This window comes from Pseudomonas sp. FW305-E2 (genome assembly GCF_058782925.1).
Map to the genome: position 1 here is coordinate 1 of NZ_JBYSYE010000012.1, position 55,580 is coordinate 55,580.

At 61.9% G+C, this 55,580-nt stretch carries 51 protein-coding genes; 16 read left to right on the forward strand and 35 right to left on the reverse strand.

Features of this window, described 5'->3' with window-relative positions; translation table 11 throughout:
* Window positions 1-79: 79 nt before the first annotated feature.
* Window positions 80-532, reverse strand: a complete 453-nt coding sequence (locus AC3WLP_RS12155) for an Lrp/AsnC family transcriptional regulator (protein WP_088512323.1) — start codon at window positions 530-532, stop codon at window positions 80-82.
* A 111-nt stretch (window positions 533-643) separates the two neighbouring features.
* On the opposite strand from AC3WLP_RS12155, the gene AC3WLP_RS12160 reads away from it, so the two are divergent.
* On the forward strand, window positions 644-1,258 hold the full coding sequence (locus tag AC3WLP_RS12160; RefSeq protein WP_003256078.1) for a LysE family translocator: 615 nt from the start codon (window positions 644-646) through the stop codon (window positions 1,256-1,258).
* Window positions 1,259-1,324: 66 nt separating this feature from the next.
* A complete protein-coding gene (locus AC3WLP_RS12165) occupies window positions 1,325-1,957 on the forward strand; it encodes a LysE family translocator (RefSeq protein WP_014756268.1) in 633 nt (210 codons plus the stop codon).
* Window positions 1,958-1,976: 19 nt separating this feature from the next.
* Here AC3WLP_RS12165 and AC3WLP_RS12170 read toward each other — a convergent pair whose 3' ends face one another.
* From AC3WLP_RS12170 to AC3WLP_RS12215, 10 genes are all read right to left on the reverse strand, one after another.
* Window positions 1,977-4,160 (reverse strand): GAF domain-containing hybrid sensor histidine kinase/response regulator, encoded by a 2,184-nt coding sequence (locus tag AC3WLP_RS12170; RefSeq protein WP_029611837.1) that lies wholly within the window; start codon window positions 4,158-4,160, stop codon window positions 1,977-1,979.
* Between the two features lie 150 nt (window positions 4,161-4,310).
* Window positions 4,311-4,874: an NUDIX hydrolase gene (locus AC3WLP_RS12175; RefSeq protein WP_003256075.1), complete on the reverse strand. Its 564-nt coding sequence runs from the start codon at window positions 4,872-4,874 to the stop codon at window positions 4,311-4,313.
* Window positions 4,875-4,876: 2 nt separating this feature from the next.
* Entirely contained in the window at window positions 4,877-5,629 is a 753-nt protein-coding gene (locus tag AC3WLP_RS12180; RefSeq protein WP_003256074.1) for a GntR family transcriptional regulator, read from the reverse strand.
* Between the two features lie 88 nt (window positions 5,630-5,717).
* On the reverse strand, window positions 5,718-6,107 hold the full coding sequence (locus AC3WLP_RS12185; protein ID WP_003256073.1) for a carboxymuconolactone decarboxylase family protein: 390 nt from the start codon (window positions 6,105-6,107) through the stop codon (window positions 5,718-5,720).
* A 186-nt stretch (window positions 6,108-6,293) separates the two neighbouring features.
* Window positions 6,294-6,779 carry a flavin reductase family protein gene (locus tag AC3WLP_RS12190; protein WP_003256072.1) on the reverse strand — a complete coding sequence of 162 codons (486 nt, stop codon included), beginning with the start codon at window positions 6,777-6,779 and terminating at the stop codon, window positions 6,294-6,296.
* A gap of 12 nt (window positions 6,780-6,791) precedes the next feature.
* Window positions 6,792-8,273, reverse strand: coding sequence for an aldehyde dehydrogenase (locus AC3WLP_RS12195; RefSeq protein ID WP_003256071.1), 1,482 nt, complete (start codon window positions 8,271-8,273; stop codon window positions 6,792-6,794).
* Window positions 8,270-9,103, reverse strand: a complete 834-nt coding sequence (locus tag AC3WLP_RS12200; RefSeq protein WP_003256070.1) for an alpha/beta fold hydrolase — start codon at window positions 9,101-9,103, stop codon at window positions 8,270-8,272. The genes AC3WLP_RS12195 and AC3WLP_RS12200 overlap by 4 nt, the downstream gene beginning before the upstream one ends.
* 68 nt (window positions 9,104-9,171) lie before the next feature.
* A complete protein-coding gene (locus AC3WLP_RS12205) occupies window positions 9,172-9,768 on the reverse strand; it encodes an amino acid synthesis family protein (RefSeq protein ID WP_003256068.1) in 597 nt (198 codons plus the stop codon).
* A 264-nt stretch (window positions 9,769-10,032) separates the two neighbouring features.
* Window positions 10,033-11,073, reverse strand: a complete 1,041-nt coding sequence (locus tag AC3WLP_RS12210; RefSeq protein WP_088512322.1) for an LLM class flavin-dependent oxidoreductase — start codon at window positions 11,071-11,073, stop codon at window positions 10,033-10,035.
* Window positions 11,074-11,153: 80 nt separating this feature from the next.
* Entirely contained in the window at window positions 11,154-11,639 is a 486-nt protein-coding gene (locus AC3WLP_RS12215) for a flavin reductase family protein (RefSeq protein WP_003256061.1), read from the reverse strand.
* 316 nt (window positions 11,640-11,955) lie between these two features.
* Between AC3WLP_RS12215 and AC3WLP_RS12220 the strand changes: the two genes are divergently transcribed.
* A complete protein-coding gene (locus tag AC3WLP_RS12220; protein ID WP_014590645.1) occupies window positions 11,956-13,362 on the forward strand; it encodes a purine-cytosine permease family protein in 1,407 nt (468 codons plus the stop codon).
* Window positions 13,363-13,414: 52 nt separating this feature from the next.
* Here the strand turns inward: AC3WLP_RS12220 and AC3WLP_RS12225 are convergent, their stop codons facing one another.
* The 3 genes from AC3WLP_RS12225 to AC3WLP_RS12235 form a co-directional block, all read right to left on the reverse strand.
* Window positions 13,415-15,040, reverse strand: coding sequence for a methyl-accepting chemotaxis protein (locus tag AC3WLP_RS12225; protein WP_088512321.1), 1,626 nt, complete (start codon window positions 15,038-15,040; stop codon window positions 13,415-13,417).
* 231 nt (window positions 15,041-15,271) lie between these two features.
* The gene (locus tag AC3WLP_RS12230) at window positions 15,272-16,456 is read right to left on the reverse strand and encodes an NAD(P)/FAD-dependent oxidoreductase (RefSeq protein ID WP_256596092.1); all 1,185 of its coding nucleotides are present in this window, start codon (window positions 16,454-16,456) and stop codon (window positions 15,272-15,274) included.
* The gene (locus tag AC3WLP_RS12235; RefSeq protein ID WP_088512319.1) at window positions 16,422-17,333 is read right to left on the reverse strand and encodes an AraC family transcriptional regulator; all 912 of its coding nucleotides are present in this window, start codon (window positions 17,331-17,333) and stop codon (window positions 16,422-16,424) included. The genes AC3WLP_RS12230 and AC3WLP_RS12235 overlap by 35 nt, the downstream gene beginning before the upstream one ends.
* Window positions 17,334-17,435: 102 nt before the next feature.
* Here AC3WLP_RS12235 and AC3WLP_RS12240 point away from each other — a divergent pair, with 102 nt between their 5' ends.
* The 5 genes from AC3WLP_RS12240 to AC3WLP_RS12260 all read left to right on the forward strand — a co-directional run bounded on the left by AC3WLP_RS12240 (window position 17,436) and on the right by AC3WLP_RS12260 (window position 21,925).
* Window positions 17,436-17,996, forward strand: a complete 561-nt coding sequence (locus AC3WLP_RS12240; protein ID WP_003256052.1) for a carboxymuconolactone decarboxylase family protein — start codon at window positions 17,436-17,438, stop codon at window positions 17,994-17,996.
* 99 nt (window positions 17,997-18,095) lie between these two features.
* Window positions 18,096-19,160, forward strand: coding sequence for an acyl-CoA dehydrogenase family protein (locus AC3WLP_RS12245; RefSeq protein WP_088512318.1), 1,065 nt, complete (start codon window positions 18,096-18,098; stop codon window positions 19,158-19,160).
* Window positions 19,157-19,978 carry an ABC transporter ATP-binding protein gene (locus AC3WLP_RS12250; RefSeq protein WP_088512317.1) on the forward strand — a complete coding sequence of 274 codons (822 nt, stop codon included), beginning with the start codon at window positions 19,157-19,159 and terminating at the stop codon, window positions 19,976-19,978. Before AC3WLP_RS12245 ends, AC3WLP_RS12250 begins: the two co-directional genes overlap by 4 nt.
* Entirely contained in the window at window positions 19,965-21,170 is a 1,206-nt protein-coding gene (locus AC3WLP_RS12255) for an ABC transporter substrate-binding protein (protein ID WP_019751100.1), read from the forward strand. Before AC3WLP_RS12250 ends, AC3WLP_RS12255 begins: the two co-directional genes overlap by 14 nt.
* A complete protein-coding gene (locus AC3WLP_RS12260; protein ID WP_003256045.1) occupies window positions 21,170-21,925 on the forward strand; it encodes an ABC transporter permease in 756 nt (251 codons plus the stop codon). The genes AC3WLP_RS12255 and AC3WLP_RS12260 overlap by 1 nt, the downstream gene beginning before the upstream one ends.
* A gap of 111 nt (window positions 21,926-22,036) precedes the next feature.
* Here the strand turns inward: AC3WLP_RS12260 and AC3WLP_RS12265 are convergent, their stop codons facing one another.
* Window positions 22,037-22,723, reverse strand: coding sequence for a GNAT family N-acetyltransferase (locus AC3WLP_RS12265; RefSeq protein WP_003256043.1), 687 nt, complete (start codon window positions 22,721-22,723; stop codon window positions 22,037-22,039).
* A 75-nt stretch (window positions 22,724-22,798) separates the two neighbouring features.
* Entirely contained in the window at window positions 22,799-23,740 is a 942-nt protein-coding gene (gene argC, locus AC3WLP_RS12270; RefSeq protein ID WP_012052017.1) for an N-acetyl-gamma-glutamyl-phosphate reductase, read from the reverse strand.
* Window positions 23,741-23,896: 156 nt separating this feature from the next.
* Between argC and AC3WLP_RS12275 the strand changes: the two genes are divergently transcribed.
* The gene (locus AC3WLP_RS12275; RefSeq protein ID WP_004577483.1) at window positions 23,897-24,775 is read left to right on the forward strand and encodes a LysR family transcriptional regulator; all 879 of its coding nucleotides are present in this window, start codon (window positions 23,897-23,899) and stop codon (window positions 24,773-24,775) included.
* 66 nt (window positions 24,776-24,841) lie between these two features.
* Here AC3WLP_RS12275 and AC3WLP_RS12280 read toward each other — a convergent pair whose 3' ends face one another.
* Window positions 24,842-25,492 carry a TIGR04211 family SH3 domain-containing protein gene (locus AC3WLP_RS12280; protein ID WP_014860045.1) on the reverse strand — a complete coding sequence of 217 codons (651 nt, stop codon included), beginning with the start codon at window positions 25,490-25,492 and terminating at the stop codon, window positions 24,842-24,844.
* 271 nt (window positions 25,493-25,763) lie between these two features.
* Here AC3WLP_RS12280 and AC3WLP_RS12285 point away from each other — a divergent pair, with 271 nt between their 5' ends.
* Together AC3WLP_RS12285 and AC3WLP_RS12290 are read left to right on the forward strand one after the other, a co-directional pair.
* Window positions 25,764-27,107, forward strand: a complete 1,344-nt coding sequence (locus AC3WLP_RS12285) for an OprD family porin (protein WP_004577481.1) — start codon at window positions 25,764-25,766, stop codon at window positions 27,105-27,107.
* A 185-nt stretch (window positions 27,108-27,292) separates the two neighbouring features.
* Complete coding sequence (locus AC3WLP_RS12290; protein ID WP_088512316.1) at window positions 27,293-27,772, forward strand: VOC family protein; 480 nt, start codon at window positions 27,293-27,295, stop codon at window positions 27,770-27,772.
* A gap of 80 nt (window positions 27,773-27,852) precedes the next feature.
* Here AC3WLP_RS12290 and AC3WLP_RS12295 read toward each other — a convergent pair whose 3' ends face one another.
* On the reverse strand, window positions 27,853-29,598 hold the full coding sequence (locus AC3WLP_RS12295; protein WP_088512315.1) for a BCCT family transporter: 1,746 nt from the start codon (window positions 29,596-29,598) through the stop codon (window positions 27,853-27,855).
* A 315-nt stretch (window positions 29,599-29,913) separates the two neighbouring features.
* Between AC3WLP_RS12295 and AC3WLP_RS12300 the strand changes: the two genes are divergently transcribed.
* The 4 genes from AC3WLP_RS12300 (at window position 29,914) to AC3WLP_RS12315 (ending at window position 32,127) form a co-directional block, all read left to right on the forward strand.
* Window positions 29,914-30,231, forward strand: coding sequence for a hypothetical protein (locus AC3WLP_RS12300; RefSeq protein WP_003256033.1), 318 nt, complete (start codon window positions 29,914-29,916; stop codon window positions 30,229-30,231).
* Window positions 30,232-30,239: 8 nt separating this feature from the next.
* Window positions 30,240-30,440 carry a DUF1289 domain-containing protein gene (locus AC3WLP_RS12305; protein WP_003256032.1) on the forward strand — a complete coding sequence of 67 codons (201 nt, stop codon included), beginning with the start codon at window positions 30,240-30,242 and terminating at the stop codon, window positions 30,438-30,440.
* Window positions 30,441-30,489: 49 nt separating this feature from the next.
* Window positions 30,490-31,131, forward strand: coding sequence for a LysE family translocator (locus AC3WLP_RS12310; protein WP_019751104.1), 642 nt, complete (start codon window positions 30,490-30,492; stop codon window positions 31,129-31,131).
* 207 nt (window positions 31,132-31,338) lie between these two features.
* Window positions 31,339-32,127, forward strand: coding sequence for a substrate-binding periplasmic protein (locus tag AC3WLP_RS12315; RefSeq protein WP_088512314.1), 789 nt, complete (start codon window positions 31,339-31,341; stop codon window positions 32,125-32,127).
* A 69-nt stretch (window positions 32,128-32,196) separates the two neighbouring features.
* Here AC3WLP_RS12315 and AC3WLP_RS12320 read toward each other — a convergent pair whose 3' ends face one another.
* Genes AC3WLP_RS12320 through AC3WLP_RS12330 form a run of 3 tightly spaced genes read right to left on the reverse strand, consistent with a single transcriptional unit; the run spans window position 32,197 to window position 36,269 of the window.
* Window positions 32,197-33,540: a c-type cytochrome gene (locus AC3WLP_RS12320; protein ID WP_012052021.1), complete on the reverse strand. Its 1,344-nt coding sequence runs from the start codon at window positions 33,538-33,540 to the stop codon at window positions 32,197-32,199.
* Window positions 33,541-33,558: 18 nt separating this feature from the next.
* Window positions 33,559-35,814, reverse strand: coding sequence for a xanthine dehydrogenase family protein molybdopterin-binding subunit (locus tag AC3WLP_RS12325; RefSeq protein ID WP_088512313.1), 2,256 nt, complete (start codon window positions 35,812-35,814; stop codon window positions 33,559-33,561).
* Window positions 35,814-36,269: a (2Fe-2S)-binding protein gene (locus AC3WLP_RS12330; protein WP_003256023.1), complete on the reverse strand. Its 456-nt coding sequence runs from the start codon at window positions 36,267-36,269 to the stop codon at window positions 35,814-35,816. The genes AC3WLP_RS12325 and AC3WLP_RS12330 overlap by 1 nt, the downstream gene beginning before the upstream one ends.
* A gap of 269 nt (window positions 36,270-36,538) precedes the next feature.
* On the opposite strand from AC3WLP_RS12330, the gene AC3WLP_RS12335 reads away from it, so the two are divergent.
* Window positions 36,539-38,725: an OsmC domain/YcaO domain-containing protein gene (locus tag AC3WLP_RS12335; protein WP_088512312.1), complete on the forward strand. Its 2,187-nt coding sequence runs from the start codon at window positions 36,539-36,541 to the stop codon at window positions 38,723-38,725.
* Between the two features lie 209 nt (window positions 38,726-38,934).
* Here the strand turns inward: AC3WLP_RS12335 and AC3WLP_RS12340 are convergent, their stop codons facing one another.
* The 14 genes from AC3WLP_RS12340 to tssB all read right to left on the reverse strand — a co-directional run bounded on the left by AC3WLP_RS12340 (window position 38,935) and on the right by tssB (window position 55,401).
* Window positions 38,935-39,813: a DUF6708 domain-containing protein gene (locus tag AC3WLP_RS12340; protein WP_088512311.1), complete on the reverse strand. Its 879-nt coding sequence runs from the start codon at window positions 39,811-39,813 to the stop codon at window positions 38,935-38,937.
* A gap of 2 nt (window positions 39,814-39,815) precedes the next feature.
* The gene (locus AC3WLP_RS12345) at window positions 39,816-42,806 is read right to left on the reverse strand and encodes a T6SS effector BTH_I2691 family protein (RefSeq protein ID WP_492576159.1); all 2,991 of its coding nucleotides are present in this window, start codon (window positions 42,804-42,806) and stop codon (window positions 39,816-39,818) included.
* On the reverse strand, window positions 42,799-43,722 hold the full coding sequence (locus AC3WLP_RS12350) for a DUF4123 domain-containing protein (RefSeq protein WP_088512746.1): 924 nt from the start codon (window positions 43,720-43,722) through the stop codon (window positions 42,799-42,801). The genes AC3WLP_RS12345 and AC3WLP_RS12350 overlap by 8 nt, the downstream gene beginning before the upstream one ends.
* Window positions 43,719-45,887: a type VI secretion system Vgr family protein gene (locus AC3WLP_RS12355; RefSeq protein WP_088512745.1), complete on the reverse strand. Its 2,169-nt coding sequence runs from the start codon at window positions 45,885-45,887 to the stop codon at window positions 43,719-43,721. Before AC3WLP_RS12355 ends, AC3WLP_RS12350 begins: the two co-directional genes overlap by 4 nt.
* A 73-nt stretch (window positions 45,888-45,960) precedes the next feature.
* A complete protein-coding gene (locus AC3WLP_RS12360; RefSeq protein ID WP_012052029.1) occupies window positions 45,961-46,476 on the reverse strand; it encodes an Hcp family type VI secretion system effector in 516 nt (171 codons plus the stop codon).
* 132 nt (window positions 46,477-46,608) lie between these two features.
* Complete coding sequence (gene icmH / locus AC3WLP_RS12365; RefSeq protein WP_088512744.1) at window positions 46,609-47,478, reverse strand: type IVB secretion system protein IcmH/DotU; 870 nt, start codon at window positions 47,476-47,478, stop codon at window positions 46,609-46,611.
* 1 nt (window position 47,479) lies between these two features.
* On the reverse strand, window positions 47,480-48,817 hold the full coding sequence (tssK, locus tag AC3WLP_RS12370; protein WP_088512743.1) for a type VI secretion system baseplate subunit TssK: 1,338 nt from the start codon (window positions 48,815-48,817) through the stop codon (window positions 47,480-47,482).
* Window positions 48,818-48,872: 55 nt separating this feature from the next.
* On the reverse strand, window positions 48,873-49,670 hold the full coding sequence (gene tssJ / locus AC3WLP_RS12375; RefSeq protein ID WP_088512742.1) for a type VI secretion system lipoprotein TssJ: 798 nt from the start codon (window positions 49,668-49,670) through the stop codon (window positions 48,873-48,875).
* Complete coding sequence (locus tag AC3WLP_RS12380) at window positions 49,667-50,236, reverse strand: FHA domain-containing protein (RefSeq protein ID WP_088512741.1); 570 nt, start codon at window positions 50,234-50,236, stop codon at window positions 49,667-49,669. The genes tssJ and AC3WLP_RS12380 overlap by 4 nt, the downstream gene beginning before the upstream one ends.
* On the reverse strand, window positions 50,233-51,249 hold the full coding sequence (tssG, locus tag AC3WLP_RS12385) for a type VI secretion system baseplate subunit TssG (protein ID WP_088512740.1): 1,017 nt from the start codon (window positions 51,247-51,249) through the stop codon (window positions 50,233-50,235). Before tssG ends, AC3WLP_RS12380 begins: the two co-directional genes overlap by 4 nt.
* Window positions 51,213-52,979 carry a type VI secretion system baseplate subunit TssF gene (tssF, locus tag AC3WLP_RS12390; RefSeq protein ID WP_088512739.1) on the reverse strand — a complete coding sequence of 589 codons (1,767 nt, stop codon included), beginning with the start codon at window positions 52,977-52,979 and terminating at the stop codon, window positions 51,213-51,215. The genes tssG and tssF overlap by 37 nt, the downstream gene beginning before the upstream one ends.
* 3 nt (window positions 52,980-52,982) lie before the next feature.
* The gene (gene tssE, locus AC3WLP_RS12395; RefSeq protein WP_014753480.1) at window positions 52,983-53,393 is read right to left on the reverse strand and encodes a type VI secretion system baseplate subunit TssE; all 411 of its coding nucleotides are present in this window, start codon (window positions 53,391-53,393) and stop codon (window positions 52,983-52,985) included.
* Window positions 53,390-54,880: a type VI secretion system contractile sheath large subunit gene (tssC, locus tag AC3WLP_RS12400; RefSeq protein WP_019436866.1), complete on the reverse strand. Its 1,491-nt coding sequence runs from the start codon at window positions 54,878-54,880 to the stop codon at window positions 53,390-53,392. Before tssC ends, tssE begins: the two co-directional genes overlap by 4 nt.
* Window positions 54,881-54,897: 17 nt before the next feature.
* Window positions 54,898-55,401: a type VI secretion system contractile sheath small subunit gene (gene tssB / locus AC3WLP_RS12405; RefSeq protein WP_088512738.1), complete on the reverse strand. Its 504-nt coding sequence runs from the start codon at window positions 55,399-55,401 to the stop codon at window positions 54,898-54,900.
* Between the last annotated feature and the right edge of the window lie 179 nt (window positions 55,402-55,580).

Below are 55,580 nucleotides of genomic sequence, written 5' to 3' on the forward strand. Positions count from 1 at the left end.
AAACCCGCTCCTACAACGGGCTAAGTCACCTTTGCAGGAGCGGGTTTACCCGCGAAGGGGCCGGCACACGAAGAAACAGCTACATGGGTAGCAGCCGATCCTGAAGCACTTCCTTCATCACCAAGGTCGAGCTCAAGCGTTTCACATTGGGAATACTGGTCAGGTGCTCGTCATACAGCTTCTGAAACGCCGGCAGGTCCTTGGCGACCACATGCAGCAGGTAATCCGGGTCGCCAAACAGCCGCTGCGCTTCGACAATCTGCGGGATCTGCGCCAGTGCCGTTTCAAAGTCCGCCACCGGCTGGCGGGTCACCTCGCGTAGCGTCACGAAGACCAACGCGGCAAAGTTCAGCCCAAGGGCGCTCGGTGCCAGCCGGGCGTGATAGCCCAGAATGGCGCCGGACTCTTCCAGTGCCTTCAAGCGCCGATGACAGGGTGACAGGCTGAGCCCCACGCGGTCTGCCAGCTCGGTTACCGACAGGCGCCCGTCTTTTTGCAGCTCGGCAAGGATTTTTCGATCGGCTCTATCCATTGGGAAGAATCTTCCAATTCATGAATGCAAAGGGGAAATATACGAAAGAATATCCCCGAGCGAAATCCGTAATCTTTCGACATCCCAATGCAGTAGATAAGGAAGATTCAAGTGGCTATCAGTGTGCTGACGGCGTTCTGGGCTGTGTCGATGCTGTTCGTGATTACCCCCGGTGCAGACTGGGCCTATGCCATCTCGGCCGGCATGCGTGGGCGCTGGGTGATGCCAGCGGTGGCGGGGATGTTGTCGGGGCATTTCCTGGCCACGCTGGTGGTGGCGGCCGGGGTCGGCAGTTTGCTGGCAGGTCACCCGTTGGCGCTGACCTTGCTGACCCTGGCGGGGTGCAGCTACTTGCTGTGGCTGGGCGGCAACCTGTTGCTCAGCCCGGCATTGCCGGCGGCCGGGCAGGGCGGCGCGGGGGAGTCGGGCTCACGCTGGGCGTTGAAGGGGTTTTGCGTCAGCGGCCTGAACCCCAAGGTATTCCTGCTGTTCCTGGCCCTGCTGCCGCAGTTCACCGACCCGCAGTCGAGCTGGCCTGTGCCCTTGCAGATCTTGTTGCTGGGGCTGGTTCACCTGTGTAGTTCGCTGGTGATCTACACGCTGGTCGGCTATGGCGCCAAAGCTGTGCTGAGCACTCGGCCGGGTGCGGCAAAGCTGGTCGGGCGGGTGTCGGGGATGGCGATGATTACCGTGGCCCTGGGCTTGATAGCCGGGCAAATGACCTGAATTTACCGGTTCAGCATGACTTCAGATAAACTCGCTGCACCCTAATGCACAACCAGGATGTGCCCCGTGCCCGAAACCACGCAACTGCTCACGTTCGCCCTGATTTGCCTCGGCATGGTCCTGACCCCAGGGCCGAACATGATCTACCTGATTTCCCGCTCGATCTGCCAGGGCCGTCAAGCCGGGTTGATTTCGCTTGGCGGTGTGGCTCTGGGCTTCGTCATCTACATGTTCTGCGCGGCAATGGGCATTACGGCGCTGGTGATGGCAGTACCCTTTGCCTACGACGCGCTGCGCATCGGTGGCGCGCTGTACCTGTTGTACCTGGCCTGGCAGGCGCTGCGGCCGGGTGGCCAATCGCCGTTCCAGCTCCGTGAACTGCCCGCCGACAGCCCGCGGCGGCTATTCACCATGGGGTTTGCCACCAGCCTGCTCAACCCCAAGATTGCCGTCATGTACCTGTCGCTTATGCCGCAATTCATCGAACCGGGCCACGGCAGCGTGCTGTTGCAGTCGCTGGTGCTGGGTTCGACGCAGATCGCCATCAGCGTTACGTTCAACGCGCTGATTGCGATAATGGCCGGCTCCATCGCCGTGTTCCTGGCTGGCAGGCCACTGTGGCAACAGGTTCAGCGTTGGTTGATGGGAACGGTGCTGGCGGGGCTGGCGGTGCGCATGCTGGCAGAAGGGCGCCGTTGATCGTCCATTGCGACAAGTATCAGTGGCCGAGTACTTGCCCGAGCATCTGGCACACCTGTTCTGCCGAGTAGGGTTTGGCCAGGAAGGTGAACCCTTGGTGCCCGCCTTCGGCAATCGCATCGCTAAAGCCCGAAGTAAGGATCACCGGCAACTGCGGGCGCTGGCGGCGAAGTTCGCGGGCCAGTGCCAAGCCACCCATGCCGGGCATGACCACATCGGAAAACACCGCATCAAAATCACCTGCCGGGCCAGTCAACTGCGCCAGCGCTTCTTCTGCCGAACGCGCATAGCTGATTTGGTAGCCGTGGTCCTCGAGGAACTGAGCCGTGAAGCTGCCCAGGTCGGGGTTGTCTTCTACCACCAGTATTCGTCGCCGCTCGCCCTGTACCTGCGGCTGGCTGCCGGCCGAGGCGTCTTCGGGCAAGGCCGCAGGTGAGTCCTCCTGCGGCAGGTACAGGGTAAAGGTGGTGCCCTGGCCGGGGATGCTGTTCACCTGTACATCGCCCCCGGATTGCTTGGCGAAACCGAACACCTGCGACAACCCGAGCCCGGTACCTTCACCCGGGGCCTTGGTGGTGAAGAACGGGTCGAAGATGCGCTCCAGCAACTCGCTGGCAATACCGACTCCGCTGTCGCTCACCGATATCGCCGCGAACGGGCCAGGCAGCGAAGGCTGGCCGCGCAAGGCAGGCAGGCACTGGTCGGCCTGCAGGCGCAGCTGCAAGGCACCTTCGCCTGCCATGGCATCGCGGCCATTGAGCATCAGGTTGATCACCGCGGTCTCCAACTGGCTGAGGTCGGCGCGGATGTGGCAGGGCGCTTGCGGTAACTGCAGCTCGACCCGGATGCGCGCGCCAGTGACGGTGTCGAGCATGTCGGCCATGGCCTCCAGCCGAGGCCCGGCCTCGAACACCTGTGGGCTGAGGGCCTGGCGGCGGGCGAAGGCCAGTAGCTGGCCGGTCAGTTTGGCACCACGGTCGACCGTGTCGGACATGGTCTTGAGGTAGCGCTCGCGGCGCTCCTCGGCGAGGTTGGGGCGCTGCAGGAAGTGCAGCGACGAGCGGATGATGGTCAGCAGGTTATTGAAGTCGTGGGCTACGCCGCCGGTCAGCTGGCCAATGGCTTCCAGCTTCTGGGCTTGGCGCAGCACGGCCTCGGTGTGCAGCAACTGAGTGGTGCGTTCTTCGACGCGATGTTCCAAGGTGGTGTTGAGCGCTTCCAGGGCCGCCATCGCTTCGCGCACTTCGGCATGGGCCTGGGCCCGTTGTATATGTGCCCAGCATCGCTCGGTCACTTCGCTGATCAGTGTTTGCTCGTAGTCGGTCCATACCCGGGGTACGCGGTCGTGAATCGCCATCAGCGCGGTCAGCCTGCCACCCTTGATCAGTGGCATGCAAATGGTGGCCGTAATGCCGATGGCCTGAAAAGTCGCCGCCTCGTCAGTGGCCAGTTCGCGCAGGTTGTCGTTGATTACCAGGGCCAGGCCGCTGCGCAGGCGGCTGACCGCCAGGCGGCCGAAGTCATGCAGGTGATAGTGGCCGACCAGGCGTGGTGAGCCGGGTGTCACCGCATCGCCGCAAATGGTGAAACCGTCCTCGTCGGGGTCCATCACCGCATACGCGCAGCTGGACAAGCCAAGGTGCTCGACCAGCATGCGGGTGGTGATGGCCATGATCTGGTCCGGGTCGGTCGCCTCGGTCACGGCTCGCCCGAGGGTATCGAGAAAGTTCAGGCGCTGGTTGGTGAGCACACTGGCGGTGGTTTCGGTGACCGTGTCGAGCATGCCCAGAATTTCGCCATCATGGCCGCGAATCGGGCTGTAGCAGAAGGTGAAATAGGCCCGCTCCAGGCCGCCGTTGCGGTCGATCATCAGCGGGAAGTCTTCGATGTAAACCGCTTCGCCGGCCAACGCGCGGGCCGCCATGCTGCTGATTTCATCCCAGGCTTCGTGCCACACGTCGCGGAAGGGGATGCCCAAGGCCAGGGGCTTGCGACCGAGAATCGGGGTGAAGGCATCGTTGTACAGGGTGATCAAGTCCGGGCCCCAGAGCACGGCTTGCGGAAAGCGCGAGGCCAGGCACAGAGCCATCGTGGTTTTCAGGGCGTCGGGCCAATGTTCCAGCGGGCCCAGTGGGGTGGTGGCCCAGTCGTGGTTGCGGATGCGTTCGGCCATTAGCCCGCCGCCATCTAGCCATCTAGCCATGTGCTTTGCCGGTCCTCTTTCTCAAGGCCCTTAGGGTGCACCGAGAATAGACCGTTGGCGAGGGTTTTGTGAGGGCTGTGCCACTGCACGAGCCTCGGTGACTGCGCAATCCGGATGAGTGCAGGTTCACCCGCGAAGAGGCCGTACCGGCTAGCGCATGAAGTGCACCTTGCCGGTGTCATCATTGCCCATGTAAATGCCATACACCCCGGCCTGCCGCTCGAGGATGTAGCGTTCGAGAATTTGCCGGATGGCCGGGTAGTAGATCTCATCCCAGGGGATTTCATCCGGCTCGAAGAACTTGTACGCCAGCGTCTCAGGCCCGTACTGCCCGGTTTCTTCGGTGACGATGGCACGGAAGATGATGTACACCTCGCTGATCTTTGGCACGCTGAAGATCGAATACGGCGAGACGATGTCTGCACGTACGCCGCTTTCTTCCCATACCTCGCGCAGCGCCGCCTGTTCGGTGGTTTCGCCAGCCTCCATGAACCCCGCAGGCAAGGTCCAGGTGCCGGGGCGAGGGGGAATGGCGCGCTGGCACAGCAGGTACTTTCCATCGCGCTCGATGATGCAGCCGGCGATGATCTTTGGGTTGATGTAGTGGATGTAGCCGCAGCCGGCGCAATGCAGGCGTTCGTGGGTATCGCCTGTGGGAACGCCCCGGGCCAGTTCCGTGGTGCAGTGCGGGCAGTAGCGCGGGGCATTGGGCATGATCAGCGACCTATGCGGGGTTCCTTCAGGGCCAAGGGTTCGACAATGTCGCGCACCTTGGCGTTGTCATCCTGCTTCTGGCGCAGGTAGTCCAAGGCCACCTTGGCGGCGGCGCGGACGTGGTCGACCGAGGCCTGGTGGGCTACCAGCGGGTCACCGCCCTTGATGGCCTCGACGATCTTTTCCATTTCGCGGTTGCTGGCGCCGCGGCGGTTTTCCTGCGATACCGAGGTGGCGCGCAGGTAGCTGATGCGTGCTTGCAACTGGCGCAACTGCTGGGCCGCCACCTGGTTGCCGGAGCCTTCCAGCAGCACATCGTAGAAACCTTGTACCGAATCCAGTACCTGTTGCAGCTCACCTTCTTCCAGTGCCTCGCGGTTCACTTCCAGCGCGCGTTCCAGCGCACGGATGTCCTTGGCCTTGGCGTTGAGGGTGAACAGTTGCACGATCAGGCCTTCGAGCACACAGCGCAGCTCATAGATGTCACGTGCGTCTTCCAGGGTGATGATGGCCACGCGTGGGCCTTTGGCGTCGGCGAACTCCACCAGGCCTTCGGACTCCAGGTGACGCAGCGCTTCACGTACCGAAGTGCGGCTGACGCCGAGACGGTCGCACAGGTCGCGTTCGACCAGGCGGTCGCCGGGCAGCAGGTGAAAGTTCATGATAGCGGCGCGCAGCTTGTCGAGCACGATTTCGCGCAGAGTAACGGGATTGCGGTTGACCTTGAAGCTGTCGTCGAGTGGCTGGCGTTTCATCAGGTGCGCTCTTTATGAGGCTGTTGCGCCAACATCGCGGAATGCCTCGAACCGAGGCTTTCCATGCAGTGGTTCGAACAGCCCGTTGTTAACGGGTTGGCTCCGCATCGGCTTCGGCAAAGGCTTCACGGGCCAGGCGGAAACTGTCCACCGCCGCGGGTACGCCGCAATAAATGCCGACCTGGAGCAGGATTTCGCGAATCTGTTCACGGCTCAGGCCATTGCGCAGGGCACCGCGAATGTGCAATTTGAGCTCGTGGGGCCTGTTGAGCGCGGAAATCATGGCCAAGTTTATCATGCTGCGCTCTTTCAGCGACAAGCCTTCACGGCCCCAGACGTGACCCCAGCAATACTCGGTGACCAGCTCCTGCAACGGTTTGGTGAACTCATCTGCGTTCTGGATCGAGCGGTTGACGTAGTCCTCGCCCAGCACCTGGGTGCGGATTTTCAGACCCTTTTCGTACTTTTCATTGCTCATGTGCAGTACTCCGGCATAAAACAGGGGCCGCAACCGAGGGTGAGACGATTAGCGCGACCCCTGAAAACAGGGTCATCGGTGTTGGCTTTTTCGCGGGATTGCCCGCTCCCACGGGTTCCAGGATCTGTGCGATACCTGTGGGAGCGGGCGAGCCCGCGAAGCGGCCAACACCGACTTCAAGATGTATCAGCCAAGCGGCGGCAGGGCGCCAAGCTTGCCTTTGTGGTAGACCATCGGGGTCACCGGCTCGGCCGGCAACACCAGGTTCTTCACCGCGCCGACAATGATCGCGTGGTCACCGCCGTCGTACTCGCGCCACAACTCGCACTCGATGATCGCCGTAGCCTTGGCCAGCAGGGGGTTGCCCAGCTCGCTCAGGTGCCACTCCACGCCCTTGGCCTTGTCCTTGCCCTTGCCTGCGAAGGCATAGGCTTCGGCGGTCTGGTCGGCGGACAGCAGGTGGATGGCGAACTGCTTGCTGTCGCGCAGGATCGGGTAGGTGTCGGAGGCGTAGTTGGGGCAGAACAGCACCAGCGCCGGGTCGATCGACAGCGCGCTGAATGCACTGGCGGTGATGCCGACGATGCCGCCGTCGGCGTCCAGGGTGGTCACTACCGTGACGCCGGATGGGAAGGAGCCCATCACGTCTTTGTAGATGCCGGGTTCGATCATCTCGTGTTCCTCCTAGCGCATCACGAACGGGTCGGGCATCGGCGCGGTGGACAAGTTGATCCACACGGTCTTCAGCTCGGTATAGGCCAGCACCGAATCGATGCCGCTCTCACGGCCGTAGCCGCTGTTCTTGAAACCACCTATCGGTGCCATGGCCGACACGGCACGGTAGGTGTTGACCCAGATGATCCCCGAACGCACGTCGCGGGCCAGGCGGTGGGCACGGCCCAGATCGCGCGTCCAGATGCCGGCAGCCAGGCCGAATTGCGAGTCGTTGGCTATGGCCAGCGCTTCTTCTTCGGTCTTGAAGCGGATCACCGCGGCGACCGGGCCGAACACTTCTTCCTGCATGATGGTCATCGCGTTGCTGTCGCACTCGAACAGGGTCGGCTCGTAGAACCAGCCGTCACCTTCAACGTCGGCACGCTTTCCGCCCATGTGCAGTTTTGCGCCTTCGGCCTTGGCTGCTGCCACCAGGCCTTCGACGACTGCCAGCTGTTGCGCGGTGGCCATCGGGCCCATTTCGCTGGCGTCGTCCTGCGGGTTGCCGATGCGGATGCGCTTGGCGCGGGCAATCAGGCGCTCGACGAACACGTCGAAGATTTCATCCTGCACCAGCAGGCGCGAACCGGCCACGCAGCTTTGCCCGGACGCGGCGTAGATGCCGGCCACGGCGCCATTGATGGCGCTGTCCAGGTCGGCGTCGGCGAAGATGATGTTCGGCGACTTGCCGCCCAGCTCCAGCGACAGCTTGGCGAAGTTTTCGGCACTGCTGCGCACCACGTGGCGGGCGGTGGCGGCACCGCCGGTGAAGGCGATCTTGCGCACCAGCGGGTGGCGGGTCAGCGCCGCGCCGGTGCTGGGGCCGTAGCCGGTGACCACGTTGACCACACCGGCCGGGAAGCCGGCCTCAAGGGCCAGTCGGGCCAGCTCGAGGATGGTTGCCGAGGCGTGCTCGGACGGTTTGAGCACGATGGTGTTGCCGGCAGCCAAGGCCGGCGCCAGCTTGATCGCGGTGAGGTACAGCGGGCTGTTCCACGGGATGATCCCGGCAACCACGCCGATTGGCTCGTGCACGGTGTAGGCGAACAGGTCGGGTTTGTCCAACGGCAGGGTGCCGCCTTCGAGCTTGTCGGCCAGGCCCGCAGTGTAGTGGAAGAACTCCGGCAGATAGCCGACCTGACCGCGGGTTTCGCGGATCAGCTTGCCGTTGTCACGGCTTTCCAGCTGGGCCAGGTGCTCCTTGTTCTCGGCAATCAGGTCACCCAGACGACGCAACAGCTTGCCGCGCGCGGTGGCGGTAATGCTGCGCCACGCCTTGCTGTCGAAGGCACGCTGGGCGGCCTGAACGGCCAGCTCCACATCGGCTTCATCGGCGTCGGGCAGTTGCGCCCAGGCCTGGGCGGTGGCCGGGTTGAGGCTGTCGAAGGTCTTGCCGCTCTGAGCATCGCGCCATTGGCCGTCGATGCACATCTGGAAACGAACGAGGGTCATGCAACAATCCCCTTGGCGGATTCGGTGAGGGTGCGGGCTTGGGTGAGGAAGTCCAGCAGCATCTTGTTGACTTCACGCGGTGCTTCCACCGGCATCATATGCCGTTGCTCGGCGAGGACCACACTGCGTGCGCCAGGAATACTGGCGGCGAGCTGGCGGGTCATGGCCGGGGTGGAGCCCGAGTCGAGTTCGCCGGTGGCGATCAGCGTCGGCACCTGGATACTGCCCAGGTCGTCGGCGCGGTACATGTCCTGAGTGGCGAACAGCGAATAAGTGGTGTGGTAACCCTGCGGGTCGTTGCTCGCCAGCACCTGGCGAATGGCGGCGACCTGCGCCGGGTTGGCAGCCTTGTATTCACGGCTGAACCAGCGGTCCAGGGCAGCATCGACGTTGGCGTCTGGGCCCAGCTCCGCCGCCTGGGCAGCGCGGGCGATCACCCCGGCACTTTGCTCGGGGGTGCGGTTGAACACGCTGTTGAGCACGACCAGTGCAGCCAGGCGCTGCGGGTAATTGAGGGCGAACGCACGGGCAACCAGGCCGCCCATGGAGAAGCCGATCACGGTGGCTTGTGCAATTTGCAGGTGGTCAAGCAGTTCGGCAAGCTGGTCGGCATAGCCTTCCAGCGGTGTGTCGGCGGCCGGTACGCGGCTTTGACCGTGGCCGAGCATGTCGTAGGCGATGACGCGGTAGTCGTTGGCCAGGCCAACGAACTGACCGCCCCACATTTCCTTGTTCAGGCCCACGCCGTGGATCAGCACCACGGGTTGGCCCTGGCCGACATCCAGATAGCTGGTGCCGGCAGGTGTGCGTTCAGCGACAGGCTGAATCATGGAGGGCGCTCCTTGAAGGTCGGGCGCGGCGGGTAAGCACGCCACGCCCCGGCCCGTCTTGGTTGTTGTTATTGAGCGTTGGCTTTTTCGGCAGCCAGTTCTTCCAGGTCGATGTAACGGTTGCCGATGCGCGGGTGCAGGCGGCCGCCATCGGCTGCGCCCAGGACCACGACGATTTCATCGGCACGCGGGGCATCTTCGATCTGCATTTCCAGGGTGATGTAGTGCGAACGCAGGCCTTCGTCGTCCTTCTGCATCATCGGGATCTGGATCGAAGTGCCTGGGCCGCCGCGCTTGTTGGTGAAGCTCAGGTAGCTCTTGGCCTGTACCGCCTCGCGGTAGTGGTTGCCGAAGCGCAGGGTATGGATGACGGCCGAGGCGTGCTCGATTTCGCCATCGGCGCCGACGACGGCGGCCTTACCGTAGGCCTCGATCTTGTCGGCGCCGCCAATGGCAGCAGTCAGGCGCTCGACCATCAGGGCACCCAGCTCCGAGCAGTTGGCGCGAATTTCCGGCTTCAGATCTTCAACGAAACCGCGACCGGCCCATGGGTTCTTGATCACGACGGCCAGGCCGACCATGGTCACCGGCTTGTCAGTGGCCTTGCCGCCTTCGATGCGGGTCTCTTCGGAGTAGGTGACGATCTTGCGGATTTCGAAACTCATGGATGGCTCCTGGTGAGGGTTATCAGCTCTTGTTGTCTGATGGTATACCATAATATTTGTTGTGCAAGAGGTGTCAGGAAATTTCTCTTGTCGGGGGACGAAAGGTGGCCTGATGCCTTGATTTCTCTGTTGTCTGTACTGGCCTCTTCGCGGGCTTGCCCGCTCCCACAAGGACTGCACAGGTTTCAAAAAAAAGCCCGCTCACGCAGGCCGAAGGGGCCCGCGGGAGCGGGCGCGTCCCGCAATGATTCAGGCAATGGGAATTCAGGCGAACGCCGGCACCACTTCCTTGATGAACAGCTCGAGCGACTTTTTCTTCTCGGCGTGGGGCAAGCTGTTGTCGCACCAGAAGCTGAACTCGTCGACGCCCAGTTCCTGGTAGTACTTGATGCGTGCGATGATCTCTTCCGGCGTGCCGATCATGGTGTTCTTGCGGATGTTCTCCAGCTGGAACGCCGGCACTTGGGCGAATTTCGACTCCGGGCTCGGCTCAAGAAAGCCATTCACCGGGGTGGTCTTGTTGCCGAACCAGGCATCGAAGGTGCGGTAGAAGCGCGAGATCGCCTGGGCGCCGACCTTCCAGCCTTCCGGATCAGCCGGGCTGTGCACATGGGTGTGGCGCAGCACCATCAGTTGCGGGCGCGGCACATCTGGGTTGTTGTCCAGGGCGGCCTGGAACTTGTTCTTCAGGTCCAGCACTTCTTCGTCCCCCTTCATCAGCGGGGTGACCATGACATTGCAACCATTGGCAACGGCGAAGTTGTGCGAGTCCGGGTCGCGGGCGGCGATCCACATAGGCGGCGTGGCGTTGAACGGCTTCGGTACGCTGGTGGAGGTCGGGAACTTGTAGACTTCACCGTCGTGGGCGTAGTCGCCTTCCCACAGCTTGCGCACCACCGGCACCATCTCGCGCAGCGCCTTGCCGCCGTCGGTGGCCGGCATGCCACCTGCCATGCGGTCGAACTCGAACTGATAGGCGCCGCGGGCCAGGCCCACTTCCATGCGGCCGTTGCTGATCACGTCGAGCAGGGCGCATTCGCCAGCGACGCGGATCGGGTTCCAGAACGGCGCGATGATGGTGCCAGCGCCCAGGCGGATCTTCTCGGTGCGCGCGGCCAGGTAGGCCAGCAGTGGCATCGGGCTTGGCGAAATGGTGTATTCCATGGCGTGGTGTTCGCCGATCCACACGGTGCTGAAACCGCCGTCTTCGGCCATCAGGGTCAGTTCGGTCAGGTCTTCGAACAGCTGGCGGTGGCTGACCTGTTCATCCCAACGTTCCATGTGTACGAACAACGAAAATTTCATGGGTTTTTCCTCAACGCTTGTTATTGCCCGTCAGTCAATCGGGCTTCAGTGTGGGAGCAGGCTGCGTCCAACTGCAGGCTTCAGGCAAAGGCCGGCAGGCTGGCCATCTTGCCGCGGCAGTACACCATCGGCCGTGGCGCTTCGGCAGGGACGATCAGGTTGTGTACCTTGCCCACCATGATGGCGTGGTCGCCACCTTCATATTCACGCCACAGTTCGCATTCGATGACGGCGGTGGCACCGGCCAGGATCGGGTTGCCCAGTTCGCTCAGGGTCCACTCGATGCCGCTGGCCTTGTCCTTGCCCTTCTTGGCGAACGCGTAGGCTTCAGCCTGCTGTTCACCGGACAGCAGGTGAATGGCAAAGCGCTTCTGCTTGATCAGTACCGGGTAGGAGTCGGAGGTGTAGTTGGGGCAGAACAGCACCAGCGGCGGGTCCATCGACAGGGAGGAGAAGGCGCTGGCGGTCAGGCCGACGACCGAGCCGTCGTCGTCCTGGGTGGTGATGACGGTAACGCCGGACGGGAAGGAGCCCAGAACGTTCTTGTAGACAGTTGCGTCGATCATCGGGAGTACCTCTGAAGGGCTGCGGTGGTCCGCGGTTTTTATCGTTGATGTGTCTGATGGTATACCGTAATACCTATTTTGCAAGCGGAATTTTCAACCCTGCGTTTTCGCGATGAACGGCCCAAAGCCACGAAAAACGTGGCCTTGAGCGGTGAGGCGGTTTGTCGCAGGGGTTTTGCAAGCGGATCAGTGGCCGCTTTTTCATGCGGATCAGTGTTGTCAAAAGTTTGGAATACCATAATATGGTCCGCAGCTGAGAGGCCGCCTTGATGCGGTTTCCTTACAAAGATAAAAACGACCTTTCGAGCTGAAAACCATGTCCCAACCGTCGTCGCAACACCAGTTTGTCGAGAATCACACGGTCGATTACGTTCCACCTGCCGAGCGCCATGGGAAGGCGCGCGACCTGTTCACCCTCTGGTTCAGTACCAACATCGCGCCACTGCCTATTGTGACCGGCGCCATGGTGGTCCAGGTGTTCCACCTGAACCTGTTGTGGGGCCTGATCGCCATCGTGCTGGGCCATCTGGTCGGGGGCGTGGTCATCGCCCTGGCCTCTGCACAGGGGCCGCAGCTGGGCATTCCGCAAATGGTGCAGAGCCGTGGCCAGTTTGGCCGCTACGGTGCCTTGCTGATCGTGTTCTTCACCGCGCTGATCTATGTCGGCTTCTTCATTTCCAATATCGTCCTGGCGGGCAAGACCATTCACGGCATCGCGCCGAGCGTGCCGATGCCCGGCGCGATCGTGATCGGTGCCCTGAGTGCGACTGCCATTGGCGTGATCGGCTACCGCTTCATCCATATCCTCAACCGCATCGGTACCTGGGTGATGGGCTCGGCGTTGCTGGCCGGTTTCATCATGATGTTCATCCAGGACCTGCCGGCAGACTTCTTCAGCCGTGGCGCGTTCAACCTGTCGGGCTTCATTGCCACCGTGTCGCTGGGTGTGATCTGGCAGATCAGCTTCTCGCCGTACACCTCTGACTACTCGCGCTACCTGCCCCGTGAGGTGGGCATTGCCAAGCCGTTCTGGGCCACTTACTTTGGCGCCACCCTGGGCACCATCCTGTGCTTCAGCTTTGGTACGGTGGCGGTGCTGTGCGTGCCGGAAGGCACCGACGCAATGGATGCGGTGAAGCAGGCCACCGGCTGGCTGGGCCCGATCCTGATGGTGCTGTTCCTGCTTAACATCATCAGCCACAACGCCCTCAACCTTTACGGCGCCGTGCTGTCGATCGTGACCGCGATCCAGACCTTCATGGCCGAGTGGACGCCGAGCATCAGGGTACGGGTGATCCTGGCCTCGGTCATTCTGGTGGGCTGCGGGATGGTGGCACTGAATGCCTCGGCGGACTTCATCGGCCAGTTCATCGGCCTGATCCTGGCGCTGCTGCTGGTGCTGGTGCCGTGGGCTTCGATCAACCTGATCGATTTCTACCTGATCAAGAAGGGCCAGTACGACATCGCCTCGATCTTCAGTGCCGACGGCGGCATCTATGGCCGCTTCAACCACCACGCGATTATTGCCTATGCCTGCGGCATCCTGGTGCAGCTGCCGTTTGCCAATACTTCGCTGTATGTGGGGCCGTACTCGAACATTGTCGAAGGGGCTGACCTGTCGTGGCTGTTCGGCTTGCTGGTGACCGTGCCGCTTTACTACTGCCTGGCGACGCGGGGGAAGGCTGTCGAGAAGGCGGGGCGGGTGGTAAGCGTCAACGACTGATAGACCGCTGTTGCTGTAGCCGGGGCTGCAATAAGGCCCCGGCTGTTTTGGATCAAACCTTGAACTGCGCCACCATCCCGTTCAGGTCCACCGCCAACCGCGACAGTTCCTGCGCCGCCGCACTGGTCTGATTCGCCCCCGCCGACGTTTGCATCGCCAGGTCACGAATATTCACCAGGTTCCGGTCCACCTCGCGTGCGACCTGCGCCTGCTCCTCCGAGGCACTGGCAATCACCAGGTTGCGCTGGTTGATCGAGGCAATGGCCTCGGCAATCACCTCCAACGCCTGCCCTGCGCTTTGTGCCACTTCCAGCGTACCCGTGGCGCGACCCTGGCTGCTGTGCATTGCTGTCACTGCCCGCTCGGTGCCGTTCTGAATCCCGGCAATCATCTGCTCGATCTCTGCCGTCGATTGCTGGGTACGGTGGGCGAGGGCGCGTACCTCGTCAGCCACCACGGCAAACCCACGTCCTGCCTCTCCGGCCCGTGCCGCCTCGATGGCGGCGTTCAGTGCCAGCAGGTTGGTCTGCCCGGCAATTGCACCAATCACGTCCAGCACCCGGCTGATCTCGTTGGCGTTGCTGGCCAGTTGTTCGATCTCGGCCGATGTGCCGGTCACATCCGCTACCAGATGCTGGATGGATGCCAACGCCTGGTTGACCTGGTCGCGGCCATCGCGGGTGGTCTGGTCAGCGCCCTTGGATGCATCAGCAGTGCTGACCGCGTTGTTCGCCACTTCCTCGACTGCCGCAGTCATCTGATTCACCGCCGTGGCGGCCTGGTCGATTTCTGCACTTTGCTGATGCAGGCCGCGGCTGGTGTCTTCAGTGACAGTGTGCAGTTCTTCCGAGGCTGAGGCCAGTTGGTCGGAAGACGCGGCGATCTGGCGAATGGTATCGCGCAGGCTGCCCTGCATCCGGCTCAGGGCGCGCAATAGCATGGCCGGCTCATCGCGGCCGGTTACCCGTATCTCCCGGGTCAGGTCGCCGGTCGCCACGCGCTCGGCCACAGCCAGTGCATCGGCCAGCGGCACGACGATACTGCGGGTGAGCACGGTAGCGATGGCTGCAAGGGCCAGCATGATCACCACCAGTGAGGCAACCAGCGCAGTGAACGCTTCGTCCGCTACGTCGCTGCTGCGCTGCGAGGCTTGTTCGGCACCTGTGCCGTTATAGGCGATCAACGCTGCCATGGCCTGCATCATGCTGTCGGCGCGCTGAGTCAGCGGGCCGCTGATCTGCTGCTTGGCGTCGTCCATGTGCCCAGCTTGAATGTCTTGCAGCACGCGGGTCTGTAATTCGAAATAGTGCTGATAAGCCGCGCTGAAGGCATTGAACAGGGCGCGGTCATCGGCAGCGATGATCGTGTCGGCATAATCCTTCAGCGCATTATTCAGCTCGGTATTGATGCCGTTGAGCATCTGCAGGTTGCGCTCGCGGTCACTGGGGTTGTCGTCCAGCGCGGCACGCAAGGTGACGGCGCGGGCACGCCCGAGGTTGGTGCTCATGTCACCGAGGGCTATTACGGCCGGTATCCAGGTCACCCGGATTTCATCCGTGGCCTTGTCCATCTGCCGGGTTTCGTAAAGTGCGATCAAGCCCATGAACAGGACCAGGATGCCCAACAGGGCGAACACGCTTGCAGCGCGAATGCCGATCTTCAAATTCCGTAACTGCATGGAATGCTCCTTGACGGTGGCGTGCAGGCCTCAGGAGCTTGGGTGGATGGCCGGGTCACCGGTATGGCGCCAGGCTCTTGATGCGCTGCGGAGTTGTTTGTGTGTCTCACCCTCGTGACTTTTTTGATTTCAATGATGCCATATGGCCATCATTATTGAACAGCCATTCAATGTAACGGCCAAAACTGACAAAACCGCCAATTGTTGACGGTTTTGTCAGAAAAAATGCCGTTAAACGATGGCGATCATTGGGTCCGCCGCAGCCAGCGCCAAGGCGCGGTCAGCCGCTGGCGGATAAATCCATACCGAGTTGATCTGGCGCTTGAGGGCCTTGCCTTCCTGGCCGTGCAGCTTCAGTTCGCGCTCCCAGCCTTCGCTGAAAGCGGCGCCCCAGTCTCCCAGGTCCAGGCAGGTGACGTATTTGGGCTGGCGATACAGCACCGGCTGCAGGCCGAGCAGGTCGGCGGCGGCGTTGTTGCCGGCGTGGCGGCCCATGGGAATGGCGTGCTGGCACGTCATCAGGGCATAGTTGCCCAGGTCATCCACCGCAGCCCAGGCAGTGTCGCCGGTGGCGTAAACGTGCTCCTGGCCCAACACTTTCAAATGGCCATCCACTTTCAGCCGGCCGAAGGTATCGCGCTCGCCGGCAACGTGCGCCGTCAACGGGCTGGCCTTGACGCCAACGGTCCAGATTACCGTGTTGCTGGCGATGTGCTCGCCGTTGTCCAGGGTGACTCCCGCAGCATCGACAGCCACCACGGAAGCGCCGGCCAGCCATTCGACCCCGGCCTGTTCACACGCGGCAACAATCGACGGTGTGATCCCTTCACCCAATGCCGCCCCCACTTGCGCACCACGGTCGACTATCACTACCCGCAATGCCGCGTCGGCCCCGAGGATCGAGCGCAGGCGAGTAGGCATTTCGGTTGCGGTCTCGATGCCGGTGAAGCCGCCGCCGCACACCACCACGGTATTGCGAGTTGGCGAAGCGGGCAGGGCGGCCAGATCGACCAGATGCTGCTCCAGGCGCATGGCCGATTCCATCTGGTCGACATCGAACGCATGCTCCGCCAGGCCTGGTACTGCCGGGCGGGCAACCTGGCTGCCTGCGGCCAGGATCAGGCGGTCGTAGGCGATGTGCTGTGGCTGGCCGTGGGTATCGGTATAGCTGACGCTGCGGCCTTCGGTGTCGATGCTGTCGGCGTTGCCCGGGAAGAAGTGAATGCCCACGGCCTCGAACAGATCACCCAGAGGTGCCTTCATGCCATGCACGTCGGCCTCGTAAAAGCGCGGACGAATGCGCAGTTCCGGCTGTGGCGCCAGCACGCTGATGCTGAGGTCGGCACGTTGCGCCTGGTCGAGTAGTAGGGAAGTACGCCGATCAGCGCCCTTCGTGTTGGCGCCGATAGGCCCCAGGCTGCACCCCCATGGCCTTGGCAAACGCCCGGGTAAACGCCGCCACCGACTGATACCCCACCTGCGCACCCACTTGCTCCACGGTATTACCCGCCCGCAGCAACTGGCTGGCATGGCGCATGCGCAGTGCCAGCAGCACCTGCCCTGGCGATTGCCCCGCCAGTTCGTTGAAGCGCTTGAAAAACGCAGACCGCGATAAGCCGGTGCAGGCGGCCATGCTCTCCAGCGTCCAGGCTTGCCCCGGTTGTTCGATCAACTGCTCCAGCAGCCCGGTAAACGCTGGCTGGCGAGCGAGGGCGACAAGCCCGCCCAGTGACTGCCCGGCAATGACCTGCTGGCGCAGCACGTACAGGAACAACAGGTGCGTCAAGCGCTCCAGCAACGCCTGCGACGGGCCGGCGGCCCGCCGGCATTCTTCCAGAATGAGCTCGAACAGCGCCCGCGCCGCACTGCCGGCGGGGTCTTCGGCGCGCAGCAGGATCCAGTCGGCCAGGCCTTCGACAATCAGTGAAGACAGGCCGGACTGGAAATGGAAGAAGCCGCAAACCAGCCCGACGCCGTCGCTGGCTTCGCTATCCAGCGCCTGCATGGCCTGGCGCGGTTGGGCACAGGCGTCGACCGGGTCCTGATCGCTGGACAAGCGATAGGCAAGGTCGCGCAACAGGAATACGGCATCTCCCCTCTCCAGGCGCACCGGTTGCGGCTGGCCGTCAATGTGCAGCCAGCAATGCCCTTGCACCACCAGGTGAAAGCTGGCGCGGCCCATGCCCTGGGTGCTGGCATGCCAGCCACCGCAATAGCGCCCGACATGAAACAGGCTGGCATCGAGCTCCAGGCCCTCTAATAACCAATCGACAAGGTGGCTGGACGAAATCATCTAATACAAAGACTCAGGAACAAGGAAAGGCGACTGATGAATATGGAGGGTAGTTCTTATAACCAACAGACTGTAGTGACACTCATCAAAGGAGATCACTGCATGTCCTCGCGCATTACTTTACACACGCTGCAGAGCGCCCCGGAAGCGGCACGGCCGTTTCTTGAGAACGCGCAGAAGAATTCCGGCTTCATCCCCAACCTGCTCGGTGTGCTGGCCAATGCCCCGGCGGCGCTTGAAACCTACGTGACCGTATCGGCACTCAATGGCAAGTCTGAGCTTGGCCTGGCCGAGCGTGAAGTGGTGCAACTGATCGCGGCCACCCAGCATGGCTGCGACTTTTGCGTGGCCGGCCATACGGCCGTCGCGCTGAACAAGGCCAAGCTGCCACAGGAGGTGGTCGATGCTCTGCGTGCCCGTGGCGAACTCCCCAATGCCCGCTACGAAACCCTGGCCGCCTTTGCCCGCGAAGTGATCGCCACCCGTGGCAATGTCAGCGAAGCCACCTACCAGGCCTTCCGTGAGGCCGGCTTCAGTGAAGGCAACGCCTTGGAGGTGATTCTGGGCGTAAGTCTCGCAACCCTGTGCAACTTTGCTAATGTTTTCGCCCAGACGCCACTCAACGAAGAGCTTGGCAAATACCGCTGGCAGCCTTCTGCGTAGCTCACCTGTGATAATGGCCCTTACCAGGCCGTTGTAGGAGCGGCCTTGTGCCGCGAACGGGCCGCAGAGCGGCCCCGGCGTTATCAAAGGAGCAAGACCATGCAAGATTGTGCATTTCGACACTGGCTGGATGCCAATGCCGAGGCCATCGACCGGGGCCTGTGCGAACCGCAGCAGGTGCTGGCGCAGATCGCAGAATCGCAGCTGTTGCGCACGGGGGTCGACCCAGCGCTGGGCGGTACGGGCGGGCAGGTGACCGATGCGGTCGAGGCCATCGCCGCCATTGCCAGCCGCTCATTGGCTGCGGCTTTCGTCTGCTGGGGCCAGCGTGCCTTCATCGAATACCTGCTGCACAGCCCCAACCAGCCCCTGCGTGAGCGCCTGCTGCCGCGCCTGTTGACCGGTGAATTGGCCGGTGCCACCGGGCTGTCCAACGCCATGAAGTTCCTGTCCGGTATCGAAGCGCTGCAGGTGCGTGGCCGCCCGGCAGCCGATGGCTGGCACCTGGAAGGGCGACTGCATTGGGTGACCAACTTGCGTAAAAGCGGCTTCGTGGTGGCGGCGGCCATCGAGGATGAAGCCGGCGGCGCGCCGTTTGTGCTGGCCATTCCTTCCGACGCTCAAGGCCTGGAGCGTTCTGATGATCTACAACTGATGGGCCTGCAGTCGAGCAACACGGCAGCACTGGCTTTTCACCAGGTATCGCTGGCACGCGACTGGCTGCTGCATGAAAATGCACGCGAATTCCTGCCACGGGTACGCCCGGCCTTCCTGGCGCTGCAATGTGGCATGGCCATTGGCCTGGCGCGACGGGCGCTGGAAGAGGTTCAGGCGCACCTGCATGGCCGAGCCTCGTTCCTCGACGAAGCCCGTCAGGTGCTTGGCGAACGCCTGGAAAACACCGTCAGCGAACTCAAGCAGGGCTTGCTCGAAGGTCGCTTCCAGCAGCAGCCGGCGGCCTTGTTCAAGCTGCGCATCATCCTGGCTGAAAGTGCTGCCGACGCGGTACAACTGGAATTGCAGGCCAGTGGCGGCAAGGCATACCTCAGCGAATACGGCGAAGGGTTTGCCCGCCGCTGGCGGGAGTCGGCCTTCGTGCCGATCGTCACGCCCAGCCTGGTGCAATTGCGCGCCGAGCTGCAACGCCAGGCGGGCGTTGCATGAGCGCAGTGTTGCTGGAGGCCCGTGACATCCGCCTGGGCTACCCGCGTGAGGGGGGGTGGCAACAAGTGCTGGCGCAGTTCGACCTGCAGTTGGCGCCAGGTGAAGTCGTGAGCATCCTTGGCCCCAGTGGTGTGGGCAAGTCAAGCTTGCTGCGGGTGCTGGCAGGCCTGCAGCAGCCTGGCGGCGGTAGCGTGAGCTTGCACGGCCAGCCGCTGCAGGGGCCGCACCCGCGTCTGGCGGTGGCCTTTCAGGACCCAAGCCTGCTGCCATGGCTGAGCCTGGAGAAAAACGTCGCCTTCGGCCTGGACTTCGCCCGTCAGCCCAAGCTGGCGGATGCCGAACGCCGTGCACGCATCGACCATGCGATTGCGGCTGTGGGCCTGGCCCACGCGCGTGACCAGTACCCGGCGCAGTTGTCTGGCGGCATGGCCCAGCGCACCGCGCTGGCCCGCTGCCTGGCACGCCAGCCCGAAGTCTTGCTGCTGGATGAACCCTTCGGTGCGTTGGATGAGGTGACCCGCGCCGACATGCAGCAGCTGCTGCTGCAACTGATCGCCACGCACAAGACCGCGGCCGTGCTGATCACTCACGATATCGACGAAGCCCTGCTGCTGTCAGACCGGGTTCTGCTACTGGGCAACCACCCAGCGCACATCCTTGGCCAGTGGCACATCGACCTGCCGCAACCGCGCACGCAGAGGGTCGAAGAGCTGGGGGCCTTGCGCATAGACATCCTCAAAACCCTTCGGCGGGCAAGCCGCACAGTCGAACCTACCCCAACCCCTTTGCCCTCGGAGGCTGTCCATGTGCATGGATGACTGCTGTTCTTCTTCTTCGCGTCGTGACTTCCTCAAGCTCGGCGCCATGCTCACTGCTGCCGGTGCATTGCCGTTGCTGTCGAGCTTGCAGGCGCGTGCCGCTGCCGAGCCGGACGCGCCGGTGCGTATCGGCTACCTGCCGATCACCGATGCCACGCCGCTGCTGGTGGCACATAACAACGGCTTGTTCGAGGCCGAAGGCATCCAGGCCGAGCGCCCGGTGCTGCTGCGCAGCTGGGCGCAGGTGATCGAGGCATTCATCTCCGGCCAGGTCAATGTCATCCACCTGCTTTCGCCGATGACAGTATGGGCGCGCTATGGCAGCAAGGTGCCAGCCAAGGTGGTGGCCTGGAACCACGTGGGCGGTTCGGGCCTGACTGTAGCGCCGGATATATCCGACGTGAAACAGCTCGGTGGCAAGACAGTGGCCATTCCGTTCTGGTACTCGATCCACAATGTGGTACTGCAACAGTTGCTCAACGACAACGGCCTGACGCCAGTGTCGAAGCCGGCCAATGCGCAACTGGCCGCCAACGAGGTCAACCTGCTGGTGCTGCCACCGTCCGACATGCCACCCGCTCTGGCCAGCAAGCGCATTGCCGGCTACATCGTTGCCGAACCGTTCAACGCACTGGCCGAGAACCTCAAGGTGGGCCGCGTGCAGCGCTTTACCGGCGATGTATGGCGCAACCATGCGTGCTGCGTGGTGTTCATGCACGAGCATGACCTGAATAACCGCCCGGAGTGGTCGCAGAAAGTGGTCAACGCCATCGTCAAGGCCCAGCAATGGACCCGTGACCATCGCACCGAAGCCGCCGCACTGCTGTCCCGGGCGGGCCCCAACAAGTACACCCCGCACGAGCCTGCGGTGCTGACCAAGGTCCTGGCGCCCGCCGCCGAAGACCGTGCTGGCTACATTGCCAGTGGTGCCATTCGCCATCAGCAGTGGGACGAAAAGCGCATCGACTTCCAGCCATACCCGTTCCCGAGTTACACCGAAGAGCTGGTCAAGCGCCTGAAAACCACCCTGATCGAAGGCGACAATGCCTTCCTTGCCGGGCTGGATCCGGCGTATGCCGCCCGCGACCTGGTCGACGATCGCTTCGTGCGTAATGCCATCGCGACAGTGGGTGGCCCGTCGGTGTTCGGCATTGCCGACAACTTCGAGCGTAGCGAGGAGTTTGCGGTCTGATGCGCACCCATGTCGTACATGCCGGCCTTGGGCTGGTCGGGTTGCTGGCCTTGTTGCTGTTATGGTGGGCCGGTGTAGCACTGTTCGGCCAGGCCGACGGCCTGTCGGCGCGCTTTTCGCCGGCGGCAACCCTGGCCAGCCTGGTCGAGCTGCTGGGGCAGGGCGAGGTCTATGGGCATATCTGGGTCAGCCTCAAGCGCATCCTGATTGGGCTGCTGCTGGCGCTGCTGATGGGTGTGCCGCTGGGCTTGCTGGTAGGCAGCTACCGGCACCTGGAGGCGGCGACCACGCCAGCATTCCAGTTTCTGCGCATGATATCGCCATTGTCGTGGATGCCTGTGGTGGTGATGCTGATGGGCGTGGGTGACCAGCCGATCTACTTCCTGCTGGCGTTTGCCGCGTTGTGGCCGATCTTGCTGAATACGGCGGCAGGGGTGCGTCAACTGGACCCGCGCTGGCTGCAACTTAGCCGCAGCTTGAGTGCAACGCGCTGGGAAACCTTGTGCAAGGTGATCGTGCCGGGGGTAATCGGTCACGTGCTGACGGGCGTGCGCCTGGCCATCGGTATCCTGTGGATTGTGCTGGTGCCGTGCGAAATGCTTGGGGTGAGTGCGGGGCTTGGGTATTTCATTCTTGATACCCGCGACCGGCTGGCGTATTCCGAACTGATGGCGATGGTGCTGCTGATTGGCGTGCTGGGGTTTGTGCTGGATGCCCTGGCGCGTGGGCTGCATCGGCGCTGGGTGCATGGCTGAAAGGCCAATGGGGCTTCTTCGCGGGCTCGCCCGCTCCCACAGGTACATCACCGGCCTTGGGCCTTACGGTATTCCTGTGGGCGCGGGCAAGCCCGCGAACAGGCCATTGGATCAATGCACGGTCTTGCGCTGGCGCACACATTCCTGGGCCTGAGCGGTCAGCTCATCCAGCCGCTCATCGCGCATCTGCTCCGCTTCGATCATTGCATCCTCACCCTGCTGGTTAAGCAGATAGGTGTGAATCTGCAGCACTTCAGCGGTCTGATAAATCGGCGCAATGTCCAGGCGCCCGATCAGCGCACCACTGGGCTGGCCGGTACTGCTCATCAGCACCTGCGGTCCATTGGCGGCCACCACTTGCATGCCCATCGCCTCGAACCACGGCACCTGGTTGGCAAAGGCGTTCAGCTCCACGCAGGCATGGCGCGACCGCAGGTCGCCCAGCAGAGCACGGGCGATGCCCTGGCGGCGATGGCTGGCGCACACGGCCAGAAAGGCCAATGCACAGGCCCGCCCATCGTCCTGGGCTGGCAGCGACAGCGCAAAGCCCAGCAACTGGTCCGGTGCTTCGGCATCCAGCGCCAAGGTAAGTGCCACGGCCAGACCTCGGGCACCGTCCAGCGCTTGCAGATACTGGTGGACTTCCATGCCGACGCCGTACTGGTACAGCGGGTACAGCGGGTTGTCGACAGCGATGGCAACACTGCTCAATTCGCCGACATTGTGAATGACCAGCTCGCGGATCTGGTTCTGGAAAGATTCGGGTGGCACGCTGTCGAGGCGGCTCAGGATGAACATCTGGGGGCTCCGGCGGATGAGAATACGACCCGCGCTGTGTTGGCGCGGGTGTACAGTCTAACCGGTTTTGCCGCATCAGCCGTGTGCCTGTAAGGCACCGAGCATCAGGTCGAGGTTTTGCACGGCAGCACCAGAGGCACCTTTGCCCAGGTTGTCGAACACTGCGGTGAGCAGTACCTGGCCATGCTCGGGGTTGGCGTACAGCGCCAGGCGCAGGTCATTGCTGCCGTTCAATGCCTCGGGGTCGAGGTTTGCCGCAGCGCCGCCCTGATGCAGAGGCATCACCTGAACATGGCGGGCACCCTGGTAATGCTGTTCCAGGCAGCCTTGCAGCTGCGCGGCGCTGACCTGTCCAGGCAGCAGGCGAAGCTGCAGCGGAATGCTCAGCACGATGCCTTGGCGGTAGGCCCCATAGCCGGGCATGAACATCGGCCGCGCCGACAACCCCGCGTGCTGCTGGATCTCCGGTACGTGCTTGTGCGCCAGCTCAAGGCCATACAGCTGTAGCGCCGGCGCTTTGGCGGCGCCGGGCTGTTCGTGCCGCTCGACCGCCGCGCGACCACCGCCGGAATAGCCAGACACGGCGTGGATGTTCAGGGGGTAGTCCGCAGGCAGCAAGCCAGCCTTGACCAGTGGGTGCAGCAGCGCGATGGCCCCGGTGGGATAGCAGCCGGGATTGCTGACACGCGTGCTTTGCGCGATGCGCTCGGCTTGCTGTTCGTCAAGCTCCGGCAGGCCATACACCCAGCCTGGTGTGGTGCGGTGCGCCGAGCTGGCGTCGATCACCCGCACCTGTGGGTTGTGGATTGCGGCCACGGCCTCGCGGGCGGCGTCGTCGGGCAGGCATAGCAGGGCGATGTCGGCGCTGTTGATCGCTTCGCGGCGGCGTTGCGGGTCCTTGCGCTCGGCCTCGGGGAGGGTCAACAGGCGAAGATCGCTACGGCCCTGCAGGCGGGCATGGATCTGCAGGCCTGTGGTGCCTTGGTCGCCGTCGATGAAAACAACAGGGGTGTGCATGCTCGGGGTCCGGTTGGGGAAAGATAGCCTATGCTCGCCCGTAGCGTTGGTAATGAAAATTTGAATATGATGATCGATACATTCAGCTTTTCTGAATGAGTTTTGAAACGCGTGGTGAACCTGTGGGTTTACCCGCAAAAGGGCCGGCTCTGAACAATGCGCGAAATCAGCCTCGACCGCCTCCGCACATTGGTGGTCATCACCGACCTGGGCTCCTTTGCCGAGGCCGCCCGCCAGCTTAACCTGGCGCCGCCCACCATCAGCTTGCACGTGGCCGAGCTGGAGGCGCGTATCGGCGCCCCGTTGCTCACCCGCACCCGCGGCCAGGTGCGGCCTACCGTCATCGGTGAAACACTGCTGGGGCGTGCCCGACGCCTGCTGGCGGACGCTGACTTGGCGCTGGACGAAGTGCGCCGGCAGGTCGAAGGGTTGACCGGGCGTGTGCGGCTGGGCGCCTCCACCGGTGCCATCGCCCATTTGCTGCCGCAGGCGCTGGCGCGCCTGCGTGTGGAGCACCCGGGGATCGATGTGCAGGTTCAGGTGCTGACCTCCCAGGCGTCGCTCGCGCGCTTGCGTGAGGGCACACTGGATATCGGCCTTGTGGCCTTGCCGCAGGTGGCCGGCAAAGGGCTGACGGTTACCCCCTGGCGGCGCGACCCGATCCTGGCGTATGTGCCGGCCGACTGGCAGCCACCGGCCAGGATCACCCCGGCCTGGCTGGCGCAACGGGCGTTGATTCTCAACGACAGCACCACCCAGCTGTCGCGGGTTACCGGCGAGTGGTTTGCAGCGGCGGGGTTGTACCCCGAACCGCGGATCGAGCTGAACTACAACGATGCGATCAAAAGCCTGGTCGGCGCCGGGTATGGAGCGACCTTGTTGCCGCAGGAGGGGGAGGCGACCGAACTGGACCGGCGCATTGCCCGCCGACCGCTGCGGCCGGGGTTGTGGCGGCAGTTGGGTATTGCGTGTCGGGAAGGGCAGGTGGAGCGGGCCACGGGGTATGTGCTGGAGGCGTTGGAACGGTTGCGGTAGGGGCGGTTCCGCTGCTGCAAGACCTGTGGCAGGCCTGCACGTTCCAGCCCCGACGCCTTGCCAAACTCAGAACCAGCGATCGTTCTTCTTGCGCCCACGGGTCAGTGCCGGCAGGATCAACCCCGCCAGCAAGCCTGCACCGGCAATGCTGCCGCCATACACCATGTAGCGCATCATCACCTGCTTGTTCTCATCCCCCAGGCGGGCCTGGGTATCGCGCAGGTCCGACTGGCTCTGATCGAGCTGCTCGTTCAGTGCCTTGTTGCGCGCCTCCAGCTCGTCAATCAGCTGCTTGCGCGAATCAAGCGTTTCCTGCATGCCCTGTACGCGGTTCTTCCAGCTGTCGTCGATGGTCTTCAACTGCCCGGTCAGTTCGGCGACCTGGGCATCGAGCAATGGCAGGCGCTCGTTCTGCCCGGGCACTGTCTGCAGGTCGTTGCTGAGGATCCACACCACATCGCCGTTCTGCCCGCGCACCTGGCTGTAATTGCCCTGGCTGCCGAGCAGGGTCAGCTTCTGCCCGGACTTGAGCGTGCCGACAATCCGGTGCCCGTCGGTCGGGCCGCTGCGCACGTAGGTGCTCAGGCTGTCACTGACCCAGCGTGCGTCGCTGGCAGGCTCTTCGGCGTGCACGGGGGCGGCCAGGCCCACCAGGGCGGCAATCAGGCCGATGCGCAGGGCAGGGAGGGCGGAAGCATTTGGGCGGGAATCGGGCATGTTGGGTCTTCGCTGAAACAGGACAAAAAGTAGGCCCGGTGACTGGGCCGATGAACCGGTCGGTGAGTTGACCGTCAGCGAAAGACCGTTTTTTTGTCAGCAGGTTCACTGCCTAGTGTCGGAAATGTCTGCAGAATGTTGCAGTGCCCGCCCCAGAGCGCTGCGTTGCCGATGACGCAATTGTAATGCGCCGATCACCTTGGCGTTATCTGCCGGCCGTCAATCTTGGCCCGCCGACATAACAACAAATGCGACGTTCAAGGAGCATCGGATGACGTGCAGATCACCCCTGACACTGGCTGCTTGCCTGGCGCTGGCCGGCGTTGGCAGCCAGGTTGTTGCTGCAGAAAAAAGTGCGGACGGCTTCATGGAGGGCAGCACCCTCAGCGTGCTTAACCGCAACTTCTACTTCAACCGCGATAATCGCGATTCTGTGGCCCCCACACACAACCCGAGCAAACAACCTGACAACGGCTACTCCGAGGCCTGGGGGCATGCCGTGATTACCCGATTCGAGTCGGGCTTCACCCAGGGCACCGTAGGTGTTGGCCTGGATGCGTTTGCCATGCTTGGCCTCAAGCTCGACACGGGCGGCGGCCGCAACGGCGGGCGCAGTTCTTTCGACGTATTGCCGGTTGACCGCGACGGCCAGGCACGTGACGAATACACCAAGGTGGGGGGCGCGGCCAAGCTACGACTGTTCGACACGGTACTGAAGGTGGGGGATGTGTTCCCGGCCAACCCGGTGGTGGCGGCTGGCGACTCGCGGCTGCTGCCGGAAAGCTTCCGTGGGGTGACCCTGGAGAACACCAGCATCAAGGACCTTACCCTGCAAGCCGGGCGTCTGCATGCCATGAGCCAGCCGATGTCCAGCGACCTGCGGGAGAACTTCGTGACCTTCTATGGCGGCCCGGTCGATTCGCCCTGGATCGCCTATGGTGGGGGGGATTACAGGCTCAATGAGCATGTCAGCGTCAGCCTGTTCAGTAGCCGGCTCAAGGACGCGTGGAACCAGTACTACGCCGGCACCAGCCTGAGCTGGCCACTGAGCGAGGCGCTGGCGCTGATTGGCGGTTTCAACTATTACAAGGCTGTGGATGAAGGGCAGCAGCGCCTGGGCGCCTTTGACAACGACATCTGGAGCGCCAAGCTGGGTGTGCGCTTTGGTGCTCACACCCTGGCCCTGACGCACCAGCGCAACAACGGCGACGACGACTTCGACTACCTGCGTCAGTCCGACTCGATCTTCCTCGACAACTCCATCCAGTACAGCGACTTCAACGCGCCCAAGGAGCGTTCGTGGATGCTGCGTTATGACCTGAACATGGCTGCCTACGGCGTACCCGGGTTGTCGTTCATGACACGCTACGGCAAGGGTACCGATGCTGACTACTCCAATGCCAACGCCACCTACATGCGCCGTGACGTTGCGGGCAACCCGCTGACCGACCAGAAACGCTGGGAGCGTGACATCGAGGTGAAGTATGTGGTGCAGACGGGCGCGGCCAAGGACCTGTCGTTGCGGGTTCGCCAGGCCACCACCCGGGCCACGGCGTTCGAGTCGGACCTGGACGAAGTGCGGCTGATCGTGGAGTACCCGTTGTCGATTCTGTGATTCCACCTTGGCAACCTTGTTGCTCCTTTGGTTTGGGTGGATTTTCTGGCGCTCCGCTTGGGGCGCTTTTTTTATCGGCTTGATCGCCTATCAATCCTGCATTTGCATCAGGTGGTCAGGTGCTACCGGTACGCCGGGGCTATGGGGCTAGACTCAAGGCTCACCTTCGATCTTGGAGCAAGACCATGACTGCCAAGAACACCGTCTGCCTGTGGTATGACCACGCTGCCGAAGAGGCGGCGAACTTCTATGCCCGAACTTTCCCCGATAGCCGGGTGGTCGCTGTGCACAAGGCACCTGCCGATTACCCTTCAGGCAAGCAGGGCGATGTGATCACCGTGGAATTCACGGTAATGGGTATCCCTTGCGTGGGGCTCAATGGTGGATCGGCCTTCAAGCACTGCGAGGCATTTTCGTTCCAGGTCAGTACCGTGGACCAGGCAGAGACCGACCGCTTGTGGGAGGCCATTGTCGGCAACGACGGCGAGGCCAGCGTTTGCGGCTGGTGCAAGGACAAATGGGGGATTTCGTGGCAGATCACTCCACGCATCCTCATCGAAGCCATCGGCCATTCCGACCGTGCGGCGGCCAAGCGTGCGTTCGAGGCCATGATGCAGATGGGCAAGATTGATGTGGCGAAGATAGCGGCGGCGCTAAAAGGTTGAAGCGGGTCTGTGTTTCAGCAGGCGCGGCCTCGAATCGCGAACGGGCTGCGTGGCAGCCCGTGGTTTTCGTGTTGACGCCGTCAGTTGCTGGTTACTTTGGCCTCTGCCGCTGTCTTGGCCGATGCCTTCTTCTCCTGCACCACAATGTAGAACTCCTCCCCATGCTTCACCGCCCCATACAGTACGGCCTTCTCGATCAGCTCGTTGCCGCGCAGGTGGCGCAGCATCATCGGGTCCTTGCGCAGGTCGCGGTACAGCGCCAGGCATAGCAGCACCATCACCACCACGAATGGCAAGGCCACGACGATGGTCAGGTTCTGCAGCCCGGTCAGCGCCTCGCCAGGGTTACCTGGGTCGCCGATCGCCAGCATGATCGCCGCCACCGTACCGGTCAGCGTCCCCCAGAAAATCACTGTGCGTCGCGATGGCGCGGTGGTGCCGTGTTCCGACAGCGTGCCCATCACCAGCGAAGCGGCGTCGGCGCCCGAAACAAAAAAGATGCCCACCAGGATCATCACCAGCACCGAGGTTGCCGAGGCCAGCGGGTAGCTGTCCAGCAACTGGTACAGCGCGTGGTTACTGTTGACCGCCCCGTTGGCCAGCTGGAAGGCGCCCTCGCGCACGGCCTCGATGGCGGCGCCACCGAAGATGGTGAACCACACCAGGCTGACCAGGCTTGGCACCAGCAGCACCCCGGTAACGAACTGGCGAATGGTGCGACCGCGGCTGATACGGGCGATGAACATGCCCACGAAAGGCGTCCAGGAGATCCACCAGGCCCAGTAAAACACGGTCCAGCCGGCCAGCCAGCTGTTCATCTGCTCGCCGCCGCTGGCGTTGGTGCGGGCCATCATTTCCGGCAGCATCTTGATGTAGATGCCGAGCGAGGTCGGCAGCAGGTTGAGCATCAGCAGCGTCGGCCCGACCATGAACACGAACACCGCCAGCACCAGTGCCAGCACCATGTTGGTGTTGGACAGCCACTGGATACCCTTGCCGATGCCCGACACCGCCGAGGTTACGAAGGCAATGGTCAGCAGGGTGATGATCGAGATGTAGAACAGTTTACCGGGGCTTTCGATCCAGCCGTTGTATTCCAGGCCGCCGGCAATCTGCAGCGCCCCAAGGCCCAGCGAGGCGGCCGAGCCGAACAGCGTGGCGAAGATTGCCATCATGTCGATCAGGCGGCCGAGAGGGCCGTTTGCGTGCTTGCCGATCAGGGGTCGGAAGGCGGCGGAAATCAGCTGCGAGCGGCCACGGCGGAAGGTGCCGTAGGCGATTACCAGGCCGACGATGGCGTACATGGCCCAAGGGTGCAGGGTCCAGTGGAACAAGGTGGTGGCCATTGCCACCTGCATCGCTTCGCTGGTCTGCCCGCTGGCCGAGCCGGGCGGCGGCGATATGTAGTGCGACAGCGGCTCGGCCACGCCGAAGAACATCAGGCCGATGCCCATACCGGCGCTGAACATCATTGCTACCCAGGACACCGTGCGAAATTCTGGCTGTTCGCCATCGCGGCCCAGCGGCACTCGCCCGTAACGGCTGGCGGCCAGCCACAGCACGAACACCACGAACAGGGAGGAGGTGAGTACGAAGAACCAGCCGAAATTGAGAATGACCCAGGATTGCGCGCTGGAGGCGCTGCTGGCCAGGCTGACCTGGTTGAGGAAGCCCCAGAGCACGAAGGCGATGGCCAGAAGGCTGGTGAAACCAAAGACAATCCAGTCAAGCTTGCCCTCGAAATGCCGGTCCTGGCGGGCTTCTGCGGTTTTCGAGGGGTCTGTGACGCCAAGATCGAGTGTTTCGGGGATGTGTTCCTTTGCCATGTATGATGAGGCCCCATTGTGTCTGCCTGAGCGCGCAGGCTTGTTGTTGTGTGGGCTGCCGAGCGCGATGACAGCCTCGGCGGGGTGGATTGCTGGCGGGATTATCCTGCGCAGCAAATGGCGGCTCATGTCCCCATAACGTCCTGGGGCGTCCATTACGCGACTTGGCAAATACTTTTAGTTCTGGGAGCAGTGGCCCTTTCTGCCTCGGCTTCTGGTACCCTGATGGGCATAACCCGGGCCCGCACATACGAGCATCGTAGAAGCGCTGCTGCTTGTGGGCCTGGCCGCACCAGGAAACGGAGATTCGTCATAATGGCCACTGACCGTGTGAGCCTGATTCATTTCGATAAATTGAGCATGAGCCCTGCCGCTGCCGATCGGTTCCAGAAAGCCCTCGACGCGCTGGAAGCGCTCAAGCTGCAGGACCGTTACGTGTATCTCATTGCTCCCTATCTGGGTGATATCGCTGACGCCTCCGACGCCGAGCAACTGGCCACAGCCCTCGAGCAGGGCTTGCGCGTAGTCGAAGAGTTGCTGGCAGCCAGGTCGGTAACCAAGGTCAAGGCCGAGGAAGTGCGCCAGGTGTTCCACAGCGCAGGCGAACGTGCGCGAGCAGAGCTGCCTGGCTGAGCAGTGGCATGGCCAAAGACATCGACAACCCCTGCGTCTCGTTATGCCAGCTCAACAGCGAACTGTGCGTGAGCTGCGGCCGTACCCGTGACGAAATCCGCAAGTGGCGGGGCATGAAGCGGCCCGAGAAAATGGCCACTGTGCAGCGGGCGGCGACGCGAATGAAGGCTATCGCCAAAAAGGCGGCCAAGCGGCAGAATGCCAGCTGAACCTGCGTGCAATTCACGCAGCCTTTCCTGATTGTCTGTCGAGCCTGAAATGGATTCTCACTCGCTGTTCGCGTTCACCCTGGTCGCCGCCATCGCGATCGCCAGCCCCGGCCCTGCCACCTTGATGGCTATCAACAACAGCCTTGCCCATGGCCAGCGCAGCGCGATCTGGTCGTCGCTGGGCAATGGCACGGGCCTGTTCTGTTTGTCGGCTGCGGCCATGCTGGGGCTAGGCGCACTGCTGGCCAGTTCTGAAGTACTGTTCAATGCCGTGAAGATACTGGGCGCGGGCTACCTGTTCTACCTGGGCGCGCGACAACTGCTGAAGAAGAGCCCGATGCTGGAGCAGGGGGCCGCAGAGCGTGCGGCCAAGGTGCGACCCACGCCGCTGAAACTGTTCAAATCGGCCTTCCTCACTGCAGTCACCAACCCCAAGGCGACCATGTTCTTTACTGCGCTGTTCCCGCAGTTCATCGACCAGGGCGCTGCGCTGTTGCCGCAGTTCCTGACCTTGACCGGGATTTTCGTGGCCTTGTCGCTCACTTCGCTGAGCGCGTATGCCGCCCTGGCTGCGCGGGCCAAAGGGGTGTTGACCCGGCCGTCGCTGTCGCGCTGGGTGAACCGGGTGGTGGGCACCACCTTCATCGGTTTCGGCGCGGCGATCCTGGCGATGCGACGGCAGGGTGCCTGAAAAACCCACGTTGTCGCCTGCCGTGCAGGCCCTTACTGTCTGTCCTTCGGCAGATTTTTCAACTGGACGATGAAAGACTCGTCTGCGGGTTGCTGATGGTCCAGACTGTCCACAGCGCGCAGACGATAGCTGCAGGCGGCCACAGTGGGTGGCAGCCTTTGGCTATCACGCCGGGTCGCCGGGTGTTTCATGTGCCGAGGGTCGTAGATGATCGAGCGTTGCTTTCGCCACGTCTTGCTCCTGGTGTGCCTGTCACTGCTGCCCCTGGCTGCGGTGGCGGATGATGCATGCTTACGGCTGACCGCCACAGGTAACCCGGAATACCCCCCCTACCTGTGGCGCGACCCGCTAGACCCTCAACGATTGATCGGTGCCAATGCCGACCTGCTCAAATACGTGGGCAAGCAGTTGGGGCTGGACATAGAGGTGGTTTACGCCGGGCCGTGGTCGCGAGCCCAGGAAGCCGTGCGCACTGGGCGGATCGACTTGATGGCCGGGTATTTCCTGACCGAGGCGCGCCGGCAGCATGTGGACTTCATCCCCCCGCCATTTTTGCGCACCCCTAGCGTCATCTGGGTGCGCCAGGACAATGCTTTTGCCTACCAGCAATGGGCCGACCTCAAAGGCCGCAAGGGTGGCACTCTGGTCAACAACAGCCACGGCCAACAATTCGATGAATACGCCCAGGCCAATCTCACCCTCGAAGCGGTGCCCACTGCCAGGCAGGCGTTCGAGAAGCTGATGCACAAGCGCAGCGATTACGTGGTGTACGAGCAGTATCCTGGCATGGCGCTGGCGCGCACATTGGGCATCGCAGCCACTGTGCAGGTGTTGCAGCCACCGGTATCCAGCGAAGGGTTGTACCTGGCAATCTCACGTGAGTCGCCCTGCAACCGGCCACCGCTGCGTGAGGCGCTGGCGCGGGAGATGGCGAAGATCGTTGGCGGGGCCTTGCCCGAACAGTGGTTGAAACAGAATCTGGAGCGGTGGCAGTGACAGAGTGGCTCATGTGCTGCGCAGTCTTTGTTGGGGGCAGCCTCGCGTCGGTACATGTGCCACTCCAATTCAACGCATATGCAAGATGATAGGGCTGCTGCTGGCCGGGTCGGTATGCCCACGCAGCTTGCCTACCGCCTGCACATCCACCGCACCACCCTGGTTGCCCCAGGCCGTACGCACAAAGCTGAGCACGTCGGCAATCTCCTGATCACTCAGCTGTTCGCGCAAAGCCGGCATGCGATAGGCGTCCGGCACCCCTGCAGCCACCACCCGCTGCGAACCATTGAGCGTGATATTGATTGCCGAGGCGCTCTCCTTGGCCAGTGCCGAGGTTGCCCCGGCCAAGGGCGGCATCCATTCGGCCTGGCCCTTGCCGTCCAGGCCGTGGCATGACGCACAGCGTGTCACGTAGGTGCGCGCTCCTGGGCTGTCCAACCGCGTCGCTAGCGATTCGGCCTGGTATTGCCAGGGTGCGCCGTCACGTTGAGGGTCGCCGGGCAGCGACTTCAGGTAATGGGCGATGGCGGCCAGGTCGTCGTCACGCATGAATTGCGTGGAGTTGTTGAACGCCTCGGTCATCGAACCATATACCACTGCATGCCGGTTGCGCCCGGTCTTCAGGAACTGCGCGATCTCGGCCTCGCTCCAGCGCCCCAGCCCGGTATTGTGGTCGGCACGCAGGCTGGGTGCATACCAGCCGTCGAGCAGTGCGCCGGACAGGAACGGCTTGCCGCTGTCATCCAGCGCCTTTTCATTGAAGGCCAGGCCGCGTGGCGTATGGCAACTGCCGCAGTGTCCGGGGCCCTGGACGATATAGGCGCCACGGTTCCACTGTGCATCCTGCCCGGCCTTGGCGGTGTATGGCGTGGTGGCGGCGAACAGGCCGTTCCACAAGGCGATGGGCCAGCGCAGGTTCAGCGGCCAGGGGATGTCGCTGGCCAGGTTGGCCTGCCGCGCCGGTTGCACGCCGTGCATGAAGAATGCATACAGCGCCTTGACATCATCATCGCTGAGCTTGGCGTAGGACGGGTAAGGCATAGCCGGGTACAGGCGTCGGCCACCAGGCGCCACACCTTGGCGCACGGCGCGGTCGAAGTCAGCCAGGGTATAGTTACCGATACCGCTGTCGCGGTCGGGGGTGATGTTGGTGGCGTGGATTGCCCCCAGCGGGGTGGCCATTTCCAGCCCGCCGGCGAACGGTTTGCCATCCGGCAGGCTATGGCAGGCCACGCAGTCACTGAGCCGGGCTACGTATTCGCCGCGGCTGACCAACGCTGGGTCGGCAGCAGTGGCCTGTGCGTCGGCAAACGGCGATGCGGGTTCACGGGTGACATACCAGGCCAGCAGGCCTGCCGCGACCAGGCACGGCAGCGCCAGCCAGCCAGCGGTTCTTGCGAAACGATGGGTCATGAGGCGTCCCTTGTGCGATCAGCTGAAGGTGTGGCGGCTCAATGGCAAACTGCGCACGCGCTGGCCAGTGAGCTGCGCGACCGCATTGGCCACCGCCGGGGCCACGGCGGGCAGCGGTGGTTCGCCGATGCCGCCCATCTTCGCCCCGCTTTCGATGATGCGCACATGCACCCGGGCCATGCGCGAAGGCGGCAGGATCGGGTACAGGTCATAATTGCGCGCGCGCGGCTTGCCATCCACGTACACCGCTTCTTCCACCAGCGTCTGCGACAGGCCCAGGGCGACGGCGCCGTTGACCTGATGCTCGATGATCGCCGGGTTGACGATGCTGCCTGGGTCGATGGCTTGCCAGATGTCGTGCACCCTGACCTGGCCGTTGTCGATGGAAACCTCGGCAATGACCGCAGCCTCCGAGCCGAACGGTGAGGCCATGGCCACGCCGCGTGCGCGCTTGCTGCCATCCTCGGCGGTGAACGGTCCGCGCTTCCAGCCGCCGGACAAGTCGGCCACTGCGTTCAGCAGGTTGGTCAGTCTCGGGTTGTCGCGCAGCAGGTGCAGGCGCAGTTCAAACGGGTCCTTGCCACCTTTGTCAGCCAGTTCGTCCAGGAATGATTCGTAGAAGAAGTCGTTCAGCGAGTTACCTACCGAGCGCCAGTAACCGAGCATGGCCGGGCCTTTGACATAGATCTGGGCGATGCGCTTGTTGGCGATGGCGTAGGACTTGCCTGACAGCCCCTCAAGCGCGGTCGGGTCGATCTTCTCCCCTTGTTTTCCAGCAAGGGCCTCGGTTGGGCCCTCGGTGGCGCTGACCGCTTCGAGCGCCACTGGCATACCGTCTGCGTCCAGCCCGGCGCGGAACTTCACCACTGCGACGGGGCGCAGTACATCGCGCAAAAACTCCTCCTCGCGGCTCCAGATAAGCTTCACGGGCCGGCCAACCGCTTTGGCCAGGGCAATGGCCTGCGGGTAGGGGTTGGCAGAGTCGTACAGGAAGTGGCGGCCAAAGAAGCCGCCCAGCAGCGGCGAGTGCAGGTTGATTTGTGCAGGCTCCAGGCCGGTGCGTCTGGCAATGTCGTCACGGAACATGTCCGGGGCCTGGTTGGGCAGCCAGACGTCGAGGCTGCCGTCCGGGTTGAAGCGGGCGAGGGCGGACGGTGGCTCCAGCTGGGCATGGTTCAGGTACTGGTTGTGGTAGCTGGCCTCGACGTGGGTCTTGGCGTTGGCCAAGGCGCCGGCAATATCCCCTTCGTTCTCTTCATCACGGGACGGCCCTTGCACCGTCGCGAGGTGTTCGCGCCAGGCGTCGCTGGAAAAATCGGCCGGCATCGGGCGCACTTTGCTGTCGGCGGCCGGTTCTTTCCAGTCCACCTGCATCGCCTCCACTGCACGCTTGGCGTGCCACCAGCGCTCGGCGACCACGGCCACGGCGCCTGGCAGCTGATGCACAGAATGTACGCCTTTCATGGCCTTGACCTGGTCTTCGTTGCGCAGGCTGCCAACCGTCATGCCCAGGCGCGGCGCATGCTGCACGGCCGCGTGGAGCATGCCGTCGACTTTGATGTCGATGCAGTACTGGGCCTTGCCGGTGGACTTGTCGTAGGCATCCAGGCGGCGTACGGGCTTTCCAATCCAGCGAAACTGGCTGGGGTCGCGCAGCTTGATGCTGGCCGGGTCGGGCACCGGCAGGTCCATGGCGCGACCGGCCAGTTCACCGTAGGGTACGGAACGTCCGGTCGGGGTATGTACTACGTTACCCGGCGTGGTAGAAAGCTCATCGACCGGTACACCCAGGTGTTCGGCGCCCGCCTGCAGCAGCATGCCCCGGGCGAGCGCGCCCAGACGGCGCATGGTGGGGTAGCTCATGCGCACCGACATGCTGCCACCGGTGATGCGCATGCCGTTCTCCATCACCACGTAGGCTTCGCCCGGTGGTGCGCTATCGACCACGAAATGGGCCGGGTCGACATCCAGCTCTTCACCCACAATCTGCGCCATGGCGGTGAAAGGGCCTTGTCCGCCTTCCATGAAGGGGCTCAGCAGGCGCACCGTGCCGTCCGGGCGAATCTCCAGAAATGCAGGCACCTGGGTGCCGCGTTCCGCGGTTGCCGCAGCGGCGGCTGCTGCCTGCACGCGGGCCGAGCCCATGGGCAGGCCGAAACCTAGCACCAGGGCACCGACTGCGGTGCCGGCAAGAAAGCGCCGACGTGACAGGTTGACCGTTTCGCCCCGCTGCAGCCTGAGCAGTTCGGCGGGTGTATCGACTGGCGTGTTCATCAGGCCTGTTCCCCCTGGGCCAGGTCATGCACGGCGGCATGGATGGCGTTGTAGGTGCCGCAGCGGCACAGGTTGACCATGGCTGCATCGATCTGCGCATCGCTGGGTTTGGGCGTGTGCTTGAGCAGCGCCGTGGCTGCCATGACCTGGCCAGACTGGCAATAGCCGCATTGAGCCACCTGGTGCTCGACCCAGGCGGCGACCACCCGTTTGCCGACGGGGTCGGCTTCGATCGCCTCGATGGTGGTGACCTCACGCCCCACCACACCGGCCACCGGGGTAACGCAGGCGCGCACCACATTGCCGTCCACCAGCACCGAACAGGCGCCGCACTGGGCCAAGCCGCAGCCATACTTGGTGCCGGTCAGCCCCAGGTCATCGCGGATTACCCACAGCAGGGGCGTGTCGGCGTCCGCCTCGACCTGATAGGTCTTCTGGTTGATGCGTAGTTCCATGGTTTCACCTGCCCGTCACGGTTGTTGTCGCTATGTTTTATCTGCATGGGGAATACGTTGTCCCCCGGTGCAGAAACGCTAGCACAGCAGGATGACCGCTGGTCTGGTGGCGGGGTGGCTTCAGAGGATCAGGCAAGTAATCCGGCGGAATACGCAAGCCAGCTTCGAAAAATCAAGCCTGCAGTCGGCGTTGAACAGGACTTGCGCAACGAAAACCCGGATAATGCCGGCCAATTTCGTTTTGCACGCTTAAATCACGGTAATCCCGCATGGAAATCAAGGTCAATTTTCTCGACAATCTCCGTCTCGAAGCCAAATTCGATGACTTCACGGTGATCGCCGACCAACCTATCCGCTACAAAGGCGATGGTTCGGCCCCCGGCCCGTTCGACTATTTCCTGGCGTCTTCGGCCTTGTGCGCGGCTTACTTCGTCAAGCTGTACTGCCAGACCCGCGATATCCCCACCGAAAATATCCGCCTGTCGCAGAACAACATCGTCGACCCGGAAAACCGCTACAACCAGATTTTCAAGATCCAGGTCGAACTGCCCGAGGACATCTCCGACAAGGACCGTCAAGGCATCCTGCGCTCCATCGACCGCTGCACGGTAAAAAAGGTGGTGCAGACCGGCCCTGAGTTCGTGATCGAGGTGGTCGACAACCTCGATGCCGATGCCCAGGGGCTGCTGATGCCGGTGTCGGACACCAGCACCTATATCCCCGGCAAGGACCTGCCGCTGGAGCAGACCATTGCCAACATGTCGGGCATCCTCGCCGGGCTGGGGATGAAGATCGAGATCGCCTCGTGGCGCAACATTGTGCCCAACGTCTGGTCGCTGCACGTACGCGATGCGCAGTCACCCATGTGTTTTACCAACGGTAAAGGCGCCACCAAGGAGGCTGCGCTGGCCTCGGCGCTGGGCGAGTTCATCGAGCGCCTCAACTGCAACTTCTTCTACAACGACCAGTTCTGGGGCGAAGACCTGGCCAACGCCCCGTTCGTGCACTACCCGAACGAGCAGTGGTTCAAGCCGGGCCCGCGCGACGCGTTGCCGGCCGAGATCCTCGATGAGCACTGCCTGGCGATCTACAACCCTGACGGGGAGCTGCGTGGTTCGCACCTGTATGACACCAACTCGGGTAACACGGCGCGGGGCATCTGTTCGCTGCCGTTCGTGCGCCAGTCCGACCAGCAGGTGGTGTACTTCCCGTCCAACCTGATCGAAAACCTGTTCCTCAGCAATGGCATGAGCGCGGGCAACACCTTGGCCGAGGCGCAGGTGCAGTGCCTGTCGGAAATCTTCGAGCGGGCAGTGAAGCGCGAAATCCTCGAGGGCGAGTTGTGCCTGCCGGACGTGCCGCAAGAGGTGCTGGCCAAATACCCGGCGATCCTCGCTGGCATCCAGGGCCTGGAAGAGCAAGGCTTCCCGGTGCTGGTCAAGGATGCGTCGCTGGGGGGCGAGTTCCCGGTCATGTGCGTGACCTTGATGAACCCGCGCACGGGTGGCGTGTTTGCCTCGTTCGGTGCCCACCCGAGCCTGGAAGTGGCGCTGGAGCGCAGCCTCACCGAGCTGCTGCAGGGCCGCAGCTTCGAAGGCCTGAACGACCTGCCGCAACCCACCTTCGAAAGCCACGCGCTGACCGAGCCGAACAACTTCGTCGAGCATTTCATCGACTCCAGCGGCGTGGTGTCGTGGCGCTTCTTCAGCGCCAAGGCCGACTTCGAATTCGTCGAGTGGGACTTCTCCGGGCACGGCGAGGACTCCAACCAGCAGGAAGCCGCGACCCTGTTCGGCATCCTCGAAGACCTGGGCAAGGAAGTGTACATGGCGGTGTACGACAACCTTGGCGCCACCGCGTGCCGCATCCTGGTGCCGGGCTATTCGGAAATCTACCCGGTCGAGGACCTGATCTGGGACAACACCAACCGCGCCTTGTCGTTCCGTGCCGACATCCTCAACCTGCACAGCCTCGACAGCCGCTCGCTCAAGCTGCTGCTCAAGCGCCTGGACAATTGCGATGTGGATGACTACACCACCATCACCACGCTGATCGGCGTGGAGTTCGATGAAAACACAGTGTGGGGCCAACTGACCATTCTGGAGCTGAAGCTGCTGATCTGCCTGGCGGTACAGCGTTTTGAGGACGCCAAGGAACTGGTCGAGGCATTCTTGCAGTTCAACGACAACACCGTAGACCGCGGCCTGTTCTACCAGGCGCTGAACGTGGTGCTGGAAGTGCAGTTGGATGACGAACTGGAGATGGATGACTACGAAGCCAACTTCCGCCGTATGTTCGGCGATGCGCGCATGGACGCGGTATTGGGTTCGGTGGACGGCAGTGTGCGCTTCCATGGCCTGACCCCGACCAGCATGAAGCTCGAAGGCCTTGATCGCCACCTGCGCCTGATCGACAGCTACAAGAAGCTGCACGCGGCCCGGGCCAAGTTCGCCTGACAGGCGCTGCGCCCAATCATCGCCGGCAAGCCAGCGCCACAGGTATTGCACCGCTCTTGAGATTTGTGCCGAACCTGTGGACGCTGGCTTGCCTGCGCTAAGTCAGGCGCCGTCCTACAGCCCTTTGATCTGGGCGCCATCCCCATTCTGTCTTGCCGCGTTGCCATCCAGGCGCTTAGCGTTCTCTTCCTATCCACTTCAGGTGGTAACTATTCGGGCTTAGCAGGCCCCCCTTCGAAAGCCTCCGCCGGTGGTGGCGCTGCACGGACATTGAAAAGCTTGCAGACACAGTACCAACAGAGGGCGACGGTCAGGTTGTAGGGAAACAGCACGGCCCAGAACGGCAATTGCCAGTTCTTTTTGCCCTGCATTTCACCGGGCTCGCCGGTTCGCCAGGGGGCATAGTGGCGCCAGGCTTCTGCCGGGGTCAGGCAGATGGCGTGGAGTGGCTTGTGCCACCAGTTGGGTTCACCGGGCGGGGGGAGTTTGTCCGGGCCGTGGTCCATGAAGTGGCGGAGGTATTCCCACACTTCGGCCACATGCTTGACGCCGGGTTCGGTGGGTTCGTTGCTGTCGACCCACAGGCAGTCTTTTTGGTGAAGGCTGCCGTCTTCCCGGCGGGGGGCGAAGGCGAGGGCATAGCTGGTGCTGAATGATGAACCGCCGTATTCGGTGCGCTTGAAGATGCCACCTCCGGTGTCGGCCCATTCGAATACGAGTACCTTGCTCAAACGTTGGTAATAGATTTTTTGGGTTGACCGATTGAAGCAGAAACTTGATAAGCGTTTTATGAAATATATCCGATAAATGAGGAAAGGTAGGAAAGTGAAAGGCATAAGCAAGAATCCAGTCGCTAATAATGGAGCGGTTTCGTACATGCGCCATATATCCCTGGATAGTAAATATGGGTAAAAGCCGGCAAGTGACAGAACAGTTATCGCGCAATACAGCTTCCCCATGAAGACAGAGTCTGTGATCCATGGATTCCTTAAGCATAAAATGGTGTCGGATAAGCTTAATAGTTGCCCTGTGATAGAGGGCTTGTGTCCAGAGTCTGACATTGAGTTGAATATCCAGATGGTTGCCATGGTCAGCGCTCCAGACGAAAAGTTGACAGGGTCTCATTGTCTTCGTCCAAGCCTTGATTGGCGTTGTAGGTTAGATGAAGTGAGACATGATTTTGGTTGGCGAGGGTGTTTTCGAAATGTAGAACTAAGCCAGCATCTACGAGGTGGCCGGTCGGGCTGATTGGAAAAACGTCAATTCCGTGGTTGTCACGGACGGAGCTCAAACTTCCTGACCATTCACTTACGCCTAGCCTGAATGCAGGCAGCAGCACTGTGAACTCTACGGTTGGTTGGGGGGTGGCTACTTCGTTATGTGTGATAGCTGTCCAATTTGGCGGCGACCAGTGGTTATTCTGATGCCATCGGGTGTCGGCGTTAGTTATGCCCAGGGATAGGGCCTGCTCGGCGGATAGTAGCTTGGGCCCGTAATGTTCATTGTGCCAAGCCTTAATTTCTGTTTGCAGTGAGGTGAAAGCAGGAAGTTTCTTGTCAAAGTCCAAGTTGATGTCGGCGTGCGACTCTCCATCATTGATGCGATTGCCGAATATGCTACGTGCTGCCCACAGTTCTATTGGGCTGTGAAGGCGTTCATGTGCCTTGGCGTGTAGGTAGAGGCCTCCTGCGATGATGGCTACGCCTACGAGGACAAGGGCAGCGGCGGCCCATCCGGCAAAGGGCACAACCGATGTCACGCCTGCAATTGCAAGTCCTGCTTCAAGGACGACAGCGGAACCAATAGCCATGGTGAACCCGCCCGCGACAGTGTAACCGGCTGCAGTTAGATCACCATTTTCGTACTGTCGTAGCGCCTTAGTACCGTCCGCGAAAAAACCCAGTGCAATCGCCGGGTATCCGGCTAAACGCGCAAACAAATTGCTACTCAAGAACTTGATAATCCCATTGCCAAAGGCCATGCCCGGCGCTGTGGCACTTAATCTCAGCATGACGGCCTTATGCGTTGCCCGCACGCTGACCAATGTCGCCGCCGCTGCACCAATCACCCCGAAAACAGATGAAGCGAACCCCAGGGTGTATTCCGGTGCATCGCTCTTCTGCAGGCTGTTGTAGGCCGTCTTGAGCGATAAGATGTTGAACCACAGCATCCCCGCGTTTAAACCACCACCACCCCCCGAGGTGAGCAGCCCCAGAAAGTTAGGTTTCGCACGCGCACTGGTGGTCAGCTCAATGGACACCGTGCGGCTACCCGAAATGCGCAACGCTTTCATCTCTTCAACCTGCGCCATGCCGCTCTTCAAATACCGCTGCACCTCCTGGCTAAAGGGATTTTCCGTAACGGCCTGCTCGGTGATGCGATAGCGCGCCGCCAACAACCCCAGCGCTTTCTCGGCATTGGCCTCACGCGCTGCCAGCAACACTTGCCGCCGCAGGCCATGGCTGGCATCCCAACGGGTTTGGCCACGCAGGCGCTTGAGCACCACGGCATTGACCGACTGGGCGGTGAGGTCGGTGATGTCAGCCATGGCCGGGAAGCGACCAGCCAGCCCTTCGATCACGTTGTCGCTGGCGCCGAACAAAGAGCCGATCGAATCGGCTTTATCCTTGAACGGGTTGAACGGCGCCAAGGCGGTGTAAAGCGGGCTGTCGTGCTGGTCCAGCCATTGCTCCAGGCGTTTGAAGCGTCGGTCATGATCTTCGGTGCCAGGTGTCGGCTGGCCCATCGGGTGGATCAGCAACGCCAGTGAGATTTCCAGACCACGGGCGGAGGTGCGTTCGTCGCGGTCGTAACAGGCCAGTGCCGCAGCCAGGCTGTAGGGGTTATCAATGTGTTGGGGTTCGGCCGTCGCCAGCCAGGCGTCATGATCGTTGCTGGCTTGCAAGGCCAGGTTGCGCAGGGCGGCAATCCGCCGTTCCAGTGCGTCGCGTTCGGCGAGGAAGCGCCGGTATTTGTCGACATCGAGGCGCTGTGCCAGGCGCGCGCCATTGGGGGAGTAATCTTCATGGGTGAGGGCCTGGAAATGGGACTCGGCCGGCGACAGGGCAGGCCCCCGGCGTGACGTGCCCAGCCTGAACGCGGCCAGTTCCGGTGAAGGGGCATCCGCCGGGTACAGGCTTTCCAGCGTCTTGTTCAGCAGCATGGCGACCAGGTTGCGATGGTGAAAGTCGCGGCTCTGCGGGCTGAGCTGTTCGGCATCCAGCCGGTAACACGCTGGCACGCGCTCCTGCTCGGGAGGTTGGGCGGGTCTTGTGTGCTCCAGTTGCTCGGCCGGCATCAGGTCACGCAATTGATGCTGGTAGGCCGAGACCGACAGGCTCAGGTCCAGGGCCATGCCTTCGGCGTCGGCGAGCGCCACCACCACTGGCACTTTCGGCTGGGTCCAGGGGTAGTGGCGGGCGATGGCATTGAGGTTGCCGATGGGCAAGGTTTCGGTGACCGGGTCGCTGCTCCAGGTCAGCGGCATGCGCCGCTCGGTTGGCTTGAAGTCTTCGACCCAGGTTTGCAGGGCACTCACTGGCAACACATGGGGCTGGGTGGACGGCGCCGGGTTGCCGCTCACCAGCTCGGCCATGTCCAGCTGGCGCATGTGCCGTTTGCGCAGGGCTGCCGAACCGGTGATACGGGCGGTGATGGCGTTGGTCCACAGGTGCGGGCTGTAGCCGATCCACACTTCCTTGGCCGTGTCCTGGCAGGTGTCGGCCCACACCCAGCCCGTGCTCTGGCCGGACAGGTAGCGCTCACGGCGGTGGTACTCCTCCAGCCCTTGGTAGCGCAGCTCCTTGTAGAGGCCCGCGCCGACGTGCTCATGAATGACCAGCTTTTCGCCCAGAGGGCCTTTCATGAACACGTAGACATAGCCTGGGCGCACAGCGCGGAGGGTGTAGGCCGAGTGCTGCAGCGGGGCGAAGCCTTGTTCCAGGTTGAAGCCTGCATCGGCATAGCGGCAGGCGGGGGCGTCGCCGGTGCGGGGTACGATGGCGTAGCGCACCGGCAGGATGGGCACGCGTGCGCTGCAGGCAGGGCCGGAGGTGGCGCTGCTGACGGAGGCGTTAGTCATGGGCAGGCTCCTTGCTTTCGACCAGTGCCTGGAGCTCGCGAAGGCGGGCCTGGGGCGACTCTTCGAGGTTGGTGTAGATTTTTCCCGCCTTGTCATTGCTCATCAGCCACATGTGCCCGGCTATCAGCCGAATGAATTGGCCCGCAACTTCCTCGCTCCGGAAATTGAGGGCTGTCAGTTGAGGCAGGAGTGTTTCTATCCATAGGCGTATGTCCGCCAAGGTATGGTTGGCATAGGGCGGCATGGCCAAGACCTCATGCGCCAATGAGAGGACAAAGTGCTCGTGCATGCCTGCTTGCAGCCGATCAAGTTCAAGCGGCTGGAGGGTCAAAGGCAGTTCTGATCTTGAGCGGGCAGCAATCGGCATGTTTTCGTGTGTCTTCCACTCATGAGCCGGCCCCCAGTTGACTCGCCATGCCAACCGAGACACCGGGCCAAGCCAGGCCTTGCGATGGTTGTCGTCCAGCGCATTCAGCCAGGCTGCAAGATGGTCCGGCGTGACATGGTGAGTGGCAACGCTGTGGTCAGGGAGCACGACCTGCACCAGGCTGGTGAAGTGGTCTGCCAGCCCTGCCAGGCCAACCTCGGCATCCAGCGCGATGGCTCCACCGATAGGCATCCAGGTCGTGATTGCATGGGCAAGCAGCTCGTGAGCGTCTGCAACGTCCACCAGCAAAGGCCCAAACTCATGACGGTCATCCAGGGCGCTGTTCTTCCATAACCATGCCTTTTGAGTATTCCGGCTGACAGCGTTGATAAGCTCGAGTACCGATGGGGCATAAGCAGGAACCAGTTCACCCTCCTGCGGGATGGGCCGATAGGCCCAGTACTCGATTGCCCTGGTCATGAGCAGCAGAAAGCGGCAGTTATGAGCGAAGTCTTCGCTGCGCGGAGCAGCTGATGGCGTTGTAGTCATTGGCCTGGCCCTCGGATACAGCGGCAATCGGGCAGGGGGCAGGTACCATCAGGGCGGCGCCCACACAAGCGCTCCAGAGGCTTGCCGGTGTTCGGGGCACTGCTGATGGAAAATGGGCTTGTCGTCCCATTTGCCGACTTGAGCATCTGGCCGGTGATGCGAATCGTCGGGCTGTCCAGGGTGATGCCCGTTTCGTCGATTCGAATGGAGCCACCAGGGCCTTGGATGACCACGGCTTCCGAGGCTCGAAGTTCATAACGGCGAGTACGTCTGCGGATATCCCCACGGGCTTCCAGCTCGGCATGCCCTTCGACCCGTTGCTCGAAGTTGCCACCGATACGGGTGTGGTGATTGGCGGCGATCTGGTCGTGACGGTGATTGCCGATGTTTTCGACACGGTCCTTGGCGATCCTGATCGTGTGGTTTCTGCCGATGTCGAGCGCGGCGTCCTGCCCGATGGTGATGTGCTCGTCATTGCCAACCGTTTCCGTACGGTCGTGGCCGATCAGGATCGATTCGTCGTGATCGACCTGCTCTTTGCGGTCATTGCCGACCTGCGTAGTCTCATCGTGCTTGACCACATTGTTCTGGTCCCTCTGGGCATGAATGAACACTTCCTCCTGGCCCAGTTCGTCCTCGAAGCGCAGCTCGTTGAAGCCATCGCCCTTGTGGGTCTGGCTCTTGATGGTCATGCGGGTCTTGTGACGGGGAAGGTCGTAGGGTGGCAGCTGGTTACCGCAGTAAGTACGGCCGGTGATCATCGGCTGATCGGGGTCGCCGTTGACGTAGTGGATGATCACGTCCTGGCCAATCCGTGGGATGGCCATCGAGCCCCAGCTGCCGCCGGCCCAGCCTTGGGAGACGCGTACCCAGCAGGAACTGAACGCGTTGTCCTGGCTTTCTCTGTCCCAGGGGAAGCTGACCTTGACCCGGCCCCATTCGTCGCAGTAGATCTCTTCACCGGGCGGCCCCACCACGGTGGCCATGTGCGGGCCGTCAACGCGTGGTTTGGGCAACGGGGCTGGGCGCCATTCGGTTCTGCCTGGCACCAGTACCGCCTTTTGCTCGTAACGTGTGCCCTGGTCGGCCCCGGCAGCTTCTTCCTGCAGGCTGGTGAACTGGCTGCCTTCGTGGCGGACCGTGCTGACCCGCCAATGCACATTCAGGTCTTCGCGCGGGTGCCCGGTCAGGGTGAAGCTCAGGCCTGGTTGCAGGCGCACATCGTCGCCTTGCACTTGGGCAATACGCACGTCATGGCGCAAGCCGGTGATGCGGTTTTCGGTGAACGGCTTGCCAACGGCATCGCGTTTGTAACGGCCGGGGTAGTCGAAGCACTCATAGTCCGTGGACTGGTGCTCAAGATAGGGGCCCGAGGCCCTGTGTTCCTGACGATAGGCCGGGTGGGTGAAGGTGTAGTCGCGTTGAACCTGCCGTGCAGTACGCACCTGTTCGCTGTAGCGCAAGCGCCGTAGGCACGGTTGAGGCTGGTCGCCGCCGTGGTTGGAATGGTACAGCACGGTGTCTGGGGCTGACGGTTCACGCTCACGGTAGAAGCCTTCGGCGTCGTCCTCGTGTTTGATGACACCGTGACTTATCAGACCGAGTGACTGCAGTCTGTCGGTGATGATCAGCTTATGGCGTTTTTCATTGTGCTCGAAGCGGTAGACAAAGCCTTCTTCGGCCGCCAGGCGGGCGATGAAGTCGAGGTCGGTTTCGCCGGCCTGAACGCAGAATTCGCGCACCTGGTGGTCCAGGCTGGCGCGTAGTGCGTACTGGTCGATGCCCTGGCGCTTGAGCATCAGTTCAAGAATTTGCGGCACGGTCTTCTGCTGGAAGATGCGCCAGTTCGAACGCAGGCTGGCACGGGCCAGCTGTGGCTCGATCAGCGCGTCATAGTAGGTGCGGTAGAAGCCACTTTCCGCTTGGCTGAAACGACTGACCAGACCGTGCACGTAGCGTACTGGGCGTCCGCCTTCCCAGATGGTGAAGAGCACCGGTTTGTCGAGCAGGTGGCCGAAGTCGATATCGTTCTCGAAGCTGATCAATTTCAGCTCCAGTTCGAAGGGTGTGCTGATCCCTTCTCGTAGTTCGAACGACACCACTTCGAACTCAGTGTTGCCCACGAGTGGTTCAAAGCTGTAGCGTAAATCAGATTGGCTAGGCATAAATATCCTTTCCGCCTTCTGAGTATTCGAAAAGCCCAGGCAGAGCGAGCCTGCCTGGGGCGTTTCAGTTAGATCAGGCGATCGGATTGCGCCAGTCGTCAGAACCTTCGGTATTGGCTACATCGTGAGCCCACGTGATCTTTCGATACGCCAGGGATACTTCAATCAGTTGTGTGTAGTTTTCATTGTCTTTGTCGAGTGCATGGGGAAGCACGGTATTGATGCTGACGATGGTGGCGTCTTCTAGCGTGGTCGTGAAAAAGTGCTCTTGCTTGCCTTCCTCCGAGGTGCGATACCAGCTGACTTCGACCGTTGGCAGCATTTCGCCGGTGGCAAGTGCCTGATACATCAGGGGGGTAGCTTTGTTCAGTGAACTGGTGAATATGAAAGGCTTATGCACGCGCTGGCCACTCGGTTGACCGCTCTGGGGGTCAGTGGGCGTAGTCACCTCATGCTTGATTTCCTGAACCAGAATTTGATCTTCATGGCCTTGTTGGAACACGTTGCCGACGGAGTCAGCGGTGAAGGCGCCAGCGGTGATGTTGCCTTGGGTCTGGCCTACGATCTTGATGTAAGCGGGTGTTGGCATGGCAGTTACTCCTGCGTCCATGTGGGTAAAGCACGCGCACCACGGTGGCGTGGCCATCGGAAACGATGGGCTTGTCAGCGAGGCAAAAACCTCGCTAATTCGTTGAATTCAGTGGTGCTGTGTCACGGTTGGCTATTGCTGCAAAATGCCGTTCAGCGACTCCAGCACTTCGGTGGTAATCAGGTGCAGGCGATAGCTGTAGATGCTGTAAGCCACCGCCATGGCGACGGCGGAAATCACCAAGGGGCTCCACCAGGGCCATTGCCGGTTCATGCGGAAGTTGCGTGGGGCCACATTGGTATAGGGGTCGCAGACTTCTTCGGGGGTAGGGCCGCGCAGTTCGCGGATGATCCCGTGCAGTTGGTGAATCAATGCGTTGAGTGTTTCTTTGCCTTTCGGCGCGAGCGCGTACTTGCCCTTCAGCCCAAGGCACAGGGCGTAGTACATGAACTCCAGTACGTCCTGATAACGCTTGGGCTCCTGCATCAGGCGGGTAATCACCGTGAAGATTTTTTCTCCACCCCAGGTCTCGTCGTGGAAGATGCTGAGCAGCGGCTCCTGGCTCCAGCAGCTGCTCTTGCCCCAGGGGCGCTCCATAACGGCCTCGTCTATGAACAGGCACAGACCGTAGGAGTACGCCAGCAACTGAGCCGGCTCGTAACCGTGCTGGCGCATTTCTTCCTGGATGTTGTCGATCTGGCCGCGCACTTGCTGGTGCACGTCCTGGATGTTTGGCAGCTCGTCCAGCGTACGCAGGCGTATAACCAAGCCGAACAACGGTGATGCGGCATCCAGCATCAGGTTGGCGAAGCCGCCCCGCAGCTGAAATTCCGGGTCAGCGGGGTAGCCTTCGGAAACGGGCTCAGGCTCAGGTTTGTCCGTGGATACTTGAGCATTGGTTGCCGCAGCCCGGGGGGCGGGTACTGGCTGTTCAAGGGTTGAATCAAGCGCGTTGACTGCAGCGTTGTTTTCATCGGTGGGCGTATTGTTGTCTTTTCCCATGTCACTCACTCCTGATCGCCCAGAACTGCAGTTCAAGCCCTGGGAAGTCGCCCGCAATGTGGATGCCGAAGCCATTCGCCTTGCTCATGCACGCCCAGGCCGGGTCACGTCGGTCCAGCTCGAAGTAGCTGAAGCCTGCATGGAAGGGCAGGTCGCGGGGCGCCACGGGTAATGGCAACAAAGGGATGCCCGGCAATTGCAGCGGCACCAGGTCATTCAGTGACTCAAGTGAGGTGATCTTGGCTTTCTGGATGAACATCTGGCGCAACGCCTGTGGTGGCATGCTGGCGCGCACGGCGAGGATGAAGTCGGCTTCGTCGATCAGCCGGCGGTCTTCCAGCGTGGTTGTCATCACACCGAATTGTTCGCTCTCCAGCGGTAGTGAAACAGCGCGTGGCCGCAAGACGGTGCTCAGAGACCGACGCAAGGTGTCTTCCAGTGGTTTGAAAGAGGTGCGCAGCGCGGTGTGGTGATAGGCGGGGTACTCCTGCGGGAGCCTGTTCTGGTCGGTGAAGGTGACGAATTCGCCGCAGGCCTGGCTCATGCACAGGTACAGCTGCTCGGGGTGCGTTTGCGCTTGCCTGGCCAGATGCTGGAAGCATGGCCACCAACGGTTCATTGCCTGCAGCAGGTTGAAGTCGCGAATGTCGGCGATCCCGGACTGGCCCGATGCACCAATCCGCGTGGCGAGGCCGCGCGCCCGCTCGCGCAAGGTATGGGTGATTTCTTCAAGAAACCGCTGCAGCGCTGGCACCGCCCGCACCGAAACGCTGGTGGGGTAGAACGCTTCGTCCAGTTGCAGGCTGCCGTCGGGGCGCCGTTCCAGAATACGTGCCAGGGCCAGGCGGGTGTAGGCGCTGCTGTCTTCGGTCTTGCGTTTGAGCTGCAGGTTGGGCACCGCAAGGTCTACCTGCACCAGGTCACCGTCAGCGGTGTGGGTATCCTTGATTTCCTGTGCCTGGGCGGTATAGCGGAAATTGGCTGCATTGTCGGGCCAACTCACTTCGCGGCCGCCATCGGTACGCAGCGGCAGGCACAGATACACCTCACTGTCTTGGCACGCGTCGTCGCCGATTCCCAGCGGCGGCGGTGGCGGCAGGTCGGCGGGAATGTCGAACACCGTGCCGTCCGGCATCACACCGCGCGCCCGGGTGATGGCGACTTTGCCCAGGCTCAGGTATTCGTCGCTCAACTGAAGTTCGCTGAAGCCGTAGAAGGCTGCGTTGAGGCTGGCGAGGCGCTGGTGCAGGGCTGCTTCGCTGGCCCTGGTCGCCTGCTGGAAATGCTGTGGTTTGACGAACAGGCCTTCGGGCCAGAGAACGGGATTGCGTGAACTCATGGGCGCTCCGTGTCAGCGTGAGTAAGCAGGAAGGGCAAAGGGTGTCGAGGCGCCATCAGTCTTCTTCCTTGAGCACGATGTGCGTGTCGTTGACCAGCACCGACAGCATGATCTGGCGGCCACGCGGCGGAATGCGCAGAACTTGCCGCCAACTGGCGTTTTCATGCCCTCGGTAATCGGCAATCACCGCGACGAAGCGGGTTTCGGCGTGGATAGGCTCGAACGGGATGTACTTGAACTGGCCAGGGCGCAGCAGGTAATCGTCACTGCGGATGTAGGTACTGCGCAGCGCCTTGGCCGGGTCCTGCTCCAGTAGCTGGTACACGGTGTTGCGCAGCAGTGAGTCATCGCGCAGTTGCAGGATCGTGATGTTAATGGGCGTAGCGACCAGCGCTGAGGCAACGCTTGTGGTGCGCGGCAAGGTCAACGCCACCTGAGGGTCGTCGTAGCTGCCGGGGCCGCTTTCTTCCAGGGGTGAGCGCGCCGGGTCGCTTTCGTCTCCTTCGTCCAGCTCGACGGGGGACATGGCCGGGAATTGCGCTTGCAGGTATTCGAACAGAACCCCGATTTTTTCGGTCAACGCATAGGGGTCGCCAGCACTCAGGGTTACAGCGTAGGGGCTGGGCTCCAGGGCGCTATCCTGTTCGGCTGCGACGTCAAGGCTGTTCGGATTGCCGTTGAGGGTAGGGCTGGCATTGATGCTGAATGCGACCTCGGTCGGGTGATCCTTGGGCGGCCCGATGGGCAACGAGTGGTCCATGGCCACCTGGCTCATTCTGCTCAAAGAGGTACAGCCGGTGGGCACGACCAGCGCAAGCAACAGGGTGGCGAGCAGAAGTGGATGAGGTTTCATGGGTATGCTCCGGCAATCAGGCGCTGCAGCGGGCTTTCTCGGAGCGCCCCTTCACCGTCTGCTGCGTCCAGCGCTGCCAGAGGGTCATTCCCCATGGCTGCTTTGAAGACCGAGCAGATCTCGACGGCTGGTTGGGGGGCAGAAGGCTGTGCCGGCCAAGCGGGTGCAGGCGCTTGCGCTATCAGGCGGTCGAGCACCCTCGGGTCCGGGTTGAACAGGTCCTCCAGCGAGCGCGTGCAGGCCTGATCCTGGGTGTACTGAACCTGTAGCCGATAGGTACCAATGAGAAGCTGGTCACCCTCAACCAGGCGTCTGGGTGGAAGCGGCCCCAGGCTGTTGGCACTGCCATTGAGGTAGGTACGGTGGCAGTGGTCGATCACACAGAAGCTGCCTTCGATCCAGCGGATTTCGCAGTGGATGGACGCAACGGTCTGATCGCGGTCATTGATCTGCCAGTTTGCTCGCCCGCTGCCGATGGTGCCGCCCTTGCAATCGAACAGGTGCCGAGCAGTAACGCCGTGCTGCAGTTGGTCGAGGTTGGTGATGCTCAAGGTGACTGTGTTCATGAGCGCCCCCGGATGCGTACAACCGGGCTGATCTGGCCATGCCGGTCATCGACGAAGCTGGTCCAGCCCAGGTATGCGCCCTGGCTGCGGTGCAAGCAGAAGGGGGACAACGCGCTCTGCTTAAGGCGCAGTTCCAGGTCGTAGGCCAGCCCGTCACGCAGCAGAAAGTCGATCAGTGCACGCAAACGGCCGAAGTTGATGCCGCTGGGCAGCAAGTCCCGCAGCTGTGTCTGGTCGAGTTCGCTGATCACGATGGTGAACTTGCTGCTGCGAGTGCGCGTGCGGCTGCCAATCATGAACGTGCTGCCCAGCTGGCCATTGGTCCGCCCCAGCCTTGCAAGCTGCCTGGACGGCGTGACGACTGATCGCGTCTCGAACTCGCGGATGTGCACCTGATTGAGGTCGAAGCAGTGCGCAATGATGCCGGCCACAGTGCCCGGCGCACGGCTGCGGCTGGCGATGACGCCGGCAAAACTGAGCAGGCGGCTCCAGGGCAGCGCCGTGTCCCCTCGTAACTGCTTGTCGTTAAGCCCAAGCAGGGCAAACACGTACTGCGAGAACCCGTCACTGGCACCTGGCTGGAAGCGGATGTAATAGCGGTACTTGCGCCAGATACGGTGCAACAGGCTGAGCAGGTAGTGGTTGAAGAAGTCGAAGAAGGCCGGGCGTACACCGATGCCATGCGCATGTTCATACGCCACCTGTTCCAGGTAATAGGTGGGCAATGGCGAATCGGTGCCGTGCAACCCCAGGAACGTGGCAATGATGCGGTAGCGCGCTTCCTCAGCGGGCATTCGCTGGGCTTTGTACACGTCCGATACAGGGAAGGTCAGGCGTGGGTCGCAGGCCAGGCGCACGCGCCGCCGGGTGGCCTTGTCCGGCCAACGGGGTTCCAGGTCATCGCCATGCAGCCCGTGCAACCGCTCCAGCAACTGGAAGAAGTTGTACTGGTGCGCTTCGCAAAGCAGCTTGTCGGCTAGATCAGCGGTTGCTTGCCGGTCTGTATTGGCCATGTGTAGTGCTCGTTATTGGTGGTGTTGATCACTTCCAGCTGGTGGAAGGAATTGATGCTGGCGTACAGGGCGAAAAAATGAGCGAGCACACAGCTGAACAGGTACAAGTCGCCTTCGCAGAGGAAGGCGGTCTGGTCCAGTTTCAGCCGGGTGTGCAGGCCGCGAATGGGTTGCCCCTTGATCAGCCAATCCATGGGCTGCGTATGAATGTCGCGTATACCTTCCAGGCGTTTACGGGTGGTGCGGGCCTGCTGGATGTCGTGCAGGGCCATGAAGTCGTAGGCGCGGATCACCGCTTTCAGCGGCTCTACCGAGAGCAAGGACAGGTAGTTGAGCGACATGTTGGAGATCAATGCCCACTGCAACTGGCCGTCCAGCACCGGGCGACAGGGGCGGGTGGGTGTACAGAGATTGGTGTAGGTGGCCAGAGGCGGCGTAAGTTCGGTCAGAATGTTGATGTCATCAATGCCCAGCGCCAGCGGGAGGTCCCGATTGGTGCAGGTGAGGTCGATGGACGCGGTTTCCAGCTCGCCTATGTAGCTGTTGGCGTCGGCGCGGACGAAGGCGATTCGATGCATGACGCCATTGCCGTGCAGGCACTCTTCCAGCTGGCAGCGGTAATACAGCGCCGTGCGCCCCTGGACGTGCTCGATTTCATGGGCGAATGACTCGAAGGGACGGAAGGTCCGAAGGTGCTCACCGGTGTTCCCGTCAGTCGTCGTTCGGGTGCTGATCACCTGGTCGACACTGAAGATTTCGTAGCCGTGCGGCGCTGTGCCCTTGGGCTTCAGTGGAACCATGGCGTCCTTGCCGGACAGGTCGATGGGCTCGGCGCTGTGCTGGAACAGGTTGACCGCAGGTGCGCAGAACAGGTGGAAATCTGCTTTGCCGACACGCAGCGAGTCGGGTAGCTGGCGCGTGAAGTGAAATTCGAGGTTTACCTGCTGGCTGCCATGAGCTGGCCAGATTTTTTCCAGCCCGGTAACGCTGAAAAAGTGAAAACGTTGAGGGAACGCGAAGTATTCCTGCAGGATGCGGTAGCCATCAAAGACGTTCTGTGGATAAGGCAGCAAGGCGTCGTTGGGGCTGAACCCTGGGAATGCGATGCTGTTTGCCGGCAGCCGACGAACCACGTCATTGATGCTCACGCTGACATGCTTGAGGTATTGGGAAACCCACAGGTAAAGCGTGCGAGCGGTTCGGGCATCGCCGCTGAGGTAAAAGTCGAGGCTGGTACAGCCCAGGCTGTTCAACGGCCGCTCGGCCAGTGATTGAAGGCCGATGCAGATCACGGAACTGTCGGATGTCTGGGTGGCTGCCACCGTGTCGATCTCGAACGGATGAATGTTGACCGCTGTACAGGTGCGGAACTCGCAGGCCACGCCGTCTACCGGTTTCGAGAACAGCCGCGACCCCTTTGGGATGCGCTGTGACTGGCTGAGGGATTGCCTCACCGGGCTGAACTTGATGATCGTCGCGCTGGGCAGCGGCCGCAGGTAGTTCGGCCAGAGCAACTGCAGCATGGGATGGGTCAGCTCTGGCAAGTCGTCTTCCAGCTTCAGCCGTAGCTTGGCGGTCAGGAACGCAAAGGCTTCCATCAGGCGTTCGACATCGGGGTCGCTGGCACCTTTGCCAAGCAACCGCGCGAGTTGTGGGTTGTCCTTGGCAAAGTCGTTCCCCAGTTCGTTCAGGTAACGCAGTTCTTCGCTGAAACGGTCTCTCAGTGACATCGGTCACCTCACGCGCGTGTAGCGGTTGTGCCCATCGACCAGCAGCTCGAGTTGCAGCTGCTCTGCGTGGTTGTTGACCTGTACCAGGCAATCCAGCCTGAAATGCAGCTCCAGCGGGGCAAGGGTATCGGGCACTGCGTTGAGCGTGCGTACCTGTATGCGCGGCTCGAAGCGCTGGAGTGTGCGGCGGATATCCGCGCTCACCTGCACAAGCAAGTCGCCGTTGCTCACGTCATGCCCGTTGAAGTCGCGCAGGCCCAGCTCAGGGCTGCTCTGGGAGCACCCCTGGCGGGCATTCAGTAGCGTTTCGAGGTGGCGCTTGATGGCGGCGAACTTGTGGGAAGCGCTCTCGCGTCGGGAGGCCTCTCGGCAGATGCACTGGTCCACCATCAGGCGATCAAAAAGACCACTCATTGCGTATCGAGCCGCCCGACCAGGGAAATCTCGAAGTTCGCGCCCATGTACTTGAAGTGCGGACGTACGGCGAGCGAAACCTGGTACCAGCCGGGGTCACCCGCAACATCCGAGACCTCAATACGGGCGGCACGCAGCGGCCGGCGGCTGCGAACGTCGGCAGACGGGTTCTCCTGGTCGGCGACGTACTGCTTGATCCATTTGTTCAGCTCGGACTCAAGGTCACGGCGCTCTTTCCAACTGCCGATCTGCTCGCGCTGCAGCACCTTGATGTAGTGGGCGAGCCGGTTGACGATGAACAGGTAGGGCAACTGGGTACCCAGCTTGTAGTTGGTCTGTGCCTGAAGCCCCTCAGGGGTTTTCGGGAAGTGCTTGGGCTTTTGTACCGAGTTGGCGGAGAAGAACGCGGCGTTGTCGCTGTCTTTGCGCATGGTCAGGGCGATGAAGCCCTCTTCGGCCAGTTCGAATTCCTTGCGGTCGGATATCAGCACCTCGGTAGGAATCTTGGCCTGCAACTGGCCCAGGGATTCGTACAGGTGGACCGGCAAGTCTTCGACAGCACCGCCGGATTGGGGGCCGATGATGTTCGGGCACCAGCGGTAGCGGGCGAAGCTGTCGTTGATGCAACTGGCTAACAGAAAAGCAGAATTGCCCCACAGGTAGTTGTCGTGCTGCCCGGCGATGTCTTCGTTGTAGTTGAAGCTCTCGATCGGTTGTTCCTGCGGGTGGTAAGCGGAGCGAAGCATGAAGCGCGGCCCGGTCAGGGCGACGTGGCGGGCGTCTTCGCTTTCACGAAAAGCGCGCCACTTGGCATGCCGAGGGCCGGCGAAGAGGTCTTTTATTTCCTTGAGGTTAGGCAGCTCCTCGAAGCTGTTCAAATTGAAGAATTCGGGGGCAGGAGCAGCAAGAAAAGGGGCATGGGACATGGCGCCAACGGAGGCCATGTAACTTAGCAACTTGATGTCAGGGGAAGAGGGGCCGAAGTTGTAGTTGCCTACCATGGCCGCAACCGGCTCTCCCCCGAATTGGCCATAACCCGCGGTGTAAACATGCTTGTAGATACCGCTGCAGGTAATGTCAGCAGCATTTTCGAAGTCGTCGAGCAGGTCCTCTTTCGTGACATGCAAGACTTCAAGCTTGATGTTCTCCCTGAAGTCCGTGCGGTCGACCAGAAGTTTAAGGCTGCGCCATGATGATTCAAGCTGCTGGAACTCAGGCTGATGCAAAATGGCATCCATCTGTTTGCCGAGCATTCGGTCGATCTCGGCAATCATCTGGTCGGCTCGGTGCTTGTTGATCAGTTGATCTGGATCATTGCTCTTGAGGATTTCGGTGATGAAGGCAGATACGCCCTGCCTGGCAATCTGGTAGCCCTCCTGGGCAGGTACCAGTTTGGTTTCTGCCATGATCTGGTCGAGCAGGGTGGCATTGCTCAATGTGTCGGCCGTTGCGTCTGTGGTGATGGCGGTGCTGCTTGGTTTGGGCATGGGGACGCTCCGTTGTCTCAATCTTTTTCTGGCGCCTCGAGCACCAGGTCCAGTTCTTGGGCGAGCTGCTTACGCGCCTGCTCGTTGTTAAGCAGGTGCTGCAATTGCTTGCGGAAGGCCGGGACGTTGCCCAGCGGGCCTTTCAGGGCGACCAGTGCTTCGCGCAGCGCCAGCAGCTTGTTCAGCTCGGGCACCTGGCGCGCGATCCGGTCCGGCCCGAAATCGTTGATGGACCTGAACTGCAGGTGGACGGCCAGCTCGGTATCCGGGGCGGTGCGAAGCCTGGACGGTACCGTTACGTCCAGGCTTACGTTGGCGTCGTTCAACACGCTGTTGAATGTATGTTTATCGATGCGCATGACCTGACGGTCCTCAAGCGCACGGCTGTCATCCAGGCCGAAGTCGCCCAGCACCAGCATCTTGTGCGGTAGCTCCACCTCGGCCTGCTCATCGCTGGTAGCGGGCACATACTTGATATTGACGCGTTCTTTCAGCGCAACGGATCCCGTATTTTTAGACATCGGTACGCAACTCCCTGTTGGGTTGTAGGATGTTCAGGTGCTAGTTGTGTTTATTGTTGTTCCGATCTTGTAGGAAGATTCTCACATATGTTTAATGGGGTGGGTTTGTTTGTTCGTTTCCTATGAAAACCATGCACGGAATTGTGCTCTTTGGTCGAGCTTTAAGATGTAAAGAAATA

What these genes read in the sequence shown, in the direction of transcription:
- AC3WLP_RS12275 (WP_004577483.1), top strand. Translation starts at nt 23,897, where the DNA reads ATGCGCGAAATCAGCCTCGACCGCCTCCGCACATTGGTGGTCATCACC.
- tssC (WP_019436866.1), bottom strand. Translation starts at nt 54,880, where the DNA reads ATGCCCAAACCAAGCAGCACCGCCATCACCACAGACGCAACGGCCGAC.
- AC3WLP_RS12330 (WP_003256023.1), bottom strand. Translation starts at nt 36,269, where the DNA reads ATGGAACTACGCATCAACCAGAAGACCTATCAGGTCGAGGCGGACGCC.
- argC (WP_012052017.1), bottom strand. Translation starts at nt 23,740, where the DNA reads ATGCACACCCCTGTTGTTTTCATCGACGGCGACCAAGGCACCACAGGC.
- AC3WLP_RS12185 (WP_003256073.1), bottom strand. Translation starts at nt 6,107, where the DNA reads ATGAGCAATGAAAAGTACGAAAAGGGTCTGAAAATCCGCACCCAGGTG.
- AC3WLP_RS12340 (WP_088512311.1), bottom strand. Translation starts at nt 39,813, where the DNA reads ATGGCAACCATCTGGATATTCAACTCAATGTCAGACTCTGGACACAAG.
- AC3WLP_RS12180 (WP_003256074.1), bottom strand. Translation starts at nt 5,629, where the DNA reads ATGAAACGCCAGCCACTCGACGACAGCTTCAAGGTCAACCGCAATCCC.
- AC3WLP_RS12305 (WP_003256032.1), top strand. Translation starts at nt 30,240, where the DNA reads ATGGCCAAAGACATCGACAACCCCTGCGTCTCGTTATGCCAGCTCAAC.
- AC3WLP_RS12260 (WP_003256045.1), top strand. Translation starts at nt 21,170, where the DNA reads ATGCGCACCCATGTCGTACATGCCGGCCTTGGGCTGGTCGGGTTGCTG.
- AC3WLP_RS12300 (WP_003256033.1), top strand. Translation starts at nt 29,914, where the DNA reads ATGGCCACTGACCGTGTGAGCCTGATTCATTTCGATAAATTGAGCATG.
- AC3WLP_RS12265 (WP_003256043.1), bottom strand. Translation starts at nt 22,723, where the DNA reads ATGTTCATCCTGAGCCGCCTCGACAGCGTGCCACCCGAATCTTTCCAG.
- AC3WLP_RS12215 (WP_003256061.1), bottom strand. Translation starts at nt 11,639, where the DNA reads ATGATCGACGCAACTGTCTACAAGAACGTTCTGGGCTCCTTCCCGTCC.
- AC3WLP_RS12225 (WP_088512321.1), bottom strand. Translation starts at nt 15,040, where the DNA reads ATGCAGTTACGGAATTTGAAGATCGGCATTCGCGCTGCAAGCGTGTTC.
- AC3WLP_RS12220 (WP_014590645.1), top strand. Translation starts at nt 11,956, where the DNA reads ATGTCCCAACCGTCGTCGCAACACCAGTTTGTCGAGAATCACACGGTC.
- AC3WLP_RS12250 (WP_088512317.1), top strand. Translation starts at nt 19,157, where the DNA reads ATGAGCGCAGTGTTGCTGGAGGCCCGTGACATCCGCCTGGGCTACCCG.
- AC3WLP_RS12155 (WP_088512323.1), bottom strand. Translation starts at nt 532, where the DNA reads ATGGATAGAGCCGATCGAAAAATCCTTGCCGAGCTGCAAAAAGACGGG.
- AC3WLP_RS12335 (WP_088512312.1), top strand. Translation starts at nt 36,539, where the DNA reads ATGGAAATCAAGGTCAATTTTCTCGACAATCTCCGTCTCGAAGCCAAA.
- tssJ (WP_088512742.1), bottom strand. Translation starts at nt 49,670, where the DNA reads ATGAAACCTCATCCACTTCTGCTCGCCACCCTGTTGCTTGCGCTGGTC.
- AC3WLP_RS12240 (WP_003256052.1), top strand. Translation starts at nt 17,436, where the DNA reads ATGTCCTCGCGCATTACTTTACACACGCTGCAGAGCGCCCCGGAAGCG.
- AC3WLP_RS12355 (WP_088512745.1), bottom strand. Translation starts at nt 45,887, where the DNA reads ATGCCTAGCCAATCTGATTTACGCTACAGCTTTGAACCACTCGTGGGC.
- AC3WLP_RS12285 (WP_004577481.1), top strand. Translation starts at nt 25,764, where the DNA reads ATGACGTGCAGATCACCCCTGACACTGGCTGCTTGCCTGGCGCTGGCC.
- AC3WLP_RS12235 (WP_088512319.1), bottom strand. Translation starts at nt 17,333, where the DNA reads ATGATTTCGTCCAGCCACCTTGTCGATTGGTTATTAGAGGGCCTGGAG.
- AC3WLP_RS12175 (WP_003256075.1), bottom strand. Translation starts at nt 4,874, where the DNA reads ATGCCCAATGCCCCGCGCTACTGCCCGCACTGCACCACGGAACTGGCC.
- AC3WLP_RS12320 (WP_012052021.1), bottom strand. Translation starts at nt 33,540, where the DNA reads ATGACCCATCGTTTCGCAAGAACCGCTGGCTGGCTGGCGCTGCCGTGC.
- AC3WLP_RS12360 (WP_012052029.1), bottom strand. Translation starts at nt 46,476, where the DNA reads ATGCCAACACCCGCTTACATCAAGATCGTAGGCCAGACCCAAGGCAAC.
- AC3WLP_RS12195 (WP_003256071.1), bottom strand. Translation starts at nt 8,273, where the DNA reads ATGACCCTCGTTCGTTTCCAGATGTGCATCGACGGCCAATGGCGCGAT.
- icmH (WP_088512744.1), bottom strand. Translation starts at nt 47,478, where the DNA reads ATGGGAAAAGACAACAATACGCCCACCGATGAAAACAACGCTGCAGTC.
- AC3WLP_RS12280 (WP_014860045.1), bottom strand. Translation starts at nt 25,492, where the DNA reads ATGCCCGATTCCCGCCCAAATGCTTCCGCCCTCCCTGCCCTGCGCATC.
- AC3WLP_RS12350 (WP_088512746.1), bottom strand. Translation starts at nt 43,722, where the DNA reads ATGACTACAACGCCATCAGCTGCTCCGCGCAGCGAAGACTTCGCTCAT.
- AC3WLP_RS12380 (WP_088512741.1), bottom strand. Translation starts at nt 50,236, where the DNA reads ATGAACACAGTCACCTTGAGCATCACCAACCTCGACCAACTGCAGCAC.
- AC3WLP_RS12245 (WP_088512318.1), top strand. Translation starts at nt 18,096, where the DNA reads ATGCAAGATTGTGCATTTCGACACTGGCTGGATGCCAATGCCGAGGCC.
- tssF (WP_088512739.1), bottom strand. Translation starts at nt 52,979, where the DNA reads ATGTCACTGAGAGACCGTTTCAGCGAAGAACTGCGTTACCTGAACGAA.
- AC3WLP_RS12170 (WP_029611837.1), bottom strand. Translation starts at nt 4,160, where the DNA reads ATGGCTAGATGGCTAGATGGCGGCGGGCTAATGGCCGAACGCATCCGC.
- AC3WLP_RS12200 (WP_003256070.1), bottom strand. Translation starts at nt 9,103, where the DNA reads ATGATTCAGCCTGTCGCTGAACGCACACCTGCCGGCACCAGCTATCTG.
- AC3WLP_RS12210 (WP_088512322.1), bottom strand. Translation starts at nt 11,073, where the DNA reads ATGAAATTTTCGTTGTTCGTACACATGGAACGTTGGGATGAACAGGTC.
- tssB (WP_088512738.1), bottom strand. Translation starts at nt 55,401, where the DNA reads ATGTCTAAAAATACGGGATCCGTTGCGCTGAAAGAACGCGTCAATATC.
- AC3WLP_RS12295 (WP_088512315.1), bottom strand. Translation starts at nt 29,598, where the DNA reads ATGGCAAAGGAACACATCCCCGAAACACTCGATCTTGGCGTCACAGAC.
- AC3WLP_RS12205 (WP_003256068.1), bottom strand. Translation starts at nt 9,768, where the DNA reads ATGAGTTTCGAAATCCGCAAGATCGTCACCTACTCCGAAGAGACCCGC.
- tssG (WP_088512740.1), bottom strand. Translation starts at nt 51,249, where the DNA reads ATGGCCAATACAGACCGGCAAGCAACCGCTGATCTAGCCGACAAGCTG.
- AC3WLP_RS12290 (WP_088512316.1), top strand. Translation starts at nt 27,293, where the DNA reads ATGACTGCCAAGAACACCGTCTGCCTGTGGTATGACCACGCTGCCGAA.
- AC3WLP_RS12190 (WP_003256072.1), bottom strand. Translation starts at nt 6,779, where the DNA reads ATGATCGAACCCGGCATCTACAAAGACGTGATGGGCTCCTTCCCATCC.
- AC3WLP_RS12310 (WP_019751104.1), top strand. Translation starts at nt 30,490, where the DNA reads ATGGATTCTCACTCGCTGTTCGCGTTCACCCTGGTCGCCGCCATCGCG.
- AC3WLP_RS12315 (WP_088512314.1), top strand. Translation starts at nt 31,339, where the DNA reads ATGATCGAGCGTTGCTTTCGCCACGTCTTGCTCCTGGTGTGCCTGTCA.
- tssE (WP_014753480.1), bottom strand. Translation starts at nt 53,393, where the DNA reads ATGAGTGGTCTTTTTGATCGCCTGATGGTGGACCAGTGCATCTGCCGA.
- AC3WLP_RS12255 (WP_019751100.1), top strand. Translation starts at nt 19,965, where the DNA reads ATGTGCATGGATGACTGCTGTTCTTCTTCTTCGCGTCGTGACTTCCTC.
- tssK (WP_088512743.1), bottom strand. Translation starts at nt 48,817, where the DNA reads ATGAGTTCACGCAATCCCGTTCTCTGGCCCGAAGGCCTGTTCGTCAAA.
- AC3WLP_RS12325 (WP_088512313.1), bottom strand. Translation starts at nt 35,814, where the DNA reads ATGAACACGCCAGTCGATACACCCGCCGAACTGCTCAGGCTGCAGCGG.
- AC3WLP_RS12345 (WP_492576159.1), bottom strand. Translation starts at nt 42,806, where the DNA reads ATGACTAACGCCTCCGTCAGCAGCGCCACCTCCGGCCCTGCCTGCAGC.